At 33.3% G+C, this 57671-nt stretch carries 60 protein-coding genes (1 of these 60 running past the window's edge); 33 read left to right on the top strand and 27 right to left on the bottom strand.

The genetic code is table 11. The features are described from left to right. The 11 genes from AA088_RS16595 to AA088_RS16545 all read left to right on the top strand — a co-directional run. Positions 1-414, top strand: the 3' portion of a protein-coding gene (locus tag AA088_RS16595; RefSeq protein WP_046746163.1) for a hypothetical protein. The gene continues 120 nt to the left of window position 1, outside the view; the window shows 414 of its 534 coding nt (coding positions 121-534); its start codon lies off the left edge, out of view; its stop codon occupies positions 412-414. A 160-nt stretch (positions 415-574) separates the two neighbouring features. Further along, on the top strand, positions 575-1030 hold the full coding sequence (locus AA088_RS16590) for a hypothetical protein (protein ID WP_046746162.1): 456 nt from the start codon (positions 575-577) through the stop codon (positions 1028-1030). Positions 1031-1182: 152 nt separating this feature from the next. Next, entirely contained in the window at positions 1183-1884 is a 702-nt protein-coding gene (locus AA088_RS16585) for a hypothetical protein (RefSeq protein WP_157547311.1), read from the top strand. Between the two features lie 346 nt (positions 1885-2230). Then, positions 2231-3280 (top strand): ligand-binding sensor domain-containing protein, encoded by a 1050-nt coding sequence (locus AA088_RS17815; RefSeq protein ID WP_052752939.1) that lies wholly within the window; start codon positions 2231-2233, stop codon positions 3278-3280. 162 nt (positions 3281-3442) lie between these two features. Further along, positions 3443-4243, top strand: a complete 801-nt coding sequence (locus AA088_RS16575) for a helix-turn-helix domain-containing protein (protein ID WP_046746160.1) — start codon at positions 3443-3445, stop codon at positions 4241-4243. Positions 4244-4314: 71 nt separating this feature from the next. After that, positions 4315-5970, top strand: coding sequence for a serine hydrolase domain-containing protein (locus tag AA088_RS16570; protein WP_082106823.1), 1656 nt, complete (start codon positions 4315-4317; stop codon positions 5968-5970). Positions 5971-6144: 174 nt separating this feature from the next. Further along, positions 6145-6324 (top strand): hypothetical protein, encoded by a 180-nt coding sequence (locus AA088_RS16565; RefSeq protein ID WP_046746158.1) that lies wholly within the window; start codon positions 6145-6147, stop codon positions 6322-6324. Between the two features lie 49 nt (positions 6325-6373). Beyond that, positions 6374-6964, top strand: coding sequence for a hypothetical protein (locus AA088_RS16560; RefSeq protein ID WP_046746157.1), 591 nt, complete (start codon positions 6374-6376; stop codon positions 6962-6964). 147 nt (positions 6965-7111) lie between these two features. Beyond that, positions 7112-8005, top strand: a complete 894-nt coding sequence (locus AA088_RS16555) for a T9SS type A sorting domain-containing protein (RefSeq protein WP_046746156.1) — start codon at positions 7112-7114, stop codon at positions 8003-8005. A 161-nt stretch (positions 8006-8166) separates the two neighbouring features. Beyond that, positions 8167-8889 carry a DNA alkylation repair protein gene (locus tag AA088_RS16550; protein ID WP_046746155.1) on the top strand — a complete coding sequence of 241 codons (723 nt, stop codon included), beginning with the start codon at positions 8167-8169 and terminating at the stop codon, positions 8887-8889. Further along, positions 8873-9760 (top strand): SPL family radical SAM protein, encoded by an 888-nt coding sequence (locus AA088_RS16545; protein WP_046746154.1) that lies wholly within the window; start codon positions 8873-8875, stop codon positions 9758-9760. Before AA088_RS16550 ends, AA088_RS16545 begins: the two co-directional genes overlap by 17 nt. Before the next feature lie 272 nt (positions 9761-10032). Here AA088_RS16545 and AA088_RS18485 read toward each other — a convergent pair whose 3' ends face one another. The 5 genes from AA088_RS18485 to alaS all read right to left on the bottom strand — a co-directional run bounded on the left by AA088_RS18485 (position 10033) and on the right by alaS (position 14684). After that, a complete protein-coding gene (locus tag AA088_RS18485) occupies positions 10033-10209 on the bottom strand; it encodes a hypothetical protein (RefSeq protein ID WP_157547309.1) in 177 nt (58 codons plus the stop codon). A gap of 168 nt (positions 10210-10377) precedes the next feature. Further along, positions 10378-10566, bottom strand: coding sequence for a hypothetical protein (locus AA088_RS16535; RefSeq protein WP_046746152.1), 189 nt, complete (start codon positions 10564-10566; stop codon positions 10378-10380). A gap of 115 nt (positions 10567-10681) precedes the next feature. Next, entirely contained in the window at positions 10682-11632 is a 951-nt protein-coding gene (locus AA088_RS16530; RefSeq protein WP_046746151.1) for a GSCFA domain-containing protein, read from the bottom strand. A 1-nt stretch (position 11633) separates the two neighbouring features. Further along, a complete protein-coding gene (locus AA088_RS16525; protein WP_157547307.1) occupies positions 11634-12032 on the bottom strand; it encodes a hypothetical protein in 399 nt (132 codons plus the stop codon). Positions 12033-12071: 39 nt separating this feature from the next. Beyond that, positions 12072-14684: an alanine--tRNA ligase gene (alaS, locus tag AA088_RS16520; RefSeq protein ID WP_046746149.1), complete on the bottom strand. Its 2613-nt coding sequence runs from the start codon at positions 14682-14684 to the stop codon at positions 12072-12074. Positions 14685-14857: 173 nt separating this feature from the next. Between alaS and AA088_RS16515 the strand changes: the two genes are divergently transcribed. The 5 genes from AA088_RS16515 to AA088_RS16495 are packed head-to-tail and all read left to right on the top strand — an operon-like array spanning position 14858 to position 18077. Continuing rightward, on the top strand, positions 14858-15832 hold the full coding sequence (locus AA088_RS16515; RefSeq protein ID WP_046746148.1) for a M23 family metallopeptidase: 975 nt from the start codon (positions 14858-14860) through the stop codon (positions 15830-15832). Then, complete coding sequence (locus AA088_RS16510; protein ID WP_046746147.1) at positions 15832-16161, top strand: MerR family transcriptional regulator; 330 nt, start codon at positions 15832-15834, stop codon at positions 16159-16161. Before AA088_RS16515 ends, AA088_RS16510 begins: the two co-directional genes overlap by 1 nt. Before the next feature lie 49 nt (positions 16162-16210). Beyond that, complete coding sequence (locus AA088_RS16505; RefSeq protein ID WP_046746146.1) at positions 16211-16801, top strand: LemA family protein; 591 nt, start codon at positions 16211-16213, stop codon at positions 16799-16801. A gap of 20 nt (positions 16802-16821) precedes the next feature. Next, positions 16822-17262 (top strand): TPM domain-containing protein, encoded by a 441-nt coding sequence (locus AA088_RS16500; protein ID WP_046746145.1) that lies wholly within the window; start codon positions 16822-16824, stop codon positions 17260-17262. Further along, positions 17262-18077, top strand: coding sequence for a TPM domain-containing protein (locus AA088_RS16495; RefSeq protein ID WP_157547305.1), 816 nt, complete (start codon positions 17262-17264; stop codon positions 18075-18077). The genes AA088_RS16500 and AA088_RS16495 overlap by 1 nt, the downstream gene beginning before the upstream one ends. Positions 18078-18177: 100 nt before the next feature. Here AA088_RS16495 and AA088_RS16490 read toward each other — a convergent pair whose 3' ends face one another. The 5 genes from AA088_RS16490 to der form a co-directional block, all read right to left on the bottom strand. After that, positions 18178-20562, bottom strand: coding sequence for a T9SS type B sorting domain-containing protein (locus AA088_RS16490; RefSeq protein ID WP_241483430.1), 2385 nt, complete (start codon positions 20560-20562; stop codon positions 18178-18180). A 194-nt stretch (positions 20563-20756) separates the two neighbouring features. After that, a complete protein-coding gene (locus AA088_RS16485) occupies positions 20757-23528 on the bottom strand; it encodes an outer membrane beta-barrel protein (RefSeq protein ID WP_046746143.1) in 2772 nt (923 codons plus the stop codon). Positions 23529-23689: 161 nt separating this feature from the next. Then, entirely contained in the window at positions 23690-25234 is a 1545-nt protein-coding gene (locus AA088_RS16480) for a choice-of-anchor I family protein (RefSeq protein WP_046746142.1), read from the bottom strand. A 167-nt stretch (positions 25235-25401) separates the two neighbouring features. Continuing rightward, positions 25402-25854, bottom strand: a complete 453-nt coding sequence (locus AA088_RS16475; RefSeq protein WP_046746141.1) for a DUF2750 domain-containing protein — start codon at positions 25852-25854, stop codon at positions 25402-25404. A 27-nt stretch (positions 25855-25881) separates the two neighbouring features. Then, positions 25882-27186, bottom strand: a complete 1305-nt coding sequence (gene der / locus AA088_RS16470) for a ribosome biogenesis GTPase Der (protein WP_046746140.1) — start codon at positions 27184-27186, stop codon at positions 25882-25884. 225 nt (positions 27187-27411) lie between these two features. Between der and AA088_RS16465 the strand changes: the two genes are divergently transcribed. After that, complete coding sequence (locus AA088_RS16465) at positions 27412-27903, top strand: hypothetical protein (protein WP_046746139.1); 492 nt, start codon at positions 27412-27414, stop codon at positions 27901-27903. Between the two features lie 54 nt (positions 27904-27957). On the opposite strand, the gene era is transcribed toward AA088_RS16465, so the two are convergent. Beyond that, positions 27958-28842, bottom strand: coding sequence for a GTPase Era (gene era, locus AA088_RS16460; RefSeq protein ID WP_046746138.1), 885 nt, complete (start codon positions 28840-28842; stop codon positions 27958-27960). A 190-nt stretch (positions 28843-29032) separates the two neighbouring features. Here era and AA088_RS16455 point away from each other — a divergent pair, with 190 nt between their 5' ends. The 9 genes from AA088_RS16455 (at position 29033) to AA088_RS16415 (ending at position 37087) form a co-directional block, all read left to right on the top strand. Beyond that, positions 29033-29701, top strand: coding sequence for a TetR/AcrR family transcriptional regulator (locus tag AA088_RS16455; RefSeq protein WP_046746137.1), 669 nt, complete (start codon positions 29033-29035; stop codon positions 29699-29701). Further along, complete coding sequence (locus AA088_RS16450; protein ID WP_046746136.1) at positions 29701-30030, top strand: hypothetical protein; 330 nt, start codon at positions 29701-29703, stop codon at positions 30028-30030. The genes AA088_RS16455 and AA088_RS16450 overlap by 1 nt, the downstream gene beginning before the upstream one ends. Before the next feature lie 172 nt (positions 30031-30202). Continuing rightward, positions 30203-31798 carry a SulP family inorganic anion transporter gene (locus tag AA088_RS16445; protein ID WP_046746171.1) on the top strand — a complete coding sequence of 532 codons (1596 nt, stop codon included), beginning with the start codon at positions 30203-30205 and terminating at the stop codon, positions 31796-31798. Between the two features lie 26 nt (positions 31799-31824). Further along, on the top strand, positions 31825-32649 hold the full coding sequence (locus AA088_RS16440; protein WP_082106821.1) for a universal stress protein: 825 nt from the start codon (positions 31825-31827) through the stop codon (positions 32647-32649). A 15-nt stretch (positions 32650-32664) separates the two neighbouring features. Then, positions 32665-33291, top strand: coding sequence for a carbonic anhydrase family protein (locus AA088_RS16435; RefSeq protein WP_046746134.1), 627 nt, complete (start codon positions 32665-32667; stop codon positions 33289-33291). A gap of 274 nt (positions 33292-33565) precedes the next feature. Next, entirely contained in the window at positions 33566-34201 is a 636-nt protein-coding gene (locus AA088_RS16430; protein ID WP_046746133.1) for a Crp/Fnr family transcriptional regulator, read from the top strand. A 69-nt stretch (positions 34202-34270) separates the two neighbouring features. After that, entirely contained in the window at positions 34271-35071 is an 801-nt protein-coding gene (locus AA088_RS16425) for a sulfite exporter TauE/SafE family protein (protein ID WP_046746132.1), read from the top strand. 74 nt (positions 35072-35145) lie between these two features. Continuing rightward, positions 35146-36552, top strand: a complete 1407-nt coding sequence (locus AA088_RS16420) for an MBL fold metallo-hydrolase (protein WP_046746131.1) — start codon at positions 35146-35148, stop codon at positions 36550-36552. 190 nt (positions 36553-36742) lie between these two features. Further along, positions 36743-37087, top strand: coding sequence for a rhodanese-like domain-containing protein (locus AA088_RS16415; protein WP_046746130.1), 345 nt, complete (start codon positions 36743-36745; stop codon positions 37085-37087). A 2-nt stretch (positions 37088-37089) separates the two neighbouring features. On the opposite strand, the gene AA088_RS16410 is transcribed toward AA088_RS16415, so the two are convergent. After that, positions 37090-37686: a class I SAM-dependent methyltransferase gene (locus tag AA088_RS16410; RefSeq protein WP_046746129.1), complete on the bottom strand. Its 597-nt coding sequence runs from the start codon at positions 37684-37686 to the stop codon at positions 37090-37092. 247 nt (positions 37687-37933) lie between these two features. On the opposite strand from AA088_RS16410, the gene AA088_RS16405 reads away from it, so the two are divergent. From AA088_RS16405 to AA088_RS16390, 4 genes are all read left to right on the top strand, one after another. Then, positions 37934-39319 carry a cytochrome ubiquinol oxidase subunit I gene (locus tag AA088_RS16405; RefSeq protein WP_046746128.1) on the top strand — a complete coding sequence of 462 codons (1386 nt, stop codon included), beginning with the start codon at positions 37934-37936 and terminating at the stop codon, positions 39317-39319. A 6-nt stretch (positions 39320-39325) separates the two neighbouring features. Continuing rightward, a complete protein-coding gene (gene cydB, locus AA088_RS16400; RefSeq protein WP_046746127.1) occupies positions 39326-40363 on the top strand; it encodes a cytochrome d ubiquinol oxidase subunit II in 1038 nt (345 codons plus the stop codon). Between the two features lie 68 nt (positions 40364-40431). After that, on the top strand, positions 40432-40989 hold the full coding sequence (locus tag AA088_RS16395; protein ID WP_046746126.1) for a YeeE/YedE family protein: 558 nt from the start codon (positions 40432-40434) through the stop codon (positions 40987-40989). A 3-nt stretch (positions 40990-40992) separates the two neighbouring features. Next, positions 40993-41406, top strand: a complete 414-nt coding sequence (locus AA088_RS16390) for a YeeE/YedE family protein (protein ID WP_046746125.1) — start codon at positions 40993-40995, stop codon at positions 41404-41406. Between the two features lie 80 nt (positions 41407-41486). Here AA088_RS16390 and AA088_RS16385 read toward each other — a convergent pair whose 3' ends face one another. From AA088_RS16385 to AA088_RS16345, 9 genes are all read right to left on the bottom strand, one after another. After that, entirely contained in the window at positions 41487-42137 is a 651-nt protein-coding gene (locus AA088_RS16385; RefSeq protein ID WP_046746124.1) for a response regulator transcription factor, read from the bottom strand. A gap of 89 nt (positions 42138-42226) precedes the next feature. Beyond that, positions 42227-44053 carry a tetratricopeptide repeat-containing sensor histidine kinase gene (locus AA088_RS17810; protein WP_052752938.1) on the bottom strand — a complete coding sequence of 609 codons (1827 nt, stop codon included), beginning with the start codon at positions 44051-44053 and terminating at the stop codon, positions 42227-42229. Between the two features lie 105 nt (positions 44054-44158). Further along, positions 44159-45376 carry an MFS transporter gene (locus AA088_RS16375; RefSeq protein WP_046746123.1) on the bottom strand — a complete coding sequence of 406 codons (1218 nt, stop codon included), beginning with the start codon at positions 45374-45376 and terminating at the stop codon, positions 44159-44161. 158 nt (positions 45377-45534) lie between these two features. Further along, a complete protein-coding gene (locus tag AA088_RS16370; protein WP_157547303.1) occupies positions 45535-46626 on the bottom strand; it encodes a hypothetical protein in 1092 nt (363 codons plus the stop codon). An 11-nt stretch (positions 46627-46637) separates the two neighbouring features. Further along, the gene (locus AA088_RS16365; protein ID WP_157547301.1) at positions 46638-47300 is read right to left on the bottom strand and encodes a DUF6498-containing protein; all 663 of its coding nucleotides are present in this window, start codon (positions 47298-47300) and stop codon (positions 46638-46640) included. Between the two features lie 238 nt (positions 47301-47538). Then, positions 47539-48159 (bottom strand): hypothetical protein, encoded by a 621-nt coding sequence (locus AA088_RS16360; RefSeq protein ID WP_046746120.1) that lies wholly within the window; start codon positions 48157-48159, stop codon positions 47539-47541. A gap of 26 nt (positions 48160-48185) precedes the next feature. After that, the gene (locus tag AA088_RS16355; RefSeq protein WP_046746119.1) at positions 48186-50297 is read right to left on the bottom strand and encodes an MORN repeat-containing protein; all 2112 of its coding nucleotides are present in this window, start codon (positions 50295-50297) and stop codon (positions 48186-48188) included. Positions 50298-50315: 18 nt separating this feature from the next. Next, on the bottom strand, positions 50316-51005 hold the full coding sequence (locus AA088_RS16350; RefSeq protein WP_046746118.1) for a hypothetical protein: 690 nt from the start codon (positions 51003-51005) through the stop codon (positions 50316-50318). A 94-nt stretch (positions 51006-51099) separates the two neighbouring features. Then, positions 51100-51738, bottom strand: coding sequence for a tetratricopeptide repeat protein (locus AA088_RS16345; RefSeq protein ID WP_046746117.1), 639 nt, complete (start codon positions 51736-51738; stop codon positions 51100-51102). Positions 51739-51869: 131 nt separating this feature from the next. Here AA088_RS16345 and AA088_RS16340 point away from each other — a divergent pair, with 131 nt between their 5' ends. After that, complete coding sequence (locus tag AA088_RS16340; protein WP_157547299.1) at positions 51870-52385, top strand: hypothetical protein; 516 nt, start codon at positions 51870-51872, stop codon at positions 52383-52385. On the opposite strand, the gene AA088_RS16335 is transcribed toward AA088_RS16340, so the two are convergent. Continuing rightward, a complete protein-coding gene (locus tag AA088_RS16335) occupies positions 52330-53328 on the bottom strand; it encodes a hypothetical protein (RefSeq protein ID WP_046746115.1) in 999 nt (332 codons plus the stop codon). The genes AA088_RS16340 and AA088_RS16335 overlap by 56 nt on opposite strands. A 193-nt stretch (positions 53329-53521) precedes the next feature. Between AA088_RS16335 and AA088_RS16330 the strand changes: the two genes are divergently transcribed. Both AA088_RS16330 and AA088_RS18820 read left to right on the top strand, forming a co-directional pair. Beyond that, positions 53522-53911 (top strand): DUF4345 domain-containing protein, encoded by a 390-nt coding sequence (locus tag AA088_RS16330; protein ID WP_046746114.1) that lies wholly within the window; start codon positions 53522-53524, stop codon positions 53909-53911. Positions 53912-54029: 118 nt separating this feature from the next. Next, positions 54030-54170, top strand: a complete 141-nt coding sequence (locus AA088_RS18820) for a hypothetical protein (RefSeq protein WP_394332096.1) — start codon at positions 54030-54032, stop codon at positions 54168-54170. 10 nt (positions 54171-54180) lie between these two features. Here AA088_RS18820 and corA read toward each other — a convergent pair whose 3' ends face one another. The 5 genes from corA to AA088_RS17900 all read right to left on the bottom strand — a co-directional run. Next, positions 54181-55269, bottom strand: coding sequence for a magnesium/cobalt transporter CorA (gene corA, locus AA088_RS16325; protein ID WP_046746113.1), 1089 nt, complete (start codon positions 55267-55269; stop codon positions 54181-54183). A 46-nt stretch (positions 55270-55315) separates the two neighbouring features. Next, positions 55316-55855, bottom strand: a complete 540-nt coding sequence (locus AA088_RS16320; protein WP_046746112.1) for a mechanosensitive ion channel domain-containing protein — start codon at positions 55853-55855, stop codon at positions 55316-55318. Between the two features lie 101 nt (positions 55856-55956). Continuing rightward, on the bottom strand, positions 55957-56856 hold the full coding sequence (locus AA088_RS16315; RefSeq protein WP_046746111.1) for a mechanosensitive ion channel family protein: 900 nt from the start codon (positions 56854-56856) through the stop codon (positions 55957-55959). Positions 56857-56974: 118 nt separating this feature from the next. Then, positions 56975-57517 carry a hypothetical protein gene (locus AA088_RS16310; RefSeq protein WP_157547297.1) on the bottom strand — a complete coding sequence of 181 codons (543 nt, stop codon included), beginning with the start codon at positions 57515-57517 and terminating at the stop codon, positions 56975-56977. A 51-nt stretch (positions 57518-57568) separates the two neighbouring features. After that, positions 57569-57671, bottom strand: a 103-nt coding sequence (locus AA088_RS17900; RefSeq protein WP_046746109.1) for a DUF1328 domain-containing protein, incomplete at its 5' end; no start/stop codon positions are given.

Genomic DNA, 57671 nt, shown 5'->3' with positions numbered 1-57671 from the left:
TATTGGTTGGACAAATTTCCTAATTACACTCTAAAAAACTATTATTTCGCTGACTCAGACTTGACACCTGAGATTGAGACATTTGAGACCAAAGAGGAAACTTGGCATTTTTATTCAATGGTAGAACATCTTGTTGAAAATATTGATATTGAATTTCTGGAATGCAAAAAAATCGGAAACGGAAAAGCGAGACTTGAATTCTATTCTTGTGGATATCCTTATGGTGGAATAACAGGTTTAACTATGTTTCTAAAATCATTTGACTTTAAAGCGACTGAAATTGATGAAGGTGGTGGAATCTATAAAGTGGAATGGAAAAACGAAATGGAATTTGAATTAAAAGAAATAAAAACGGTTGACAATAATAGCTATAATTTATTGTGGCAAAAAGCTAAATCAATGTTTAATTTATAAATAAACTAAAACGATTTGCCAACAAGGTGTATAATTAATTACGGCTGAAATTCAGCCGCACCAGAAATTCAATATTATTAAGTATCTTTCCGCAACATCGAAAAATGACTCACGTCCTTTTTCCACAAAAAATCATACACAAACCGCTATAACCAATTCGATGAATCCCCAAAGAAAATTATTTTTTTATAAAAAACAACTAAATGGAAGAGGATGTTTTGGTGGAGTTGATTTAGAACTAAACAAAGTTAATGAGAAATCAAAAGTTATTGATAAGTGTGAGTGGAGAGACTGGAAAGCTTACAATGTTGATTTTCAAGAAACCGCTTATATGAAATCTATAAAAGTATATATTTTAAACTCTATTGAATATATACTTGAAAATTATGCCCATGGTATAGGGCTTGAAATTAGCTTGACTGACATTAAAGTATTACCCTCTGATACTCAACCCACTCATATATTAGCTTCAGTAATTATTGGAACTTATAGACTTATTAGTCAACATTTAAACGAGAATCAGATTGCATTAATTGATAAGTTCATAATACAAAATACAGATAATGAATTTCCTAATTATAATAAATTGATTTTAGAAATTTTAAAGAATAATTAATATAGAAAACAGGTTATATTAATAAGATTGAATTTCCTCGCTAGAAATTCAATCTTATTAATTATCTTTCCACAACAACGGAAAAGGACTCTTGCCCTTTTCCCGCAAAAAATCATACACGAATGCGTTATGTACAAACCAAAAACGAGAGAATGAAAAATATATTTATACTTCTAATATTTTTGACTTGGTATACTATCCTTTCGGCTCAGAACAGCAAATCGGTTGTCTTGAATCAAGGACAAATTTTTGATGTCCTTCCCTTAAAATTTAACAAAGAAGCAGATTCTTTAAGTATGCGTAAATATTTAAAAGACTCTGTTTTACCAAGAGCTATAGAATTAGGGTATATACCTATTTCAAGTATACCAATTAATAAAAACGCAATTCAAGGCAATTATACTCCCGACATAATAGTTTTAGGAGCATGGAAAAATAAAGCAAGTTTAGATCGTATTATGAAACAACTGGAATTTGAATTTCCAGATTTTCATTCTTTAAGAAGAGAAATATGGACTATTTTTTATAACACTCACTATGAGCTAAAGGAAGATTTAAGTTTTGAATTCTTATCCAATAAATTTTACGTAGCAACTGCTTATTGGAAAAAGCAATCATCAGATTTTCAGAAATTTAAAGAGAAAACTACCAACAATATTTATAAACATAAAGGAAAAATGATTCTAGAGCTTTCAAAAGGAGAGTCTCCATATGGATATTATTACAATCCCGATTGTTTTCTAATTACCGAATGGAATAACAGAGTTGAATTTATAGAATTTATGAAAGTTAACCATTTAGAGGAACAACAGAATTTGAAACACATTAACCAATTTGAATTGAGCATAAAATAAGTCAGCATATAACACTGTATATGAAATCATAGCCGCCTATTAACAGGCTACGCTTCATATACCTAACGTTGTTAAACATTAAAAACACAAATTATGACAAACAAGAAAAGATGGACATTTGTAATTATAATGGTTATAATATCTGTATTAATTGGAGCATTATCACTGCTATTTATAAATTAAAATAAACCATTTAATAAAAGATGAACGAAAGCATTTTAAAAGAATATTTGGAAAGTAAAATTTATAAATTATTGGCAACGAAAACTGAACACAACAAATCCTAAACTGCATTAAAACACATTTTACACTAAACGCTGTGCGTCATATTAAACCCGAACCAAAAATGAAGATTTTACTTTTATCATTATTGACTATTTTAACGGCTTCTTGTAATTCCCAAGAGAAGAAAAAGGGAACTGTCGAAATTAAAAATCAGACTGAACAGAAAAAACCCGAACAAATTGGACAATATGTAGTAGAAACATTTCAAGACTCAAAAGGAAACCTGTGGTTTGGAACTTTAGAAAAAGGAGTGGCAAAATATAATGGAAGTAATTTGACGTACTTAACTACAAAAGACGGATTACCAAACAATCGAGTAACAAATATAATTGAAGATAAGGCAGGGAGTTTATGGTTCGGAACAGGTGCAGGAATATCAAAATTTGACGGAAAAACGTTCACCAATTATTCAGAGAAAGACGGACTATGTAGTAATATGATAAGTAATCTGTTAATTGATAGTAAAGGAAACTTTTGGATTGGAACTTGGGGAGGAGTTTGTAAGTTTGAAGGAAATCAATTTCAAAATTTTCCAATTCCTTACCCGAAAATTGAAACCAAAATCAATCCGGACACAAAAGATTGGATAACCTCAATCACTGAAGATACTAAAGGGAATATTTGGTTCGGAAGAGACGGTTACGGAGTAAGTAAATTTGACGGAAATTCGTTTGTACATTTCACTACTAAAGAAGGTTTAAATTCAAATAATGTCCAAACCATTGCAGAGGACAAAGAAGGAAACGTTTGGATTGGAACAAGAGTAGCAGAAAAAGACAATGCAGACACTGACAAACGCAAAGGGAATGGCGGCTTAAACAAGTACGATGGAAATAAAATCGTTCAATTCCCTAAAATCAATGGATTGGACAAAAGTGATGTTTTCACAATTTACAAAGACAACTCAACCGATTTATGGATCAGTTCGACAAACAACGGAGTTTATAATTATAAAAATAATGAGTTCATAAATTATAAAGTTCCAACTTCTACAATGAGTTTTTTGAAAGACAAAAAAGGAAATATTTGGTTAGGCTGCGCAGGTGGATTATATAAAATTGACAAAGACGGAAAAACAATAAATGTAACGACAAATGGCCCTTGGAATTAAAAAAAAACACGAACTCACAACATTGGCTATAAACAATTGGGAAGAAGGTGATAAAATGAAAATCCAAACATAAAACAAAGGTCTATTCTAAATCGAAAATTTAGAGCTTAAAATCCCAACTGCTCGTAACCGAAACCGTTGGCAACAAGCTAAAAAAAAAGAATGAACAAACTAAAAACAGGAGAATTTTACGGAATACATTACCAAAAATCGGCTTTTGAAAATCTAATAATTACAGATACAGAGTATACACATAGTAAAGTAGATTGGCATTATCACGAAAATCCGTATTTCACTTATCTACTTCAAGGCAAATTATTTGAATCTAATAAAAAAGAATCCTATTATTTAGAGCCAGGGAATCTATTATTTCATAATTGGCAAGATGCACATTACAACATAAAACCACCTGAATTTACAAGAGGTTTTCATATTGAATTAAACGAGAAATGGTTTTCAAATTTTGATATTAAAACAACAGATTTTGAAGGAAGTCTCAATTTACAGAATCCAATTATAAAAAACTTGATGAACCGTATATTTGTTGAGACTAAAATTAACGACCAATATTCAAATTTAAGTATTGAGAGTAACTTGATTGATATATTTAACACGATAAAAGAATCAAAAAAAATAAATTCAAAAATGCCAATTTGGGTAAACCAGGTAAAAGAGTTACTAATTGAGGAAAAAATAGACTATTCTCTAAAAAGTTTAAGTCTAAAATTAGGAGTTCATCCAGTTCATTTGTCTAGAGAGTTTAACAGATATTTTGGGACAAGTCTTGGTAACTACGTTCGATTGATGAAACTGAATAAAGCATTTTACTTACTCATGTCAAAAAGATTTTCTATGACGGAAATTTGTTATCAATGTGGTTTCTACGACCAAAGTCATTTCATTTCAAACTTCAAACGTATATATCATACAACACCAACAAAATTATTGAGAAAAATTGGCTAATGTTAATATTATACAATTTCAATAAGGATAGAATTCTCATTTTTACAACTCATTAAAAAATCAATCAAAAAATGAGAATTAAAAACATAATAGTCTTACTTATCATTCTTTTTTCATTTTCAACCTACGCTCAAGATATGGCAGAATATACAAGCGGTTGGGAAGGCAAAATTGAAAATTCAAAAGCGTTCAATCTAAATGTTGAAATTGAAAATTTAGGACTTGAAAAAGCTAGATTCAAAATTTCAAATAATAAAAGTATTATTGACTTTCCATTTAATCCAAAAAACACTTCAATATTAAAAATACCATTTGCTGAAAATTATTTCTTTGAAGGTGTACTTTCTAAAAATGGCAAAGAAATTAATGGGTTTATCAAATCTGGAATGCTTCTGTATCACTTAAAACTCAATAAGTCAAAAAACAACACTTATACAGGAATTTGGAACCTATTAATGATAGATGAATTAAAATCAGATAAACTTTATTTAAGTGTTGAAAATGGAGAAGGAAATAATTATCAAGCGTACCCAATTTTTGGTGATAATAGATTTACAGGAACTTGGTGCGATAATTTTCAAAAAGAAAACGATTTAATTTCGTTTACTGATTTCAAAACTGGATTGGAGTTTAAAGGAGAGCTAACCACAAATGAAATTCAATTAGGCATCTATTTAGGTAAAAACTCAATTACACAAGTAGTTTTAAAAAAATCTACAACTGATTGGGAAATTGGGGGTTTCAAGAATGATAATACAATTTCTACTCTTAAACTTCCCGAAATGGAAAAGCTTATTTCAAAGAATTCACTACCTAACACACATTCCGTTTTGATTTCAAAAAAAGGAAAAATAGTTTACGAAAATTATTTTGACGGTTACAATGCAAATATCACACACGATATGCGTTCAGCATCAAAAAGTATTTCATCCACTATTGTTGGAATTGCAAAAGATAAATCATTATTTACAAGTGTTGAGCAGTCCATTTTTGAATTTTTACCAAATAAATATCAAATTCTAAAAGACAGTTTAAAGTCAGAAATTGATATTCAAAGTCTTTTAACAATGAGTTCTGGGCTAGATGCTGACGATTATACGAGAGAGAGAAAATCGGCCGCATCTGAAAATAATTACCAACCTACTAGAGATTGGACAGAGACAATTCTGAAAGCGAAAATGATAAACGAACCTAACACAGAGGCAAATTATGGTACAGCAAATCCATTTTTACTTGGAGTTGCAATGGATTCAGTAGTTTCTGAACCTTTGGAATTATTTATGGACAAATACCTTTTTCAAAAACTTGAAATTTCGAATTATATCATACAAACAGACTTGAAAGGAAAACCATATTTTGGAGGTGGAATGTATCTAACGCCAAGAGATATGTTAAAATTTGGAGAACTTTATCTTAATCAAGGAAAATGGAGATGCAAACGTATTTTATCTAAAAAATGGGTGGAAGACTCATTTAAAAATTATCGCAATTTAGATAATGTACCGGATAAAAATGGTTATGGTTATTTATGGTGGCATCACAAGTATCAAGTAAACGGAAAAAGAATAGAATCCATTGAAGCTAGAGGTGCTGGTGGACAATATATTTTTGTAATCCCTAGTTTGAAAATAGTTGTTGTTATTACATCTGGAAATTATAAAAATGGAAAAACACAGCAACCAGAAAAGATTTTTGAAGAATATATTTTACCTTTCCTTGAAAATTAAAAAAAGCCGGTTCCAAACAATATATAAGCGTAATACATTGCAGAAAAACTGAATAATGAGATTAATATTTTGTGATAGCGTATTTGATAATAAGGTAATCGATCCTGATTATGAAGAAGAAAAAAAGCTGCAATTAATGTAGGATTTAACTTTTCGTTAATCAGCTTTGAGGAATTGACGGCTGGGAATATAACAACAGCTTTAAGGTTTATAAAAGGAGCTAAAAAGAAAAATGGAGACTGGATTATTATGGAACTCGGAGATGGACAAGTAGCCGGATTACCAGATAATGCAGATAGAAGTGACTTTTATAAAACCTTAAAAGACAACATGCTACAACAATTTATATACTAAATATGCTCCCTACAAGAAACCTTGTAAAACATATAAGAAACGATAACCATTGAGTGAATTTCTACTGTTTATTAGAGATATATTGAGAATTGATATTCTCGTTGGGTTTGGATTTTATTCAATTAGCTATTTCATAATCAAAGACTTTTTTAAAGACAAAAAATGGCTTGCTGATTTTGACAAAAGTGCGATTGAAACAGTTATTTATATAGGGATTATTTGGTTTGTTCTCTGGCTGTTTGGAACAATCTCAAACTACTTTGAACTAGAAACTGAATTACAAAAGGAAGAGTATTGTAACGAACAGATAGGAAAGTATGCGTATGCATTTTGGGTTCAGCCATTATTTTGGTTCATACTCACGCAACTTTTCAGGCTAAAATTTGTGACTAAATATCTAATTACAAGAATTATTATTAGCCTGTTATTTGTAATAACAATTGAAAGATTTATAATTTTGATTACCTCCTTTCACAGAGATTATTTACCAAGTGATTGGTCTTTCGGATATAATTTCACACTAAATCCATATTGGATTTTAATTGGGTGGATGGCTAACATTTTAATTTTTATTGTATTGACATTAATATATCATTTTGGAATTAAAAAAATAAAAAACGCTTTTCAACAACGTATATAGTTTATTGCGACTGAAACTCCTATCGGAATTTCATTGCAATTTTACTATCTTTCGACTATGACAGGAAAGAATCCTGCGATTTTTTTCAGAACGCATCATAACAAAAACCATTGTAAAACATTAAAACACTAATTTAAAAGACAACACATGAAAAAAAATTACAATTTTAAAATTTATTCTTTTACCATTTTATTGATATTAATATCATCTTCTCTTTGGGGACAGGTAAATGACGAAAACTTTGATGCACTGACTCCTGCTTTAAGAGGTCTTGATTATACAACAAACGGAATTAGATTTCAACAAATCTCTCCTAATTCAATAAGTCAAATGGCCTCACTTTCAGAAAATGCTACTTTTATAATTACTCCTGTGCCTAGTGACTTAGGCATGATGTACAATATTGATAATGCAGGTAGTATAAACGGTCCTAATATTGGAACATTTGATTATCGATTTGGTAGTTCCGATGGTTCTGAATTCAAAATGGTGTCTATGGAGGCAGACATGTCAGCAAAAAACCCTGCAAATGGCTACGCTTTTACTGCAACTATTACAGGATATAGAGATGGTATGAGCATTGTTACTGATAATATAGATTTTACTACTAGTGATACGAGTGGCTCTGTAACATATGCTAAAGATTCTAATCCAGCTGCCAATGGAGGCACTTTGACATTTTCTTCAGCATGGGAAAACATTGATGAAATTCGTTTTACTGGAGGTAGTACAGGCTCCATATCACTCTTAATGATTGATGAGTTAGACTTTTCAACGGCTGTACTAAGTCTCTCTGAAAATACTATTAATAATAACATAACAGTATTTCCTAATCCTAATTTAGGAACTGTTAATCTAAATTTTGGAAATTTAAAGAATATTGACTTAAAAGTGATTAATATATTAGGACAAGTTATATATCAAGAAAAGGATATTAATAGTGTTTTCTATCAATTTGAATTAAATCAACCTTCAGGAATTTATTTTATTAATTTGGACACTCAAGATACTCATCAACAAATTAAGCTTATAAAGAAATAACGATTTCCAACTATAGCTATAAGTAATTGCTTGTTCTCGCTTACTTCTGAAAATCCTTGCGCACTTTCAGTTTGATGTGTATTACAAAGTTAAGTACTAACCCACACAACTACTCATAACTGAGAAGGTTTCCATTAATTAGAGACACAACTAACGAATTAATGAGATTAATAACTAAAAAATCAGAAATAAAAGAAATACTTGACAAGTGTTTTGTGAAGTATACTCAAAGTGGTTTAAATAGTCTAATTTCAGAAATTCACATATCTATTTTGTCCAGCAAAGTTAAATTTCCAATTTTAGAATATTGTGCAGAAGTAATTTATGAAATCCTTCCAGAAAATCAACACATCCCATTTTGTGACAATATCCAAAACTTAAAAACTGAAGGAGGAAATGTGCTTTTAGGTAAAATTTTACAAAAAAGGTTAAACATTAATTTTAAACAATCTATCGAAAAGGCAACAGAATATATTGCTGACGCAGATATTTGGTATGTATGCGATATTATTGGCGAACGAGTTTATGGATATTCACTTTTACATCAACCACAAAAAACTATTCCTGAACTAAAAAAATTGTCCAAACACAAAACTAATTGGGTTATTCGATCATTAGGAGCAGGAACACATTATGCAATAAAAAAAGGGTTAGATAAAGAGAATGTAAAAACCATGTTTAATATATTGCTTCCAATGGCTAACACAAAAGATAAAGAGATTAGACAAGGTGTAGGTTGGTCAGCAAAAACTATCGCAAAATTTCATCCAGACATTATCGAGTTATACAAATCAGACATAGAAAACACCGAAAAAGTTGCTAATTGGTTTAGAAATAAAATTAAAATTGGCTTAAACAGAAATACTTATGCCAAGAGAAATTGAAGTTAAATCAGTTTTAAACAAAACTAAAAAACGAGATGACTGTTTTTTAGATGATTACACGTTAAATTTATATAGCAGTTGTTCTTTCAACTGTTTATATTGTTACATAAGAGGAAGTAAATATGGAACAAATCTTGAAGATAGTTTATCTATTAAAACTAATGCAATTGAAGTTTTAGATAGGCAATTATTCAATAGAGCAAAGAAAAATGAATATGGAATAATTATTCTATCTTCTGCAACAGACCCCTATTTACAAATAGAGAAAAAGTACGAATTAACAAGAGAAGCTTTAAAAGTAATTGCGAAATATAAGTTTCCCGTTCATATCATTACAAAATCTGACTTAATTGAAAGAGATTTTGATTTATTACATCAAATAGATAAAACTGCAATACTTCCACAAGACTTAAAAATCAGATTAAACAATAGAGGAACAATTATTTCCTTTTCTTTCTCAACGCTTGACAATAATGTTGCCAAAATATTTGAAAAAGGAGCAACAAAACCAACAAAAAGACTTAACGTATTAAACAGAACGGTTAACAAAAATTTTTACACAGGAGTCAGTTTAATGCCTTTATTGCCTTTCATATCGGATACTACAGAGCATTTAGATTTATTATTTTCCACATTCAAAGCTAGTAAAGTAAGCTATGTGCTTCCGGCAACCATTACCCTTTTTGGAAATGGTTCTGCAGATAGCAAAACATTAGTAATAAATGCTATTAGGAAATATTATCCTGAATTAGAAAACAAATATTTGAACTATTTTAAAAGTGGGTCACAAATGCCTACATTTTATAAAAAAGCATTTGCTAATAAAATGAAAGAATTAAGTGAAAAATATGAAATTAGCGACCGTATATAAAACCATTGGGCATGATTTTAAAAAAACGAAATTCAACATATTAATTCTCATTCTTATTTCGACTTCTATATCCTGTAATTATTATATGAATAAAGAAAGAGAAATTCCGAAAGAAGAAGTTGTAAAAAGCATAAAAGTACTTAAGAAAGCTGGATTCTTTAAAATCTCAACTTAAGCTCGCTTTAGACTTAAGCATCTGTTATCAAATCATTTATATTCAAAAATTCTTTAATAAGTAAAAAAAGAAAAGCGAACCAAAGTTCGCTTTTGAATTAACATACAATTGTATAAACAGTTGTTTCCTTACAGGCTCTACATCGTGTTCCACATGAGTTTGTATGACAATCTGTTCCAGCAGAATGAGCCGCTATTGCCCCTTTTACATTTAATGCTTGAAGATCAGAAATCGTTTTTTTGGTTAATCGTAAACCTTTCAGATTTTTTTTCATAATAAATATATTTTTAAATTATTGATATGCTAAAAGTATCTTTCAAAATCTTCCAAAACAAAAGGACTCGCCTTCGTTTTATAAAAGAAAGTCCCTTAAAAAGATTAAATATTTTCATTGCTACTGATCGTAAAAAAGGAGTTGATTTTTGTCAACTCCTCACGTTTTTTACCAGCCTCCACATTGCCCACAATTGGAATAACTCAAAGTTGCCGGATTGGTATTTTGTGTAGAACTATCATCACAATACTTCATTGTATCTTGATCTGTCGTTACGCGACCACCTTGAAGATTGCTTCCTTTTAGGTTTGATATTACCGACTTTTTTAACTGTAACATACTTTTTGTTCTTTTCATAATACGATGTTTTAAAAATTAATAATAGTATGAAAGTAGAACTGCTGATTTTCATAATCAACATAGGTAGCCTTCATTTTATAAAAAAGAGGCGATAAACAAAGTATGCTTTTTATTAAAAGTTAATGTGTGGAAATTCTTGTTGTAATTGCTCTATTTTTAATTGAAGTTTTAACAAGAACTCCTGGTGTTGTTTAGATGCAGGATTGAAAGCCTTGTGCGCTAAGCCACGTTGAATAGATGCTACTTCTTCCATAACAGGTTCGCTTTGGGAAGATATCCACGTGTATTGAAATTTTTCCCAAATATAATTCACCGCTACTGCATTTGGGTGAATCATATCGGTTGTGTAAAAACGATAATCCCGCAATTCGTCCATCATTAATTCATAAGAAGGAAAATAATGAATTTGATGACGCGTTTCTACAAGTTCATGAATCCCTGCCAATAAATGCGCCTTACTTCGTTGATTTTCCATAAAACCATCTTTTAAATGTCGTACTGGCGACACTGTCAATAGAATGGTTATTGCTGGATTAATACTTTTTAATAGCGTAATGGAATTTTCTATACTTGCCGAAACTTCTGAAGAAGAAAGCAACTCTTTTAAAAATTTCTTCTGTGGCACTTTATGACAATTTGCGACAATGGTATCCGTTTCAATATGCCTATATGTCCACGCAGTTCCTAAGGTAATAATGACATGTGTAGCCTTTTGCAATTGTATATGTGTAGCCGTTATAGCTGCATTCAAATTATTCAGTACAGTTTCTTTATCAGAATGACTCAACTCAGAATGCGCTTCAAAACAATGCCAACGTTCATTTTGAAAAAAAACATCACGCGCATCATACTTTTCTTGATTGATTGCTTTGAGAAGTATATTTTCAATAGCTTTTGGGTGAAATAAAATTCCAAATGGGTTTTGAAATACAGAAAATTTATAATACGCTAGTTTATGACCCATATGTTCTGAAAAACAAGAACCCAATAGCATGATATTGGAATCATATCCTATTGGGTTATGTGTTTCTTTTTGAAACGGAATATGGGTTTGCAATAACATTTTATTGCTTTTCTTTATGTTCTTCTGCGCGCTTGGCTGTATGATACATTAAAAGCAATCGGTTTTTCATTCCTTGCGTGATTCCAACCAATTCTTTGCTTTCATAAGTAACTCCTTTGATTTTTTCCATTTTCAAAATTGCATCACTCGTAGCGCGATCTAATTTTCCTTTTTCAGTGATATCATTAGCATCAAGTATTTTCAAATAAACCAATTTTTCCTGAAAATCAGTAATTTCAGCTGCTGTCGGCGTTGTTAAAGGCAACCAGTATCCTTTTTTATTGGGCATAACACACCACACATACACTTTATCATCATCTGCATCTTTTGGAGCTTCTTCTTGTGCTAACATTGGAAAAGAAAAAAAGAAGACCAACAGGGTTAAATATATGTTTTTCATAGATTTTATCATTTAGTTATTATACACTTTTATTGCTATTTATTTTACATATTCACGTACACGCTCCATAGCTTTTGGTATTCCACCAGGATTCTTACCACCTGCCGTAGCAAAGAAAGCCTGTCCGCCGCCGCCGCCATGAATGAGTTTTCCTAATTCTCGCACCACTTTTCCTGCATCATAACCACGCGCAGTTACTAACTCTTTTGAAATATAACAGGTTAGCATTACTTTATCTTCAGTGGCAGTAGCAAAGAACAAGAATAGATTATCCATTTCTCCTCCTAATTCAAACGCAAGATTTTTGATTCTGTTTTGGTCAAGATCAACTTTTTTAGCTAAAAATTGCACTCCGTTAATCTCTTCCAATTCGTGCTTAAGTTCACTTTTCAAATTCTTAGCCTTATCTTTTAATAATTGCTCTATTTGTTTTTTTAGTTTTGCATTTTCATCTTTTAAATCAGAAACGGCTTTTACAGCATCTTTAGGATTGTTCAACACATCTTTGATTTCGTAATAAGCTCTGTTATTATTAGCATAAAACTCCTTGGTAGCATCATAAGTAATTGCTTCTATACGACGAATTCCTGCCGCTACAGCTCCTTCAGATTTAATTTTAAAGTGCCAAATATCTGCCGTATTCTCTACGTGAGTTCCTCCACACAATTCGATAGATTTCCCAAATCGAATTGAGCGTACTGTATCTCCATATTTTTCTCCAAAAAGAGCCATCGCTCCTTCTTTCATTGCTTCTTCTATTGGTTGATTTCTTTTTTCAATCAACGGAAGTTTCCCTTCTATTCGTGCATTGACAAAATCTTCTACATCGCGAAGTTCTTCAACCGTTAGTTTAGAAAAATGTGAAAAGTCAAAACGTAAGTATTTTGAATGCACTGCCGAGCCTTTTTGTTCAACGTGCTCTCCCAAAATTTCACGCAATGCTTGATGCAATAAGTGAGTTGCAGTATGATTAGCAGCAGTTCGTTCTCGTTGCTTCCCATCAACAACTGCCCGCATGGTTTCATTCAATTGTTTCGGTAAGTTCTTTGCTATATGAATGATTAGATTGTTCTCTTTTTTGGTATCCAAAATATAAACAACATCTCCATTTGGCATTTCTAAATATCCTTTATCGCCAACTTGTCCACCACCTTCTGGGTAAAATGGCGTCATATTGAAAACCAGTTGGTACTGCACTCCTTCTTTTTTTGTTTCAATTTTGCGATAACGCGTTAGTTTTACATTTACTTCCAACGTATCATATCCAACAAACTCTTGATCTTCGTCTTCTAGTAATACAACCCAATCGTCTGCTTGGATTTCTGTTGCTTTTCGCCCGCCTTCTTGTTGTATTTGTAACGCTTTTTCGAATTCTTCTCGATGGTATTTAAGTCCGCGCTCTTTTAAAATTAACTCTGTCAAATCTTCTGGAAAACCATAGGTATCTTTTAACTCAAATACTTTTTTTCCAGAAATTGTATCACCTGTTACATTTTCGATTACACGATCCAGCAATACCAACCCTTGATCGAGCGTACGCAAGAAGGATTGTTCTTCTTCTTTGATGACGTTTTGAATGAGTTGTTTTTGTTCTTTAATTTCAGGAAATGCACTTCCCATTTTTTTATCTAAAACCTCTACCAGTCGATATATGAACGGCTCTTTTTTGTTTAGGAAAGTAAATCCGTAACGAATGGCTCTACGTAAAATTCGACGAATTACATATCCAGCAGCGTTATTACTAGGTAACTGCCCATCGGCAATAGAGAAAGATACTGCTCGCACGTGATCAGCAATAACACGAATGGCAATATCTGTTTTTTCATTTTTTCCGTACACTACATCCGAAATCGTTTCTATTTCTCGAATGATTGGTGTGAAAACATCAGTATCATAATTTGAAGTTACATTTTGCAATACCATACACAAGCGTTCAAAGCCCATCCCTGTGTCTACATGTTGCGCTGGCAATTTTTCTAAGGATTGATCTGCCTTACGATTGTATTGCATGAATACAAGGTTCCAAATTTCCACTACTTGTGGATGATCCATATTAACTAATACTGCTCCCGGAACTTTTGCTTTTTCTTCCGCAGAGCGAATGTCAACATGTATTTCTGAACATGGCCCACAAGGTCCTTGACTTCCCATTTCCCAGAAATTATCCTTTTTACTTCCCATCAGGATACGTTCTTCAGGGACAATTTCTTTCCATAAATTGTATGCTTCTTGATCGAGAGATAGTCCATCTTCCTCGCTTCCTTCAAAAACAGTTACGTATAAAATATCTTTATCTATTTTGTAAACTTCTGTCAATAATTCCCAAGCCCAAGAAATCGCTTCTTTTTTAAAATAATCTCCAAAACTCCAGTTTCCAAGCATCTCAAACATCGTATGGTGATATGTATCATACCCTACTTCTTCCAAGTCATTATGTTTCCCACTTACACGAAGACATTTTTGTGTATCGGCAATACGATTATTTGGAGGCGTTCCATTTCCCAAAAAATATTCTTTAAATGGAGCCATACCAGAGTTGATAAACATCAAAGTTGGGTCATTTTTCATCACCATAGGTGCAGAAGGTACAATCTGATGTGATTTGGATTTGAAAAAATCTAAAAACTTTGCTCTAATATCCTGAGATTTCATGAATTATATTTTTATATACTATTGGGTTGATAATTCGTTCACTTATTAAAATTATCTTAACCTTCTTTAATTTTTCTTTAAACTGTAAAACAATAGCTATATTTGTTTGTTTTACAAATTCATCGTGCTAACTTTTCACGAGAAATCTGTACAAAAATAGTATAATTTAAGTAATGAGTAAGGTAAAATATTATTACGATTCAGAAACATTGTCCTACCGTAAGATTGAAACCAAGCGCGGTCGTAAAGTTGGCTTTATTTTATTGTATATAGCTTCTGTTATTTTATGTTCTATTTTACTGTTTACTTTGTTTTTTTATACTCCTTTAGAAACTCCAAATGAAAAAGTTTTAAAACGTGAGCTGGCTCAAATGAAACTTCAATATGATTTATTGAATAAAAAAATTGAACAAGCCGAATCTGTTTTAGAAAATATTGAAGAGCGCGATAATAATATTTACCGATTGTATTTTGAAGCAAATCCAATTCCTGAGGAACAACGAAATGCTGGTTTTGGTGGTGTAAACCGTTACGAAGCGTTATACAATTATGACAACTCAGAGTTGCTAATTTCCACAACCAAACAACTGGAAAAATTACAAAAACGCTTGATTGTTCAGTCAAAATCATTAGATGAGATTGCAAAATTGGCAGAAGATAAAGAAAAGTTTCTTGCCTCAATTCCTGCTATTCAACCTGTAAATAATGAAAATCTTACTCGTATGGCTTCTGGATACGGTATGCGAAATGATCCGTTTACAAAAGCTAGAAAAATGCATTGGGGAATGGACTTTACCGCTCCAAGAGGGACTCCTGTGTACGCTTCAGGCGATGGTGTTGTGATTCGAGCAGACAATTCTTCTTCTGGTTTTGGAAAGCATATTCGTATTGATCATGGATATGGATACATATCTTTGTATGCGCACTTGAGCAAATATAACGTTCGCCAAGGAACTAAAGTAAAACGTGGTGATTTGATAGGGTTTGTAGGAAGTACAGGTCGTTCACAAGCACCACACTTACATTACGAAATACATAAAAATGGAGAAAAGATCGATCCTATTAATTTCTATTACGGAAACTTATCTCCTATAGAGTTTGAAGAATTATTAAAGAATGCTGCTAAACAGAATCAATCGCTTGACTAATGCATATTGATCTACCTGAAAAATTATATTATAGTATAGGAGAAGTAGCCAAAGCTTTTGGTGTCAATGCATCTTTAATTCGTTTTTGGGAAAAAGAATTTGATGTAATACAACCTAAAAAAAATGCTAAAGGGAATCGAAAATTTACTCCTGAAGATATTAAAAACCTCGAACTTATCTACCATTTAGTAAAAGAACGCGGATTTACACTTGAAGGTGCTAAAGTGCACTTAAAAGAAGAAAAGAAAAAAACACTTTCCAATTTTGAGATTATTCGTAAATTACAACTGATACGTGCAGAACTTGTAAAAATTAAAGATAATCTGTAACGTTTTAACCAATAACAATACTATAGTAATACATTAAATTTGAATAATTATGAGTAAAAAAACAGTAATTATCCTTGTCATTCTTGCAGCGTTAGCAATTTTTGCTTACACCAAATACAATAGCATGGTGATTTTAAGAGAAGATGCTAAAACTTCATGGTCGAATGTAGAAAGTGAATATCAACGTAGAAACGACCTTATTGGAAATTTAGTAAAAACCGTAAAAGGTGCTGCTGACTTTGAGAGAAAAACATTGACTGACGTAATTGAAGCTAGAGCAAAAGCTACTCAAACGCAAATCAATGCCGACAACTTAACGCCAGAAAACATGGCAAAATTCCAAGAAGCACAAGCAGGTTTATCAAGTGCTCTTTCTCGATTATTAGTGACTGTAGAGCGTTATCCTGACCTGAAAGCAAATCAAAACTTTTTAAAACTACAAGACGAATTGGCTAGTACTGAAAACTCAGTTCGTACATCTAGAAACCGTTTTAATGCTGCCGTAAATAATTACAACAAAGCGACAAAAACATTCCCTAACAATCTAGTAGCAGGCGTATTTGGCTTTGATGAAATGGCTCGATTTAAGGCTGATTCTGGTTCTGAAAAAGCTCCAGATGTTGAATTTGACTTTCAATAAAGAGCAAAAAACAAAAAACTATGTCTAAAGTAGAAGATTTCCTGTCCGCTAAGGAAGAAGAAGAAATCATAGCTGCTATCAGAAAAGCAGAACGAAGTACTTCTGGCGAAATCCGCGTTCATATTGAAAATCATACCGATATGGATACGTTTAATCGTACGCTAGAAGTATTTCATTTGCTAAAAATGGACAATACACGATTGCGAAATGGTGTACTCATTTATGTCGCTGTAAGTGATAAAACATTTGTAATTTATGGAGATGAAGGCATCAATAATGTAGTTCCAAAGGGATTTTGGGATAGTACTCGTGATGCCATGCGTAACCAATTCAAACAAGGCAATTTTAAACAAGGACTCATAGAAGGTGTTTTGCAGGCTGGACTAGAACTACAAAAACACTTTCCTTGGGATGCTGATACTGACGAAAACGAACTACCAAACGAAATTTCAAGAGGCTAATGTTCATTACTAAAAAGATCAATTACTTATCTACATTCATTTGCATTATTGGATTGCTTTTTTTGAATGTTGCGCATGCGCAATTTGACATTCCGCCAAAGCCTACCAAAGCAAATCCAGATGCTATATATGATTATGCAGGGTTATTGAATCGCTCTGAAAAGGCTTCTCTTGAAAATAAAATCATTAAATATTCTGACACAACCTCTACTCAAATTGTTATTGCCATTATCGAGTCAACCAAAGGAGAAAGTATTGGTATGCTCACACCTGAATGGGGGCATAAATGGGGTGTAGGACAAAAAGGAAAAGACAACGGCGTCATGGTGGTTTTGGCAGTTAACGATCGAAAAATATGGATATCTCCAGGATATGGTGCAGAAAACACATTGACAGCAGGAATTGTTGGACAAATTACCAGAAATCGTATTATTCCTTATTTTAAAAGAGGTGATTATTATGGTGGTTTGAACGAAGGTGTTGATAGCATTATTGAAGCCCTTGAGGGGAAGTTTACAGGAACACGAAAAACCTCTAGTGAAGAATTACCTATAGGTGTTATTATTTTCTTAATTATCTTTTTTATTGTGCTTATTTCTATTTTGGGGAATAGCAAACGAAATGGTGGTGGAAATAACCGTGGAGGCAGAGGCACTACGGGAAGTGACTTATTAGACATTATCATCCTCAGCAATCTCGGAAAAGGTTCCTTTGGCAGTGGAAGTGGCGGTGGCGGCTTCGGCGGCGGAGGCGGATTTGGTGGCGGTTTTGGCGGCGGCGGATTCAGTGGTGGTGGTGCTGGAGGAAGTTGGTAACTCTTATAAACTCCACAAGCTATACACTTACTTTATTTTGCAAATCTGTATTCTTAGTGAAGACTACAACTTACTTTTCCTTTTTATAATAAAAAGAGAACTACCTTTTCAATGTAAAATGTCCTGTAAAAACACGTCCATCAGGTAAACTTGCAGAAAACCAATAATCACCCGAAGGCATAGACTTTCCTTTAATGGTTCCGTCCCAAACATCATCTGTGTTGATTAAGACTCGAAGTAATTTTCCAAAACGATTGTAGATAAATACACGTGTATTGTTACGAAATATTGTTGAGACTCCTTTAAGTTGCCATGTGTCGTTTATACCATCATTGTTTGGAGTAAAAAACTTAGGATAACCAATTACAGCTACCACTTCATCCACAATACCACAATTGTTTTTAATATCCTTTACATAAACCGTATGAAATCCAGCAGAAACATTTTCAAAAACATTCGATTCTTGATAAATTGCGTTGGGATTATCTAAAGCATACACATATGTCCCTTCTCCTGATACTAACACCGTAATGATATTAGGATGAGAGATATCTTGAACTAAAATATTCTCTATAGAAGCTATATTGGAAGGTTCTACAACTACTGTTTTCGTTTTACTACATCCATCAACTTCCGTAACTTTTACTGAATAACTTCCTAACTCATTGACTTGGATTGTTGGTGTCATTTCCCCAGTTGACCATAAAAATGTATAATTAGCAATGTTTTGAGTGATTCCACTTTCTAGAGTAACTAACTGCGGTGCTGAGTTTAAGCAATAATATACTGTTTCCGAAGTATCTATTGGAGGCAAATTGTTTACAAAAAGTAAAACTTCTCCAATTCCGTAACAATTCCCATCTAATGAAACACGCGCAAAAATAGTCTGTGTGTTAGCTATTGTATTGGTAAATGGACTAGAAAGAGGATTTTCCAATACTAATGCGTCTGCTAATGTTTCATAATAAGTTACAGCGACATTAGCGGGCAATCCATTAATGATTTGTGCATCTGCAAGCGACAAGTCAAATTCAGTAAACCCTAGTTCATCTGCCGTATCGCAAGCAGTAATAATAGCATTAGACACTGCATTTGATTCTACTTCCAAAGTAACTTCAGCTGTATTTTCACAACCTGAAACCAAGTCTGTTACTTTGGCATATACTGTTTGCGGATTTGATGTATTTGTATAAGCACTTGTAGTAATTTCCTGTGTTAATGTACTATCTTCATAATATCGAACTTGTCTATTAGCTATGATTCCCGCCGAAACGTCTTCACTATACTCAAATAAATTAAAAATTGTTGTTCCGTTAGTTGCTCCACATTGAACAATCGTAATATCTTGTGTTTCAGGAAGCTCAAAAATGGTTGCTATAACGGGAATTCTTGCGCCATTTGTACAACCTGAAAAAGCAGGAAATATCCAGTATGTAGTAGTTTCAGTTATGGCAACAGTATAGTGCGTTCCTATATGAACAGGCATATTTGCTGTTGCAGATTCATACCATAACACGCTATCTGTATTGGTTTCGACACTCAATGTCAACGTTGTAGGTCCGCAATTAGATGCTTCTGTTATTACAGACTTAGGAGTTTCAATTCGTGTACTGACCGATAAATTAATTGCTGGCTCTCCCGGCATTCCTCCAAATTCTACTACATATCCTTGCGGATGATACGGATTATTTGGATCTGTTGATCCTACATTTGGCAAATCGTTCCATGATCCTAACAGACCCACACTTGGATCGGTGATATGCGCATAGTGTTCTCCTTGAAAATTATTTGGCTCTCCTGTATTCCAGAAAGTATACGCTCCATTTTGAGGAGTTCCATTTACTTCTCCAATCCAAAAAATTGTTCCTGCCTCAGGACCCGTAACCCATTTCCAAGTACCTTCTTGATCGCTATCAGAAGCTCCAATCCATCCTGTTCCAGAACTTTGCGAACCTGCTAGTGCAGCTTCTTCCGCAGTAGTTAATGTTGCAAGATATCCTTGTAGTCCAAAATAGGTTTGAGACTCCGCAGCTATTCGTGCATCTGTCCACGTAATTCCAGCATCTTGCACATAAAAATAATAATGTCCTGTAGATGGTAAATAATTAGCATCTCCCAAATTGATTGAAAAGAATTTATCTTCGGTAAAGTTGGTTTGTGTAGTGCTAAAAGCAACCGCTTCAATGGCAGCTTCATATTCTGCAAAGGTTGCAGGACCTACCAATGCCAATCGTCCAAGATCTGGTGTCCAAAAAGCATCAATATTAGGATGACTTCCTGTAAGAGAAAGCACATCTTGTCCGTTGCTATACCCTTCTGAAATTTGAATATATACTATAGGCAAAGTTGTATCTTGCGGATCTGGATCCGTGATTGAAACATTCATCGCTATAAACATTGGCATGTCTCCACAATACTGCTGGTCACCTTGTGCAGAAATTGTTGGCGGAGTTTGTGCCTTCACATTAGCTACAGCAAAGAGCATCAAAAAAATTCTAAAAAAATGTACCCAGAAGCGCATATTCATACGTATGTTCTTCTCAAAAATACATTTTTTTATACGTTGTAACAGACTAGTGTATTTGTTTTCCTTAACTACAACGTTGTAGTAGTAAAATTTTATTTTAAATGTTTGCTCAAATACACAGAAAGAAACTATTTTTTATGATTTCATTGATTTTAAAAGAATTCTACTCCGCCGCTACTATTACCTCCTACCTTACTAAGTTTATAGGTAAATCCTAACATGAAGTAACGCTGTAGTACTGTACTTTGAGCATCTTGAATATAATCGGCAGTAATCGTACGTCTTGTATTGATGTTTTGGTTCAACAAGTCATACGCAGAAAGTTTAATTGTTCCTTTTTCCTTTAAAATTTTCACTCCCAAACTCATGTTCCAAAACAAAGCACTCCTATCAAATCCGGGAGCAACATTGGTATTGTATGTGTACTGAATGTCATTACCAAATACAATATTTTTAGGCCAAAATGTCGTTGTTTTTAAAGATACTGTGTGATTTTGATAGCTTTCATTATTTAGGTTATCCAAGCTGTATCGAATCGTGTTGAGTCCTACTCTATAATTTGGTTCAATTTCCAATAATTCTTTGAAGTTGTACGTAAAACGAACGTTTGGTGTAATTGTACTGCGTTCAGTAGAAAATTTAACCCCATTACTAAAGTTGAATTCTTTATTGAAATTTCCATAGAATCCGACTCTGAAACGCAAAGAAGTACTGTCTTTTTTAATAGTCTTGCTATATGATGAACCTCCATTTACTCTGTAAACGCCACTTACATTGGTATAGGTTGTAGTTCTGATTCTATTTTCATCTGTTGTAGATAGAGGAACTATTCTATCATTCGTAAATCCCGCAGAAATCCATGAGAAGAAACCGCTTTTGCTTTTAAAGTCGTAGTTATTAAAATTCACATAAAATCGATGGTTAAATTCTCGATTCAGATTAGGATTACCAACAATGATATTTAATGGATTACTAACATCTGCAACCGGTTGCAATTGTTGAGCTGTTGGCGATTGAGAACTTGTATTGTAATTGAATGAAAGACTCATTCCTTGTTTGATACGATAGCGCATGTAGCTATTGATGTTTATATCTGAGAATGTAGAACGAACCGTTGTATTTTGCACAAACTCCTTGTTTTCAAGTTCTGAGAAAAGCAATCCTGTATTGAAACTCAAATATAATTTCTCAGTTTCATAGTTCACTCCAATTTTAGGTGAATGAGTTTGAAAGTTTACCTTTAAATCTGAACTTAAGGTAGCATTGAAATCATCATACGCATTGGAGGTATTATCAAAGTCAAATACGCGCCTGTCGTTACGCTCACTTCTATTAGTAAAAGTATAATTTAAGTCTAAAAACAGTTTTCCTTTAAGAGGAATACGATATTCAACATCTGCTGATACGCTATTCTCCTTGGTATGGGTTGTAGTAAACTGATCTCTTGTTTCGGTAGAAGGAGAGGTACCAAAAATTTCATTTGTTGTATTCAAGAAATTTTCGGAATCATTGTTCACAAAGTTTCCATTTGTACTTAATCGGAGGTATGCTCCTTTGCTTCCAAACTTTTTGATTACGTCTATATCTCCAGAAAAGTTACGACGCTCTGCATCTGTTCGGTTTTGTGAAGTTCCTTGGTTTAAGAGGTTTCCTTCATCATCAAGAGATTCTTCATTTCGCGATGAAAAATTTTCTCCTTCAGAAAAACGAAATGTTGGCGCAACTACTACCTTAAGAGTTGAATCAATCTCAAATTGTAATTCTGTACTCGCTCTATGACTATCGCTTCTACTTAAAAATGTACTACGCGAATTGGTAAAGAAACTTCCATCAGGTAAAATATTTTCACGTTCTACTCTACTCTCATTTTCAGAATCGGCACGGGAAAAGAAATAATCTGCGATTACTTCTGTTTTGTCTTTATATTCATCAACAAAACTAGCGCCTGCATTTGTAGAAGTCGTAATTCCTTGTCCTCCCCCAAAACCAACACCTCCAACAGAAAACGAACCATTGCTATTAAAGTTCACGCCTCCGCCGGCATGTCCCATCATATCAAAGATTTCATCAAAGCTAAATCCAGAACTATTGATGTTATTTTTACCTGCCAAAACACTCAGTCGTTGCTTATCATTAAAGTAATTTCCAATACCGCTCAACGCATAACGCTCATCTGTACCTCCACTAATGGTTGCACGCCCAAAAAAACCTTTGTTTTGATCTTTCTTGAGTTCTATGTTTATTGTTTGTTCTTCTGAAGTGCCTTGTTTTCCAGTAAATTCTTCAGATTCACTTTTAGTAGTTGTTACTTGTATTTTATCTACAATTTCTTTTGTTAAGTTTTTGGTAGCAATATTCGGATCATTACCAAAAAACGGTTTTCCGTTTACCAATACTTTGTTTACTTCTTTCCCATTGACCTTGATTTTTCCATCACTGTCTACTTCAACACCAGGCAGCTTTTTAATCAAGTCTTCTACGGTAGCGTCTGGTCGTGCTTTAAATGAATCTGCATTGAATTCTAATGTATCTTTTTTTACTGTAACAGGTGCTTTTATCGCTGTAATTTGCACAGCATCCAACTCATTAGAAGCAAGCTCCATAGAAATTTCAGGAATCGTGATTACTGATTTATCTAGAGTAATTTTTTGCAGGTATGTTTTAAACCCATTGAAGGTTACAAATAAATTGAGCTCTTTAAATTCTGTTCTCGCAGCCAACTCAAAGTTTCCATTCTTATCACTAATAGTATAGGTAACCAATGTAGAATCTTTGATTGTTTGTAAATATACAGTGGCAGACTCTAATGGTGTTTGAGCTGCCTTGTCAACAATTTTTCCTTTGATTTCGTATTCTTGCGCATGCAATAAAAAGGTAAGAGAACTGATAAAAGATATCAGTAGTACATTAAATGGTTTATTCATTTTTTTCTGATTGATAATCGGTTTTGTTAAACAAACAAACAGAAAAAAAGCTTATTTATTATTAAAATAATCATAAAAAGCTCAGACGATTTCTTAAAAAGAGAAAACGCTTCTGAATGTACGATACTTAGAAGCGTTTTACTTAGATGTAGATTGGTTATTTATTGGTTCTCGTAGATAGAAACGGTTCCACTATCTTCATATGATATAATAAGTAATGCTTTTCCTGTTGGACTATCTTCTGCCTTTACTACCAAAACTCCTTCTGGTGCATAATCAGTACTGCGTTGCAAGATTTGCAAAAATTGTGGTGCCGTTGGATTGGTGATATCATATACCATAACTTGGCTATTTCGTTCAAGACCTACAAATAAAATATAGCGTTCGTTTCCAATATTTAAAACTTCTACAGTTTCTGGCTCTGCTCCTTTATCATCACTTCTTTTATCGGTTGCATCATCTTCCCAATCCCAGTTAAAACGTTCAGGTGTTTCTGCTAATACACGGGTTGATATTTCATTTCCACTATCGTATACTAAGTTTCCATCGGCAGACCATATACTGAATGAACGCGCCCCATAATTGTATAGTTTATCATAATCGCCATCACCATCAGTATCACCTATATCTATTGCGACTTTTAATCGTCCTATGTTTTCATTGTCTTGATAGTTTTCAGAAGCTGGAAAAGCAGTCTCGTCTAGGACCAAGTCTTTTACTCTGCTTTCTCCTACATATCCAGGCATGCCTTCATACTCTCTAGAGTCGCCTTCATTGGCGGAAATAACATAGTCTGTTCCGTTGATGTTTACAGAAGTTATTGCATCTGGTTGGTATATTCCGTACACAGGCCAAGTTTTCAATTCATTCACATTGTCTTTATCACTTGCATCAATAGCGTTTCCTGCTACACTATAATCTTTAAATCCCAATGGATAGATTGCTTCAATTGTTTTGGTAAGAAGGTTGATACGTGCAATTCCATTGTTTTCTTGTAAAGAAACCCAAGCATATTGTGAATCTTCTGATACGGTAATGTATTCTGGTTCTACATCTGCTGCTAGGTTTGCATTAGGACCAAATACTCTAAATCCTTGTGCTTCTAAAGTAGCTTCTTGAGAGTTGAATGCAGTAAAATCTAACGTAGTTACATTATTATTTATAAGATCAATTATACTTACCGTTCCATTAGGGTCGATTGTATAATCGGCATTTGGCTCACCTTCATTAGCCGATAAAATGTAATTGCCATCTTTTGTAAAAGTTACCATATCTGGCAATGAGCCTACCATATATTCATTAGCTAGTGAATTATCTGCTGTATTGTATACATATACTTTTCCTGCAGCTTGCTTGTTACTTGCTTCAACAGCAATTGCTAATTTTCCGTTGTTTACTGCCACACTGTTGGGAGCTCCAAAACTACTAACATCTATTGGTGTTCCCATAACAGGTGCATTGATATTAGATAGATCGTATACTGAAATTTGATCCATTTCCGTATTTACCGTAAATAATTTGTTTGTAGTCGGATCAAATGCTGAAATTTCAGCAGCTCCTTCTCCTCCAACAGTAATGGTATTTTTGTATTGAAAATTTACGGAAGTGTTAACTGGCGGAATTCCTACTGAATTATCATCATTTTCACAACTATTTAAAGTACAGATAATTGCCGCCGCCAACAAGGTTTGCTTTAAGGTTTTCATATGTTGATTTATGTTTATTTCAACAAAAGTGAACCTCGTATTTTATCCGAACGTTAGTGAAAGATGATTGAATTATGTTTCTTTTGAAAAGTTATTGTAAAGAATTTTTAGAAAAGTTAACAACGGTTTAATAGCAAGTTTACCTTCAAGTTTTTAGTTTTTATATTTTACTCGATTGCTTCCTTTACTTGGTTTTCTATATCATCAATTCCCTTAAATTTTCTCAGGCTTAAATCCTTTCCAAGCAATCGCAATTCAGTTGTTATGTCCAAAAGCAGCTCTAAAGGTTCTGCTTCATATCCAAATAGATTTTGATCAAACTGTATTCCCGTTAAAAGTCCATCATTTGCCATTCCGATACACCAATTTTCTATGAATTCAGGCAAAGGAATTTCAACTGTTTTATATTTTTTCCATTCCTCTTTAGCACAAGACTTGGCACGTACTTTTTCTGACCAAAAACACAATATACCTATTGGGCTTCCATCTTCCTCTACATATTGTGTAGAAGAGGATGTAGCAAATCCTTTTTTATTTTTTAAACCGTAGACGATTTCAGAATCTGAAATCGTTTTTACAAACTTCAAGTATCGTTCTTTAAGCGTAATCGTATTTTGCAACTCGATTTTAAAAAATTTAATTACGTTTTATTTCTTTCTAAAGTATACTTGAACAGGAACTCCTGTAAAGTCAAAGTGTTCGCGGAGTTTATTTTCAATAAATCGTCGATACGGATCACGAATGTACTGCGGCAAATTGGCAAAGAATGCAAACTGTGGGTAATTAGTTGGCAGTTGTGTACAGAATTTAATTTTAATGTATTTTCCTTTGTATGCAGGAGGCGGTGTATTTTCAATGATTGGCAACATGGTATCGTTCAGTTTGCTCGTTGCAATTCGGTTAGAACGACTTTTATATACATTTACAGCTGTTTCAATAGCCTTAAAGATACGTTGTTTAGTTAATGCTGAAATAAATACGATTGGTACATCTGTAAAAGGTTCTATTTTCTCGCGAATGTGTTTTTCAAATTCTTTGACTGTGTTGGTACTTTTTTCAACCAAATCCCACTTATTCACTAAGATGACAATTCCTTTATGATTTTTTTCCGCTAACCAAAAAATGTTTTGCACTTGAGAATCAAATCCTCTCGTAGCATCTACTACTAATAAACATACATCACTGTGTTCAATAGCACGAATGGAGCGCATGACTGAGTAAAATTCTAAATCTTCTTTTACTTTGGCTTTTCTTCGGATTCCGGCAGTATCTACTAGATTGAATTCAAATCCAAAACGATTGTATTTCGTATCAATCGCATCACGGGTAGTTCCTGCAATGTCGGTTACAATGTAACGATCTTCACCTATTAATGCATTTATTAAAGACGATTTACCGGCATTTGGTCGCCCCACAACAGCAAAACGTGGCAGATTTTCTTCTTCCTTTTCTTCTACTTCTGGAAGCGCTTCTACTAAAGCATCGAGCATATCGCCTGTGCCACTTCCATTAATACTTGCAATCGGATAGTATTTCCCTAAACCTAATGAGTAAAATTCTGTAGCATCGTGCAAACGATTGGCAGCATCTACTTTGTTTACAATAAGTAATACTGGCTTGTCCACACGCCGTAACAAATTGGCAACTTCTTCATCCATTCCTGTTACTCCTGCTTCTACATCAACTACAAAAAGAATCGCATCTGCTTCATCAATTGCTAATTCTACTTGTTTATCAATTTCTTGTTCAAAGATATCATCGCTTCCAACTACGTAGCCACCTGTATCAATCAACGAAAACTCTTTTCCGTTCCAGTCTGACTTTCCATAATGTCTATCGCGTGTTACACCACTTACAGAATCTACAATGGCCTCTCTTCGTTTAATTAGACGATTGAACAAGGTTGATTTTCCAACATTTGGTCTTCCTACAATAGCTACTATATTACTCATTTCGTTCTTTTTGTGCCTGCAAAGGTACGTTTTCTGTTTGTGAGTAAAAAAGAATTTGAAGTAAGTCTTTTGTTATTTGTTTTTATATGAATAATTCTGTGATAGCTTTCATCGTAATATATGCGTGTTTATTATGACTATTTTTATCATTTTTGTTACTGATATATATCAGTATTTGTTTCTTAAAAATATACTAGTTTTAAAACTGCTGTAAATAGTACGTGTATGAGTATCGAAGAAATTGTACTGCGACCGCGCTTTAAGAAGGTTATTTCAATGCCTCAACAAACACTGTTGCATCGTTTGGAAGCTACAAAGAAAACACAAAAGGATTTTGTGGTTTCTCGTATTGACAATCACGTGTTTATTAAAATTCCAAGAGAACGACATCACTTTTGGTCACCACAATTGCATGTTGAAGTGGATGAAATTGACAATCATACTTGCGAACTATATGGCCTTTTTGGTCCGAGTCCTACTGTATGGACTTTTTTTATGTTTCTACATTTTTTAGTGGCTTGTTTGTTTATTGGCTTTGGCGTGTGGGCATACTCTAATGCGGCTTTAAAAACTTCTTATGCCATACAAGTTTCCCTGATGGTATTCATGGTTATTATCTGGTTCTTGTTGTATTTTGCAGGTCGTTGGGGAAGAGCAACAGGAACTCCCGAAATGAAAGAATTATGGCAATTCCTTCACCAAACGATACAAGATTAAACTTATCTGTTTGAACCCTATTTTATGTATCTGAAAAATTCTTATACTAAGTACTTATTTCCCACTATACCCAAAACGTCGCAATTGTCTAGCATCACTACGCCAGTTTTTGTTCACCTTTACGTAGAGTTCGATGTGAATTTGTTTTCCAAAGAATTTTTCTAGGTCTTTACGCGCTTGTGTTCCTACATTTTTAATTGCACTTCCTTTATGACCTATGATAATTCCTTTTTGCGTTTCGCGTTCTACCATAATCACTGAACGAATACGAATAATATCATCTTCTTCAAAAAATTCTTCGGTTTCAACCTCAACTGCATATGGAATTTCTTTTTTATAATTCAATAGAATCTTTTCACGAATGGTTTCATTGACAAAGAAACGCTCAGGTTTGTCAGTAAGTTGATCTTTTGGATAAAATGCTGGCGATTCTGGTAATAATTCAATAATCCGATTGAAGACTTGCGATACATTGAAATTTTCTAGTGCTGAAATTGGGTAAATTTCTGCTGTTGGCACTTTTTCCTTCCAAAGTTGCATTTGTTCTTCAAGTTCTTCTTGTGATGACTTGTCTATTTTATTAAGCAGTAATAATACTGGTATCTTACTGTGAATGATTTTTTTAAAAAAAGCCTCATCCTTTAATTCTTTTTCACCTATTTCTACCATGTAAATCAACACGTCAGCATCTTCAAATGCCGACTTTACAAAGTCCATCATAGATGACTGCAATTCATATGCTGGCTTTATGATTCCAGGTGTATCAGACAGTACCACTTGAAAATCGTCTCCATTAACAATCCCTAGAATTCGATGACGAGTAGTTTGTGCTTTGGAAGTAATAATAGAAAGTTTCTCTCCTACAAATGCGTTCATTAATGTTGATTTCCCTACATTTGGGTTTCCAATAATGTTTACAAATCCTGCTTTGTGCGCCATCTTCTTGTGTTAATTTTGAGTTTACAAAAATACATATTATAAACGCAGCAAAGTAACTCAAATGCTTTTATTGTTCACTTTTTTGAATTTTACCTTGAACAACTCTCCTAAAATGTTAGTTTTTTAACTAAAAAAGAGTTAAACTTCTTTTTTTTGATAGTAATACTATTATATTTGTATTTATACACCTATGGAATTTTTACAAGTACATATTGTTATTAGTGAAGAATTATACACTAAAAACCCTGAGTCATCTGAACTGGGAAAGAAAATCGTTTCGCGTAGTATTGAGATGATTGATGAACTCGGTTTTGAAGCATTTACCTTTAAAAAGTTAGGAAAATCTATTGGATCCAACGAAAGCTCCATATATCGTTATTTTGAAAGTAAGCACATGTTATTGGTGTATTTGCTTTGCTGGTATTGGAGTTGGGTAGAATACAAACTTGTATTTGCAACAAACAACATTCAGTCAAAAGAAGAAAAATTAGCCGCAGCTATCAATATACTCACACGAAAAACCGATGTTGACAATTCTTTTTCATATATCAATGAAATTATTTTGAATAGAATTATCATCGCTGAGTCTTCAAAAGCATATCATACGAAAGATATTGATAGCGAAAATGAAAAAGGATATTATAGCGTATACAAGCGCGTCGTTCAACGTGTTAGTTCAATGGTTACTGATATCAACCCTGATTTTGAGTTTCCTCACATGTTAATTTCAACTGTGATTGAAGGTGCGCATCAACAACGCTATTTTTCAAAACATTTGCCATCATTAACCGATGTAAAAGAAGGCAAAGACACTATTGTGAATTTTTACACAGACCTAGTTTTTAAAGTGATTACGTAATGACTGAAAAGCGGCCACACATAACATCCTTTTTGAAACAAATTCCATTTTTGTTGGTGTTATGTGCGCTTTTATCACAACCTATTATTCAGAGTTTTTCAATTTTTTCGGAAGATGCTTCCTATGAATATGTTGATGTCGATGCAGACGACGATACAGAAGAAGAAGTAGAAAATTCAATTGAAGAAGATGAAAAAGTCACATATGACACACTTGAAATAACTCCTGTAATGACACATTTATCTTTGTACCATTCTCACTTTTATGTGCAAAGACCGTGTACTATACACACTATGGAGATTTTGATTCCGCCTCCAGAATTTTCTTAAACTCTTATTGTGCTATTTCATAGCATGACCGAACTTTTCTTCGTATCCATTCTCACACTTTTTTTATGAAGAATTTTTCGCAACACTCACATTATTAAACCTAAAAAAAGCTAACTATGAGTTGAAAGAACAGGCACTGCGCATTGATTTCAACTCTAAAACACTTACTATCATGAATAGTTCAAATCCTTTTAAAAATTTAAAAGCGGATTTTCCCGCTAGTATTGTCGTATTTTTTGTAGCACTCCCATTGTGTTTGGGAATTGCCTTAGCCAGTGGCGCTCCTTTGTTTTCTGGTCTTATTGCCGGAATTGTAGGAGGTATTGTTGTAGGAGCCATTAGTGGCTCTCAGGTGGGCGTAAGTGGTCCTGCCGCTGGACTTGCCGCTATAGTATTAGTTGCTATCACCGCATTGGGCGGATACCAAAACTTTTTGGTTGCTGTTGTAATAGGTGGTGTAATTCAAATTCTTTTTGGAATTCTTCGATTTGGAATTATTGGATACTTCTTTCCATCATCGGTAATTAAAGGGATGCTGACAGGTATCGGAATCATTATTATCTTAAAACAAATTCCACATTTTTTTGGATATGATGCTGATCCAGAAGGTGATTTTGCCTTTTTTCAAGTAGATGGAGAAAACACCTTTTCTGAAATCTTGAATTCAGTAAATCATATCAGTCTAGGTGCAACAATTATTGCATTTATTGGATTAGGAATCTTGATTTTATGGAATACCGTTTTATCTAAAAAAGGAAAAATTTTCCAACTAATTCAAGGACCTTTGGTTGCTGTTGTATTGGGAATCATTTATTATGTGCTAACACAAGGAAACAATACGTATGGTATTGCACAAGAACATTTGGTAAATGTTCCTGTACCTGATGGGTTTGATTCTTTTATTGGTCAATTTAGTTTTCCAAACTTTGCCGCTATTACAGACCATAATATTTGGGTAACTGGTTTTACTATTGCGCTAGTGGCTAGTTTAGAAACATTATTGTGTGTTGAGGCTACAGACAAGTTAGATCCGCTAAAGCGTGTAACACCAACCAACAGAGAATTATTAGCACAAGGAACAGGAAATGTTCTTTCCGGGTTGATTGGTGGGTTACCTATTACCCAAGTAATTGTTCGTAGTTCAGCAAATATCCAATCGGGAGGACGCACCAAGATGTCGGCTATTATTCATGGTTTTTTATTATTGATTTCTATTATTTTGATTCCGACGCTGCTAAATATGATTCCGCTTTCTGTACTCGCAGCAGTCTTATTGATTGTAGGATATAAATTAGCGAAACCTTCTTTATTTAAGCAAATGTACAATGCTGGTTGGAAACAGTTTGTTCCGTTTATTGTAACTGTATTAGGAATTGTCTTTATAGATCTTTTATGGGGAATTGGACTCGGACTTGCTGTAGGAATTGTGGTAATTTTGATTAAAAGTTTTCAAAACTCTCACTTTTTACATATTGAAGATAAAAGTAACGGAAAACATCGTATTAAAATGACTTTAGCAGAAGAAGTTACATTCTTCAATAAAGGAGCCATTTTAAAAGAACTAGATAGTTTACCAAGAGATACATTTTTAGAACTTGATGTTCGCAAAACACGTTTCTTGGATAATGACATTATTGAAATTTTAGAAGATTTCTCAGAAAAAGCGCACAATAGAAATATTGATATCAAATTAATTTCAGAGCGTGGTACAGTGGAAAATCCTCCAAGTTTTATCAAATTTTTTCAGCTTAGACCTAAAACTGCTTAAGCAATATACTTCTAAATAGTAAGCTTATGAACACATCTAAATATACATTATTAGTATTGACAGATCTTTCTAGATCGTGTGAGGCGGCTTTGGAAAATGCTGTCAACCTTTCAAAGATTATCAATGGAACTGTGAACGTTTTTCATATAATTCGTCCTTCAGATATTCCAGAGTGTGAAAATCAACTTGCCGCTATGCGTTGCATTGACGAAGAACGTATTCGAAGAAAACAACAATTAAAGTCACTAGTACATACAACATTTAAAAATACAGGTGTACACATTCAAACTAATTGTGTTTTGGGAAATCTCAAAGACGAAGCCAAAACCTATATTGAGAAAATACAACCTGATATGATTGTACTCGGAAAACGCACCCAAAAGTGGTTTCAGTTACAAAAAGATCATTTTACAAGATTTGTTTTGGATACATTTAATGGATCTGTATTGATTTCCGGAAAAGAAAAAACCATTCAACCTTCAGAAAAGATGTCTTTTGGTATGTTACATACGGTTTCAGATGCTTTTCCTAGTGGAATTGCGAATGATTTGAGAAAACTTAGCAAAAACCCGGTAAAACGTTTTTATATTCGTAACTCAAAAGAGATCGTAAATACAAACGCTTTTTCTGAAAAAGAAATCGCATATGAATTTGAAAATAGCAACACTGTTATGAATACAATTTCAGATTATGTATCTAAAAATAATATCGAATTATTATATATTCAATCTGAAACAAAAAATACAACCAAACGATTGCAACATATAACAAGTAGTGTTAAAGAAGCTATTCACAAAATAAATGTTCCAATCTTAATCGTAAAAAACACATCATCTATTCAACTACAATAACACTAATTAAACACTATGAAAGCACATACAAAAGAAACCCAAGCCACCATGACTCCCGACAAGTCTTTGCAATTTTTAATGCAAGGAAATGAACGGTTTCAACAGAATTTAAAAGCCAATAGAAACCTTTTACAACAAGTAAATGATACTCGAAACGGTCAGTTTCCTTTTGCAACTATCTTGAGTTGTATTGATTCGAGAGTATCCGCAGAACTTGTATTTGATCAAGGTTTGGGAGATATTTTTAGTATCCGTATTGCAGGAAATTTTGTAAATGAAGATATTTTAGGAAGTATGGAATTTGCTTGTAAGTTAGCAGGAACAAAATTAATCGTTGTTCTTGGACATACAAGCTGTGGAGCAATTAAAGGTGCTTGTGACCATGCACGACTTGGAAACTTAACCTCACTGATTAATAAAATTGAGCCTGCTGTAGATGCTGTAGCAGAACCTACAGATGAAAGTCAGCGTAACTCAAAAAATATTGAATTTGTAAATAATGTTGCCATCAAAAATGTAGAAATGACTATTGACAACATTCGTAAACAAAGTCCAGTACTAGCCGAACTAGAGGAAGATGGCGAGATTAAAATTGTTGGTGGTATGTACGATATTAGCAATGGAAAAGTTACGTTCTTTTAGTATATAGAACGGTGAAAAAGAAAAATAGTTAGCTTATTTTTAAAGCCAGTAGTATCTTGTATGCTGCTGGCTTTTTTATATGGACAATATATTAGCTATTTTTTTTGGCAAAAATGAACTCAACCATAGCCTCTATCCTACATTTTATTCTTTTTTTCATAAAGAAGAATATAGAATAGATGTAACATAGGTTACAAAGTTTTCGTAAGAAAATGATAACTTTGATAGCTAGTAACGCATCTTTTTGAAGTTACCTACTTTAAAACCTTACCATATGATTCAAGAACTTAGAGACCATTACGGACACCTTTTTGAAGAAGCTTTGCTTCAAGAAATTGCACAAGTTGGAACTTTTAAAGAAGTTCCCGAAGGTTTTACCATGATGGCCATTGGCGATTATGTACGTGGGATGCCTCTATTGATTTCGGGAGCCATTAAAGTAATGCGCGAAGATAAAGAAGGCGACGAACTGCTACTATATTACTTGGAAAGTGGGGAAACCTGTTCAATGACTATGAATTGTTGTATGGGGCAAACTAAAAGTGAAATTAAAGCTGTAGCCGAAAAAGATACAAAGTTGATTATGGTGCCTGTCCAAAAAATGGAAGAATGGACTGCAAAATATAAGTCGTGGCGTGATTTTGTGTTTCAAAGCTATCATACAAGACTCAATGAAGTGCTGCATATTTTAGATAGTGTTGCTTTTGAAAAAATGGATCAACGATTGCTTAATTATTTAAAAGAAAAAGTTCGCATCAATAATTCTGACACAATTCACAATACACATCAAGAAATTGCGTACGACCTGCACAGCTCGAGAGTTGTTATTTCGAGACTTTTAAAAAAATTAGAGCAAATGGGGCGTATCGAATTACACAGAAACCATATTAAAGTCATAAATTTAGACTGAATTGTAACATTAGTTACTGCCCAATTGTTTCGAGTGCTGTATGTTTGCACCGATAAACATTGAATTACTATGGAAATACTTGGCTACATTAGCGCCTTGATTATTGGAATTTCACTTGGACTTATTGGCGGTGGCGGTTCTATTTTAGCAGTCCCTGTATTAGCATATCTCTTTTCTGTAAATGAAAAAATTGCCACAGCATATTCGCTATTTATTGTTGGAACCAGCGCTCTTGTTGGCGGATTGAAACAGCATTTTAAAGGATATGTAGATTGGCGAACAGCAGTCGTTTTTGGAATTCCTGCTATTGTAGGTGTAACACTTATTCGATACTATGTAGTCCCTGCGTTACCAGCTGTTCTATTTACCATTTCAGATTTTGATTTTACTCGAAGAATGGGCATGTTCGGATTGTTTGCCTTATTGATGTTTCCTGCCGCTTTTTCAATGCTTAAAGATCGTGAGGAAAAGAAAAATTCTGGAGATGTATCTTATAATTATCCTCTTATTTTAATTGAAGGACTTGTAGTAGGTGCTATTACAGGAATGATTGGTGCTGGTGGTGGTTTTTTAATCATTCCTGCATTGGTTATCCTCGCAAACGTACAAATGAAAGTCGCTGTCGGAACATCTTTAATTATTATTGCTTTTAAATCTCTTTTAGGCTTCTTTTTAGGCGATGCCTTAACCATGCAAATTGATTGGCAATTCTTAGCAATCTTTACTGGAATTTCACTTGTAGGTATCTTCATTGGAAGTTATCTTGGAAACTTTATTGATGGAAAAAAACTCAAAAAAGGATTTGGCTATTTCATCTTTGTGATGGCAATCTTTATTTTTTACATGGAATTTTTTGTAAAACAATCTTAAAAAAAGCCTCTGTAACTTAAGTTACTGCGACACCCAATTGATTTTCATAATTTTACCTTATAAAATTTACGATCATGATTATTGAACAAATATATACAGGATGCTTAGCTCAGGGAGCGTATTATATCGAAAGTAATGGCGAAGTTGCAATTATTGACCCACTTCGTGAAGTACAGCCCTATATTGACAAAGCAAAAGAACAGAACGCTACGATTAAATATATTTTTGAAACACATTTCCATGCAGATTTTGTCAGCGGACACGTAACACTAGCTCAAAAAACAGGAGCTCCAATTATCTATGGTCCTAATGCAAATCCTTCATTTGAAGCATTAATCGCAAAAGATGGACAAGAATTTAAGCTAGGAAATATCACAATTATTGCGCTCCATACTCCAGGACATACCATGGAAAGTACCACATATCTCTTACGAGATGAAAATGGTAAAGACCACGCCTTATTTAGTGGAGATACATTATTTTTAGGAGATGTTGGAAGACCTGATTTAGCGCAAAAAATAGGTTCTATTACGGTTGAAGATTTAGCTAGTCATTTATTTGATAGTTTACGTAAAAAGATTATGCCGCTTGCTGATGATATTATTGTATATCCTGCGCATGGAGCAGGTTCTGCTTGTGGAAAGAATATGATGAAAGAAACGTTTGACACCCTTGGCAATCAGAAAAAAGTAAACTATGCATTGCGTGCAAATATGACTAAAGAAGAGTTTATTGAAGAAGTCACAGATGGCTTATTACCTCCTCCAAGTTACTTCCCTGATAACGTAAAACTTAATAAAGAAGGATATGACGACGTTTCTAACGTGATTAAACGAGGAACTACCGCATTAAGTCCTACCGATTTTGAAGCTATTGCTAATCAATCAGGTGCGTTGGTATTGGATGTACGTCACCAAAGTGATTTTGTAAAAGGACACATTCCTCGCTCAATATTCATTGGTTTGGATGGTGGATTTGCTCCATGGGTAGGTGCTTTAATTGCAGATATTCAACAACCTATTTTGTTAGTGGCTCCTGAAGGTCGCGAAGAAGAAGCCGTAATTCGTTTGTCTAGAGTTGGTTTCGATCAGACTTTAGGTTACTTGAAAGGTGGTTTTGATGCTTGGAAAAGTGCTTCTAAAGAATATGACACAATGAGCTCCGTTTCTGCAGCAACTTTTGCAAAAGCATATCTTACACATAAAAATGTGTTTGATGTACGACGCGAAAGTGAGTTTTTATCAGAACATGTAATAGATGCAAAAAACACTCCTTTGAGTGCTTTAAATTCACATTTGGAAGATTTCCCTACCAATGATTCATTTTATGTTCATTGTGCTGGTGGATATCGAAGCGTAATCGCTGCATCAATTTTAAAAAGTAGAGGAATTCACAACTTGATTAATGTAGAAGGAGGATTTAAGTCGATAAAAGAAACCGAAGTTCCTGTATCTGCATATGTATGTCCTTCAACATTATAATACAAACTAGTAAAGGTTAAGTTTATTCATAATGCACAGTTGAGAAAAAAATGAAGTCTGATGTAAAGTGATCTTTTCTCAGCTGTGCTACCTATAAAAATTACTTTAAAATATAGTTATGTAACCAAAGTTACTGTCACACATTTATAATGCATTATTTTTGTAATAAAAATCCCCTAAACCCTCAAATATGTCCTTTTTTAATTCACTCTTTGGTAACAAACAAGAAGCTACAGATCAAATTGAAATTTTAGACGTAGCTTCTTTTAAAAAAGCAATTACTGAGAAGCAGGTACAATTGGTTGATGTACGTACTCCGCTAGAATATAAATCAGGACATATTGAAAACGCTGTGAATATTGATTTTTTTGATCGGGCACATTTCAATGAAAATTTTGCTGGATTCGATAGAAATCAACCTATTTACTTGTACTGTCGCTCAGGAAATCGAAGTCAGCGAAGTGCTAAAAAACTATTGCAAATTGGTTTTAAAAAAGTATATGACTTAAAAGGTGGCTATAAAGCTTGGAAATAAGTTTACTTTCGTAATACCAAAGTTGTCATACTTCGCAAATCATGTACATTGGTACTTTTTACTGGTTCAATAAAAGAAAGTTGATGCACTGTCATTAAATCACGAAGCAATTCTCTTGTTAGTAAAAAACGTTCTGTCCCATCTGGCAATGAATATATTCCTTTTTGTATATGTATCGCTTTTCCCTCTATACCTATATTCGACGTCATGCGGATGAATAAACTTCCCCCTTTTTTTAACACTCGTACTAATTCAGAAAACATTTTCCTTAATTGTATTTCGCTCACCGCAAAATGCAGTACGGCATTACAAATAATATGATCAAACGTTTCAGTAATAAACGGAAGTTCCTCAACCCTAGACACGCTAAAATTGTCCGCAAGTTTTGAATATTTCTTTTTAAGGGTTTCAATAATTTCTTCATCAGTGTCAATTGCAAAAACAGAATACTCATTTTCATAGAAATACCTAATATTACGTCCGCTGCCGCAGCCTGCATCCAAAATCATATCTTCTTTTTGATAGCGCCCTTTCAAAATTTGATCAATCAAATAAATATCTGTGTTACCAATCACTTCTTGTAGTAATTTTTCTTTCATACTATGAAAAATAAAAAGGGAAGATACAAATACTTTAGTAAGGAAAGATACTCTGTAAAAGAAATGCTAAATTTGCCGTTCAAACTTTAAATATTCTTCAGTAAAACCATTGTTATTCACATAATTTCAGTATTTTATATAAAGAATATATACAAAAAATAGTTCTTAAAAAAACAGTTTATGTAACCTAAGTTGCCTAGTTTTCTAAGCGTTGTGCTGTATCTTTGTGAAGACAAAATTCTTCACTATGGATACTGAAATTCTTGCTCGAATCCAATTTGCTTTCACTATTGCCTTTCATTATATTTATCCGCCTTTAAGTATTGGTTTGGGACTACTTATGGTCATTTTTGAAAGTGCCTATATGCGTACAAAAAACAAACAATACCATATTTTGGCTAAATTCTGGACGAAAATTTTTGCACTCACTTTTGGTATTGGTGTTGTGACTGGAATTGTCATGGAGTTTGAATTTGGAACCAATTGGGCAGTATATTCAAGATACGTGGGCGATGTATTTGGAAGTGCGCTCGCTGCAGAAGGTGTTTTTGCGTTTGCACTTGAAAGCGGTTTTCTAGGAATTTTATTATTTGGATGGAATCGCGTAAAACCTTGGGTACATTTGGTGTCTACCATTGGTGTATTTTTAGGTTCTATGTTTTCTGCTGTGTGGATTGTGGTAGCGAATAGTTGGCAACAAACACCTGCAGGATATCATATTGTTGGCGAAGGCATGAATGCACGCGCCGAGATTACTGATTTTTGGGCCATGGTATTTAATCCTTCCAGTGTTGATAGAATTTTACATGTTTGGTTAGGCGCCTTGTTAGCGGGTGCTTTTTTAGTATTAAGCGTGCATGCATATTACTTAGTAAAAGACCGCTTTGTTGATATTTCTAAACGTGCTTTTAAAATTGCTTTACTGGTTGCAACTATATTTTCATTAGCACAATTATTTACAGGACATAGCTCTGCAGAAGGTGTTGCTGTCAATCAACCTGCTAAATTAGCTGCGATGGAAGGGCATTTTGAAGCCAATGCACCAGCAGACATGTACTTATTTGGCTGGGTTCATAAAGAATCACAAGAAGTGAGCGGACTTAAAATACCTGGTGGACTTTCTTTTTTATTACACTATGATACTGAAGCTCCCGTAACAGGATTGAATGCATTTCCTGAAGAAGACAGACCAAGCCAAGTAAATGCGGTGTTTCAATTTTATCACATTATGGTTACCATTGGAATGATACTGATTGCTCTTTCTCTACTGGGCGTTTTTTTATGGTGGAAAGGAACTCTTTTTAGCAAAAAATGGCTTTTATGGATATTTGTCTTTGCGGCATTATTGCCTCAAATTGCCAATCAAGCCGGTTGGTTTGCGGCTGAAATGGGGCGACAACCGTGGGTTGTATACGGACATCTACGTACAAATGAAGCATTTTCTCAAGCAGTTACTGACAATCAAATATTATTCTCGTTAATCCTGTTTTTGATAGTGTACACATTGTTGTTTTTACTTTTTATTTACTTGTTGAATAAAAAAATACAACATGGTCCTTATGAAGAATCAGAAAGCAAAGATGACGACAGACCTTTGACAGAGGAAATTACACATATACTCACTGGAAAATAAAAATGTATGGAAACTTTTTTAGGATTAGATTATCCCACTTGGTGGTTTTTAGTAGTTGGAGCTTTATTCTCAGGATATGCTGTTTTAGATGGCTTTGATTTCGGAGCTGGCGCATGGCATTTATTCTTTAAAAAAGATCATAGCAGGCGTGTTGCCATGAATGCAGTTGGCCCTGTTTGGGATGGAAATGAAGTATGGCTCGTAATTGGTGGTGGTGCATTATTTGCTGGATTTCCTGTCATGTATGCCACCTTTTTTTCAAGTATGTATATCCCGTTCATGCTTTTTTTGGTGTTCTTGATTTTAAGAGGTATCTCTATTGAAGTTCGTGGAAAAGAAAAATGGGTTTGGTGGCGAAACACCTTCGATATAACATACAGTATTTCAAGTATTATGTTGGCTTTTTTACTTGGCGTTGTACTTGGAAACGTATTACAAGGATTGGCTATCGGTGAAAACTATCAATATCAAGATACTGGCTTTTTTGAGTTTCTAAACCCCTATTCTTTGCTTACAGGATTTACAACCTTGTTCCTTTTTATGACACACGGAGCTATTTATTTATTGGTAAAAACGGAAGGTCGTTTGTTTGCTAAATTGACTATTTTACTAAAAAAAGGACTCATTCTTTTTATGGTCTTTTTCGGAATTACTACCATGTATACTTTATTATATATCCCACACTTATCAGATGATTTTAAAGCAAATCCAATACTATTTATTGCTCCTTTAATTACTTTTTTATCAATCGCAAACGTTCCCCGATTGGCCAATAAAAAAAGATACAAACTCGCATTTGCTTTTTCGTCTATTACTATTGCATCTATGTTAGTGTTGGTCGCTATTGAGCTATATCCTACATTGCTATTTTCTACTATTGATTCCCAATACAGTATTGATATTTATAATGCGGCTTCATCGGAAGATTCAATGAAAAATATGTTGATTATAGTTGCTATTGGAGCTCCTTTAGTGTTGAGTTATACATTTTTTGTATATCGAACTTTTAGAGGAAAAGTTCAACTGGATGAAACTAGCTATTAATCGTTTTTGTAACTAAAGTTACTTTGCACCTGCTCATTTTTTCGTTTTTTTGCTAAAAATTATGTGTTATGGAATGGATCTATGAACCTTGGCCTTGGTATGTATCTGGTGCAATGATTGCACTTGTACTATTTTTATTGCTCATGGTTGGAAAAAATTTTGGAATGTCTAGCAACCTACGTACCATGTGTACAATTTGCGGAGCAGGAAACAAAGCTGATTTTTTTAAATTTGATTGGAAGTCTCAACGATGGAACTTAGTTGTGGTGGTTGGAGCTATTATTGGAGGGTTTATTGCTCATGAGTTTTTAACAATAGATGCAACAGTAGCACTAAATCCTAAAACTGTTGAAAATTTACATACTCTAGGATTTGAAAATGCTGGTGCTACTTATATGCCAAATGAATTGTTTGGCTTATCTGTTTTTTCAGATGTAAAGAACCTCCTTCTTTTAGTAATTGGTGGTTTTTTAGTAGGCTTTGGTGCACGCTATGCTGGTGGATGTACTTCTGGGCATGCAATTTCAGGAATGAGTAACCTTCAACTACCTTCGTTAATTGCTGTGGTAGGCTTTTTTGTGGGTGGATTGCTTATGATTCATGTATTATTCCCTTTACTTTTTTAAACTATGAGAACTCTTGCATATTTATTGATAGGAATTGTTTTTGGTATTACGATGTTCAAATCTGAGGCTGCTTCGTGGTATCGTATTTATGAAATGTTTCAGTTTGACTCATTTCACATGTATGGTATTATTGGCACTGCTTTGGCACTAGGTATTATCATTACCCAAGTTATAAAACGGTTTAAAGTAACTTCATTTTTTGGAGAACGTATTGTTATCCCTTCAAAACAAAAAAGCTTTGCTCGCTATGCATTTGGCGGAATTTTGTTTGGATTGGGTTGGGCTTTGGCAGGTGCATGCCCTGGTCCTATGTTTACATTGGTCGGCGCAGGATTTGTTCCTATTATAGTTGTAATTATTGCCGCTTTATTTGGAACTTTTGTATACGGATTGTTCAAAGATAAGTTGCCACACTAATTTGCATATTGTTTTCAATAGTTGCTTTTAGGTAAAACTGTTTCGATGTGTTTTTGTACTACGAAATTAAAACATCAAACTTATATTAACTTTTGTGATCTCGCTTTTTGAACCGCTTCCATTTTATTATGCACTTGCAATTTACGGTAAATGTTCTCAATGTGTTTTCGAATTGTTCCGGAAGAGATAAATAGATTTTCGGCTATTTCATTATAGTTTAATCCTTTGCTCAATTGTAGTAATACGTCCGTTTCTCGTTTGGTTAATTTTACCTTTTCTATTTCTTCATTTTCAGTGATTGTTAATGGATTTCGAAGCAGGTTTAATGCTTTTAATGCAATACTTGGTGACATTGGCGCTCCATCATTGATGACTTCTAAAATAGATTTATGAATTTTTTCCGCATTGATTTCTTTTAACAAATATCCATCGGCACCAGCTTGAATGGCCTTAAAAACATGTTCTTCATCATCAAAAACAGTGAGCATGATAATTTTAATTTGTGGATGTTTTTCTTTGATAATTTCTGTAGCTTTTATCCCATCCATTTCAGGCATTTGAATATCCATCAAAATAACATCAATATTATGATCCGCTTCTAGTTTGCCTACCATCTCTGCTCCATTTGCCGCTTTAAACTTGAACACAAAATCCTCAAAAAAAGATAGCTTTTCTATAACGGCTTTCGCTAAAAAATGATTGTCTTCGGCAATGGCTATTTTGAATTTCATAATTTGCGGTTGATTGTTGGTGATAATTCGCTTTTCAATTAAATAAGTTTCAGTATAAAATTACAAAGCTAACACGCTTTTTCAAGTAATCAAGTGTTGTACATTACCTGAATGTTTGTTCCTTGGTTTGGTTCGGAATTAATAGTAATATTGGCATCTATTTCGTCCATTCGTTTTTGCATATTGTAAAGTCCATTTCCTAACTGTACTTGTTCTTTATTAAAACCGATTCCGTCATCTTGTATGCTTACCAATAGTTGTTTTTCTCTTTTTTCAAAATCAATTGTAATGGTTTTTGCATTGGCATATTTGAGTGCGTTATTGATGCCTTCTTGAATAACTCTAAAAAGATGCATTCCTTGAATTGCCGTAAATTGAATAGGCGTTGTTACTTCATTGTTGAAAATAAATTTTACATCCTTGGTAGCTACCTTGGCTTTTTCAATGAATGCCAAAGTTCTACTTTGCAAATCGGTCAATGAAATTTCATCTTTATTCATTGCCCAAATAGTATCACGCAACTGATCAATTGTAGCTGAAGTGAACTCACTGATATAACTCAATTTGTCTTTAAATTCATCAGAAGCTTCTTTGGACGCATATTTCAAATTGTCAATAGACGAAATAATAAAGGATAGCTGCGCTCCAATGTTATCATGTAAATCTCTTGAAATACGCAAACGCTGCTCTTGTAATTTATTTTGTGTTTCTATTTCTTGCAAAGCAACTTTTAGCTTATTTTCTTTTATTAACTGCCTATTCTTAAGTTTTTGCTGATTGTAAAAAACATAGCCTAAAATACTAAGTAAAACGGCCAGAGCCAATACAGCATATATTTGATATTGTCGTTTTTGTAATAACAATCCTTTTTCTGCAATTTCAGCACGTTGTTCCAAAATTTCGCGCTCTTTTTCTGCTGTTTTGTATTTAGTTTCCATTTCTGCAATTCCTTCTGCAAAACGCTTGTCATAGTTTCTAATTGCCAAACTAAAAATAGAGTCTCCCAATTTACTAGCAGCCTCATACGAACCCATTTTCATGAGCGTACGTTTTTTTTCTACATACGCATACATTAACGAAGGACTATCGTCAGAATCGCGATAGATTTTTATAGCTTCATCCTGCATTTTTTTTGCAAGATTATATTGTTTGTTATTGGTAAGAATATTGGCTTTTTTGATTAACGCAAATCCTTTTTGTACAGAGTTTTTATCTTCAGTTGCATAGTATATAGCCGTATCTAATAACTGAATTGCTTTACTCCTTTCTTTTAATTGATTATAACTTTCTGCCAGCAGACTATAATTAGAGGCTAGTTTGGTGTAATTTTTATTTTTTTTATTGAGTACAATGGCTTTTCTAAATTTTTTGATTGCTTCTACAAAAAACGAGTCATTATCTTGTATCATTCCCAGCTCAATATCTACCGCTCCTGCATTACCGAGTGCACTTGTTGCTAGATTTTCACCTACATAGTGCTTGTTTGCAACGACTTCAAGCATTAACTCTTGTGCTTCTTTTCTTCGATTGCCATAGTAATAGCATATTCCAATTTTATAACGACTGCGATAATAGTATGGAAAATCTTGTTGCAGTTTGAAGAATTGAGAAGCTTTTAATAATACTTTCATCGCTTCATCAATCTTTGTATCTCGTGTTAAAACGGTACCACGTACAAGGTCTGTTCTATAATTATATAACGAATCGTTGATAATTGGCAAGAGTGCTTCTATTTTGGCAAGGCATACTTGCATAGAGTCAAGAGCTCGTTTGTCATTGAAGTCTTCACTTTTTTGTTCATATTCTTCAAACAATACTATTGCTTCTTCCTTAGTTCTTGCTTCAACGAATGAATTACTTTGCGCAGATAGCAATGTTGAAAAAGCAAGTATAAATAATAGTATGTATGTTCTCATCTTTATAAAGATAGAAAATGATTTTAATGATTCTTAACTGAATACCTCAGCTTATCAATATTCTATATTTTTTTCCAGAAATCCTATACGACAAGTTGCGTATATTTAGTTCAGTATGTCTCTATGTGTTCGCCTATACCACCACAAAAATGCGCCAACACAAAGAATACTAACAAAAGTTATGACAGAAATAATCCGCAGTATACTTAATGAATCCATAGTATAAAACTGGTCATAAGTTCCAGTAATGATTGATGCCTCTGATGCAGGCAGCATGGCAAAGCTGACACATATAGCTAAGTATTTTGGATTGATATAACGCGTCATGATAGAAAATACAACAGGTGCAATATGTATCTCTGCAAGTACCATACAAACAATCGCTACAATATATAACGCAAAAACTTCATCCGCAGGAGCGTGTACACTAAAAGAGACAACTTGTATTGCCACAGAGGCAAAAACGAATCCTAATAGTAATTTAAAAAAATGCGAAGTATGCCATTTTGACCAAATAATAGCTGCCAAAATACCAACAAATAGCATCGTGTATAGCCCTATTGAATACATTATACTGCCTGATAACTTTAAGCTTCCATCTTCTATAATTAAACGCTGAATTTCAACCAATTGAATGTTTGTAACATTATAAACCAACCAAAAAGAACCTGCCATAATGAAGGCAAAGAACACGTATCCTATTCTCTTGTTTTGTGATTCTTTGTCTTGTTGCGTCACAGTAGAATCGTTTTCTTTTACAAAAAGAATTAGAAGCAATGAAACGCACATTACAATTCCAGCAGTAATAAAAGCTGTATTGTAACCAAAATAATTTACAATCATTCCAAAAAATAGTACGCCTAAAAATGCACCGATGTTAATTACAACATAGAATGACGAAAATGCACTATCGAGTACATTGGGAGCATTTAAAAATAGTTTTCCGTAGTTGGCAATGATGTTGGGAAAGAACAGTCCGTTTCCAAATACTACTAAGAAAATCCCTATGTACAATCCTGTAATTGTAGGTATACAAAAGGCAAACGCACCAGTAGCTTGAATAATTCCTCCTATAAAGATTGCCCTTTTGTTGCCGATTAAAAGATCCCCTAATAAAGCTCCAAAGAGTTGTGAAAGTAACAATGATGCAGTCATGACCTTAAAAATTACAGCAACTTCCATCATATCCATTTGAAGCGTTTTATCAACCATATACAGAACAACAATTGAGCGAAGTCCGTAATATACGCCTCTTTCAAGCATTTTAGCTAGGAGATAGTATACAGCATTTGCCACACGTATTGGCTGTTTGGTTTTTTCCATAAAAGGTGATGAATTGATAATGGTTTTGAGGATTTAGATGTATTATTGTAATGTGTATTTGTTTTCTAAAAATCTTTAAAAACTACTAAACTCCCGTAGATTTTGGTACGTAATTTTTCATTTAATTATAGATTTCCTCTTTTTACTCATGAATAATCTTATCGCTTTTTAGCTATTTTTTTAAAGATAATATCTACTATGATTGTAAATAGTATATACCCTGCCAAGTAATAAGGTAAAAACAAAAACTCAAAAAAGGCTCCATAACTTTGTCGCTCACTTGCATATGGTTTTCCAATAGAAGCATCAACCCATAAAGTCATAGCCATTGAAAGTATAATATAGAGTACTGGTATCATAATAGCTCCTAAAATGGCAGGGAAAGAAAGTCTTTTTTCAGGTTGTTTTTTTCGAAAACGATACATGAAAAATATGTGAATCACTATAAAAAATAATATAAAAATCATACTCAATCCAAATGATTCAATATTGAGTAAAAATTGTGCAAAAGCACTTAGCGATGGTTTTCGGGTAATTTCAATAACGTCCAAAGGTAACTTGTCGAATGTATAGGTTGAAACTCCGTTGATATCGCCTGTTTTTGGTGTTCCTATATTGATAAACACCTCATCTTTTACAGCACTGGCATCAATGGTAACATTAAGTGTTCCAAACGATTTCCAGTATTTTGCTGGCGCTAATACATATCGAAAACTATCTTCATTCAACCTGCTGTGTTTGTAACGCCAATGACTAGCTTTGTATGTTACTTTGATACGATGTTCTCCTTCAGAAAGGTCTGTTTTAAAATAGAGAAAATCATTCAGCGATACACGTTCATTTCCGCTAAGATCAACTTCTGCTACTTTGGAACGATCTGCAGTGTATAGATAATGAAAGTTGGCTAGTTTTTCCTTGTCTTTTCCGTAGAGATTCCAGAAATCTTCTTGACGTTCTAGAGCAACTAATTTTCCATCAACATATACTTGAAAATCTTGATAATATTCAGATGCGTAGAATAATAGCGGGATTTGCTCACCACTTTTTTCTGCATTGACAATGTATTCAACATCAAAGTTGGCATATTGAAAGTTTTCATCGATTACAATTCGCAAATTTTCGTGTATAATATGTACGTGCTGACTAATGAATGGTCGAGTACCTAATGTTCCTTCTTGAACCGGAGAAGCCATATTGGCACGCACCCATAGTACTTGAAGAAAACAGCAAAGAAAAAAGCGAAGTTTCATACGAATAGTTTTTATGTGTTTTTGACTTTAGAAAAGTCCATTTTTATTTCGAAAGGATTTTTATTTGGATTGGAAACTCTGTAAAAGTCAACAAGTGCCTTGATACATACAATAAGAAGGGCAATTACATCCAAGGCAAATGAAAACAGAAAGAAAAAGAAGCCTAGAATGACTGCAAATTGTTGAATAAATATTCTTCCGTAAGGTCCGCCAAAACTTTTTTCAATAGTGGTTTGTTCGTATTCTTTAAGTGTGATAAAGTTGAAAAAGAAATCAGCAATGTTAAAGATAAATAAAGACCATAATATTGGATAAATTCCCTCATAGTTTTGAAATATATGCTGCACGTTTGCTAAAAGGTGGAAAGCATCAATTTTAGGATCTTTCATTTCCAGTAAAGCAAAGACAAAGATTGCCTGTACGGCTACAAAAAATGTATAATGAAATAGAAAGAATACAATCATTCCACTTCCATTATTGGGTGTTCTTTGCACATTTTTTCGATTTGCATGTTTTAAAATGATATACATTTTTACGGCATGGATTGCGCCAATGATGAGCGTTTCCATGAAGTATGCAATGATGATTGAAAACGCATCTGTTTCACCCGTAAATAACAGAGTTACTACAAATAATACATTCAGCCATATGAATGCGTTTTGCCGATTAGGCATTATGTTTATACGTTTTTTTTCTTTCACCTGTTATAAAATACTAAAAACTTACAAGATTTGTATCGTTGATATAAAGAGAAAAAAGAAGCCATCTTGCTAACTGTGTTCTTTTTAAACCTATACTTGATTTTACATCAAAAAATTAACAAACAAAACCTTATTTGACTGTAAATCAGTTTTGTATAAATTTAATAAACATCTTTTTTAAGAAAGCCTCTTTTTACCACAATTAACTAGCTTACTTAATGTATTGAAAGCTTTGCCAAATTTTTGATATGGTTAATTTGTCTTTAAAATCTTCATACGACAGACTTTCGTCTTCATCTTTTGCTGCCATTAAGAATATAATATGTGTATTTCCGCTTGGGTTTTCTCTCGTAGTTATATTGAATCGGTATTTACCTATAAATTGAGGGCTTGCCCCTTCTTCCATTTCTCCTATTAGTTGAAGTCCCACACGCTTTTTTCCATCAAAATCAAGCAATCCTAAATTGGAGTTTTCAAATTTATATCCGCCAGAGCGAAGCATATTCTTGATTTGTTTCATAAAAGATATTCCTTGCTCATCTAGTGACATTCCGTCGATTTTAATGTACCCAAAAGAACACATCTCTGTGACAATGCTATCCTTATCATATTTTTGAACCATTCCATAAGACGATGTTTTTTTACCTTCTACAGGTTTGTCAAAGTGTAAACTTTTTGGAATATCTACTTTAAAATGTACTTCGGGTTTATCAATTTTTTTTGCAAATTCAGGTGTCACTTCATAGGTGATAACTCCGTCATTTTTGGTTTGACAATTTACCAAACTGATTTGCAAAAGGATACTAGCAACAATTAATGTTAGTTTTTTCATTTGTAATTATTTATTTGTAAAAATGGTTATTCGTAGTCTTTGATTTTTGCGCCTTTGTTGTTAAAAACACCTTGCACTACATTTCCAGATTTGCTGTAGTTCATTACTCCTAATCCGTCAATACGATCATTGGTGAACATTCCTTTAAATACAGAACGATCTACGTAAGTATACATGCCATATCCATTTCGCCTTCCATCAGCAGTATATGTTCCTGTGTATGAGCTTTTATTATTCCATAAGTAAGTCCCTATTTTGCTACGCTGCCCTGATTTGAAAAATCCTAGGTATACATCTCCGTTGTTGTACGTGAATTTTCCGAATCCGTTGGAACAGTCACCCACACATTTTCTAAGGCTAGTTCCTCTTACATACGCACTTCCAAGATCTGTAACTAGTTTCCCTTCTTCATATATTCCCGCAGAAACTACATCGCCATTCGAGTTCATCGTATAGCCGTATCCATGTTGTATGCCATCTTTCCATTCGCCTATATAAACGTTTCCTGTAGACCATTTGTAGTAACCCGTTCCGCTACGACGATTATTTTTGTATTCTCCGTGATAATAAGAGCCATTTGGATAAGTGATATATGCGACACCTTCAATTTTTCCATCTTTAAAAGTTGCATCAGTAACTATGTTGTTAACTTTTACTTGTCCCCATCCGTTTATACAGTCGCCTTTTGTACAACGGTATCCAGTATCATCCTGTTGTTGCGTAGCTTGATTGGTATTTGTTGTTGAGACTGTTTGTGCTTGATTTTTTAATTCTCCATTGTACGGACTTCCTTTGTATACTTCTAGGTTTCGAGCATTTTTAAACCCGTTGAGAATGTATAATGGTTGTTCTTCTATAAATATGACTGGATCTCCGTTGGATAGGTATTCAAACCGTGCTTTTTTATAGTCAATATGTTTTCCTTTTACAACAATGAAAAAATTATCTTTTTCGAGATCACGATTGTAAAAGATTGATTCTTCATCTCGTGATAGTTCTTTCATGGTTTTAACAGACTTATGCTTGATGTTGTTGTAATTTTCAACGATATAGGTAATTCCTTCAATTTTGTCTACTCTATAATCAATCATATGCGGTCCAAGAAAGGCAAAATCTCTTGATTTGACTCTATTGTATCCACATACATAATTGATAAATTTCCCATCGTAAGCATAACTTAGTAGCTCTTCTCCTTTAGAGATAACTTCGGTGATTGGGATTCGAGTTTCAAGTGTATTAGTATCATCTATAACATTAGGCACAGAATAGTAAGTTCTTGTTAACCCATCATAAATTAGCTTTTCATTAGGCTTAATTCCTTTACTGATTGCTATATCTTTTGCATGTTTTCCATTTATGTAGACTGCTTCTTGTTTTTTGCCTTTTTTTAAACCTCCTGGTATGTAGTACCCAAATTCAAGTTTCATAGGTTTGTTAAGGTCGCTATAATAACGGTTGAAAGTTTCAAAATGTCTTGCATCTGGCACATTGGCTGTATAGAAATTTGACTTGTTTCCTTTACTATCCGTTTCTACAATGTATTCGTATGTACCAGAAGACAGTTCTTCTTTTACAAGGTATCCATTGAGATAATGTGATTTTCCTTCAAATCCTGGTTGGTTATTTTCCTTTATATACTTTATATCAACAATAAGAGTATCCCCTTTTTTACTATAGGTGAAATTACGTTCTTGATAAAATTTACCTTTTCGTTTCATAATGGCTTTTACCAATCTATCTTTTGAATCATACTCATATGTTGTTTCATCTCCATAGGTGTTTTCTTCATACACTAGTAAATTTTTATCATTGAATTTATATGTGTATTCAGAACCTGAATTGTACTTGAAAGTAGTTACATTTCCGCGTGCATCTAGCTTAATCACATCGTTGTAATTATTCCCTATAATTCTTCCATTGTCATCATAATAATAACGTGTCCCATAATTGTATACTAAGTTTCCATTTCTGTCAAAGGTTTTTCCATCAGAAGCGTAAATATCGCCTTCCAAAAAGAAATGCTCTTTCTTATGTTTAAAGCCAATCGGGTTTCTTGGAGCGTTTTCTTTGTCTATTTTTTGTGCAGTTGTTATTTGACACATCAAACCTAAAAGGAGTACAAATGCTATATTTTTCATTGTGTATGATTTGAATTGTTATATTTCTTTAATAGTATTTAGAAGTTCATCGCACATATGCACCTTTACAGGTTGACTATTGAATGCTTTTTTTGAAGCTTCATTTTTTAATAGAGTCAGGAAGGCTTCCATTGTTTTATTTTCTCTGTATCCTTCTTCTACGACAATTTTCAATATATATTTATTGTTTTCTTTGTCTACTTCGACAGTTTTTTCAATTTCATCATTAGAAAACCCAAAATCGATTAGAAAGTCTCTTAGTTTTTCTACTTCTTCTTTACTGATGCTTTTTGTGTAACGTATTTCGGTTGCTTTAGCCATAAGCGTTTTTTTAGCATCTTCATATTTGAATGCTCGTAATGTATTGAACTGGTCATCTGTTAAGTGAAAATCGACTGGCACGCCCATGTAACTAGACAACTCTTTTGGCATAAAACTGAACATTTGTTCGTACTTTTCATTATTGAGAAATGATTCTTTAATAACCATTTTAAATATATATTTGTCGCCATCTTTACTATATTGAACTGATTTTAAGTTCCCATCAGTAAACCCAGATGTAATCAAGCTTTGTCCTAATTTGTTAGCTTCAGCTTCTGTAACGCCATTTTTATAATACACTTCTGTCCCATTAAAAACTTTTTTTTCGCCATAATTAGCACATGAAATGAAGAGAAGAATTGAAAGAATCGTAATTATTTTTTTCATTACTTATTGATATTAAGTGTATTGCATGTTTCAAATTTCCTGTAATTTCTAGCCGTTTGCAATACGATAAACTTCGTATTTTTGGAATCGTTGCTTATTTTTCTTTACATTTTTCTCTATAATTTCTTAGGTGCTCCACATACCCTAATTCGATAGCTTTCTTCCAATTTTCACAAGCATTGATTGGGTTTTGTTGCATGTCGTGTATATTTCCTTTATTAAAATATGCTTTGGCATATTTACCATCGTATAAAATTGCCTTTTCAAAATAATACAAGGCTAAGTTTAGTTTTCCTTTTTTAGCATAACACACACCTATACTATTGTATACTTTGGGCTGGTTTTCATTTACTGAGATAGATTTTGAATAGTCTTCCAACGCTTTGTTTAAAAACCCCATCGTTTCATGCACACCTCCTCGATAAAAGTATGCTTCCGCTTGAGTAGAATTAAGTGTAATAACTTTACTGTAGTTGGCAATAGCCGCTTGGTAATGTTGAAAGTCTTGACGCGCATTTTGCTTTTTGATTAGTGCCGCATGAAAACCTGCTTTATAAAAATAAGCAGTTGCTAATGTACTATCGAGTTGAATTGCTTTTTGACATAGCTTGATCCCTTCATCAAATTTTAATTGCTCTTTTTTAAGCAAGGCACTATCTAAAAGCATTTGTGGCGTTTGTGCTGTTATCCAAGAAAAAAAACCTAAAAGAACTATAAAAATTATCTTTTTCATACAACGGTATATTTAGACTTTAAATATTTGATTTGTATACAATTGACGCAATACGATGAATTTCGTATTATTATATTATACCTGATACAATGAGTACTTTACAGTATCTTTGTACTTCAAAATATACCTTTATGAATATGAGAACTACTTATGCACTTACATTGTTATGTTTATTTGCAATTGTGAGCTGTGCAGATAAAAAGAAAAATACGGAAGTTAAAGAAACGAAAGTCACTTCACTAGACACCATTGTTAAAAATGACTCTAGTGCACTAGAAAACGAATTGAATGCTATCCCTCATCATTATATATGTTATACTCATGATGACGATACTTCATTACAGTTGTTTATTGCTTTTAATGCTTCTTCGAATGCTTTATTTGTTAAGTATAAAGGTCAAAAAGATTCCATTCCTCTTATTAATGTTAAAGAAGATTTCCAAAATGGAGGAGCATACCCTACAATTACACAATTTTATGATGAAATGCTCGCTGGAGAGAAAAACGGAACTTATGAGCTTACTCATTCTGGAAATTGGGATTATGCAAAATATACCAGAAAGAAAGATGGAAAAATATTTAGGTTTACCATTAATCATGAATTGACAATACAAAAAGACAACTATCGCCTAACACCTTGTTTTTAATTGTTTTAAATAAAAGTGTTCCTCGTTGATATTTACATAAATCTGATGCGCTTGGTGGCGTAGCATATTTGTGTAATACATCAGGATGAATCATGTTTTCAGGTAAAGGATAATGGTCTCTATAGTTTTCTCCTATAAAATCGATTACGATAAGCTCATTTTGCTTACAGAGTTCTAGGTAATATAAGTAAGACAATCTATTGGTATATGCAATAGCATTTCCTGCCCAAAAATCCCAAGTCTTGTTTGAGTATTTTAAAAAGTTAAACTCAGATATTTTTTTGTCTTGAAAAAAACCTGGATTAGCAAAATGGTCAATAAAATTAATGGTATGTACTGCACAACCATCCGTATGCAACCATTGTTTCATTTTTACGAAAAGCTGCTGTAATACTTCTGGCGAAATATGCTCAAAAACTACTTGTGAATAGATATAATGATATGAACTGCTTGTGTTTTCAATGGCTGCGAATGTGTAGTTAGGAATGTAAATGATATTGCAAAATGTAAAAAGGTCTTCTAGTGTTTTGCACGATTGTATGCGATTCATTTTTTCTTCTAACTCGGCAGATTCAAATTTACTTTTTTCGAGTATGCTGTTCTTAACATCTTCTTGAAAAAGATAATTGATTTGCTTTTGCAATCCTTTTATAGAAATATCATTAGAAATATCTACTGTAACAATTTGATCAAAACCCAATAAAAAGAGTGTTATAGGAGCTATTAGTGAATATCCCGTTCCTATTTCCAATGCTTTTTTTTGCGTTTCACTTGATAGTGTTATTTGAGCTAATTCAAACTTACGTATACATTCATAGAACTGGTATAAGCACACATTTTTATGATATTCTTTTTGTAACGTCGCTGGAATATGATTTAATTGATCTCCTAATCGCGTAAGGTTCAACAACTTTTGTAAACTCGCTTTGATTTTCCAATGCATGCTTGAGTAAATTAGCAGAACTATAATATATGTTAAATTTATAAAACTTATCTTGATTAGTACTAGCTTCTGATGCTATTTTATTTTTTAGTAATTTTAATTGGATAATCATATTATAGTATTATAATATAAAATTCCGTTTGTGCGTTTTGCTATCATATAAACGAATCATCATCAAAAAACAATCAATATTTTGAAGGAAATCCATAAAAACCTACACCTAGCCTTATCAACAGCAGCCGTTTTGGTAGTGGGAGCTACTTACGGATTGCATCCAGATACTTTTTTACCTTTATTTTTTGACTTTAATGTCACCACAACAGATCTCAACCATGTGTTTAGAGCCATGATGGGCTCATATTTTGCATTGGGTTTATATTGGGGATACAGTATTCTTTTTCAGAAACATTGGCGCGGCGCTACATATTCTGTTGTTTTCTTTATGGGAGGACTTGCTATTGGTCGTTTATTAAGCATTTTTGTTGATGGAATCCCTTCAGTTGCTTTTACTGTTGGAACCATTTTAGAAATCTTGTTTGTAATTTGGGGTTGCTATAATTTAAAAGTGTACAAAAAGGATTAATTAGTCGTTGAGCATTTATAAAAATGATTTTGAACACCATCCCTTCTTTTTTATCGTACTTTACAGTTAAAAATCAAGACTACTTTTCTACGCAAAAAGAGAGTTATAAGGTTTATATATTATTGGAGCTGGCGTTAGTGGGGCAATTGCAACAAAAACACTCGAAGAGCATAGATTTTCTTCAATCATTTTGGAAGCAACCAATTGCATTGACGGTTATATAAATCCTGATTATTTAATATCTGAGTATTCTTTATAAACCGTAATAATTACAACCACTTTTTTCTTCGAAAGAAGATTAGTAGCATAATGAACAAGATAATCATTATTCCCCATAATATGTAATAGCTGTACTTATAGTGCAGTTCTGGCATGTGGTCAAAATTCATTCCGTAAATACCAGCGATAAACGTAAGTGGGATAAAAATGGTAGAGATTATGGTTAAGACTTTCATGATGCCGTTCATCTTATTACTAATGTTGGTCATGTGCATATCCATGAGTCCCCAAACCATTTCACGATACAAATCTATATTATCATTGATTTGTAAGATATGATCTTGTAAATCTTTTAAATAATCATAGGTTTTAATTGTAATTAGCTCTGAGTCAGATTTAACAATTCTGCTTATGACTTCTCTTGAAGGTAAAATATTTCTACGTAAACGCAAGAGATCCTGCTTTAGGTATTGAATGTCTCTAGATATTTCTTCACGGGCACTTTCTAGAAATAATTCATCTTCTGTTTGTTCAACTTTAGAGCCAAACAATTCAATCACAACTGCATAATTATCAATAATAGCATCCATAAGCGCAAATGCTAAATAATCGGCTCCAGAACTGCGCAATCTACTTTTTCCACTTTCCAAGCGTTTCCGAATTGGGTCAAAAATATCTTCTTCTGTTTCTTGAAAAGTAATCACATAATCTTTCCCTATTACTATAGAAATATGCTCTGTAAGCAATTCATTTTCTGCATTGTGATACAGCATTTTTAAAACTATAAAGATATAGTTAGGATACTCGTCAATTTTAGGGCGCTGATCTGTATTGACTATATCTTCTAGAATAAGTGGATGCAATTTGAAATAATCTCCTATTTTGGAAATATCATCCGATTGATTCAATCCATTTACATTAATCCAAGTTACACGATCATTGCCTTTAACATCAAATATTTTCTTAATAAGCTTGGTTTGATACTTTGTATGCTCTTTTGCAGTATAATCATGAACTTCTAAAGAAGTTTCTAGGTTTTCTTTGTCTCCTAAATAAACCAGTTCGCCTGGAGCTTTTCCTAAACTTCTAGAAGCACTCGTTCTTTTTTGTCTTTTCGATTTTTTTAACGGTATTCGCAAAATGATGTTTTGATTCTGTTGTTCTTAAAGATACAGATTATATAACTCAATCTTCAAATTCTGGGCCTTCTTCTTCTTTCAAATCTGTTTCTTCTCTTTCTAGAATCTCGATTCCCTTTTGCATCACTAAGGAATTAGGTAAAGATATTTTTTGTCCTGAATCTGTTTCCATGAAAAAGTAAAAAGCTGTTATGTTTTTTACAATTCCTACCCATTCATAGTCCTTATCGATAATTCGGATTCGATGTCCAATTCGTACTGGATGATAAAAGAATAATATAAAGCTAGCTGTTAAACTGGATAGTAATGACCATTGCGCAAAAAAGCCAACACCAAGCACTGCTAATACAGAAGAAATAAAGATGGTAAAATCTTTGAATTGAATACCCCAAATGATTGCTAAAAAGAACCCAGCAATCAAATAAATAATGAAGTAACAAATATTAAAAATTACCTTTCTTCTATTGACTTCAATGGCTTGTACAAAACTAAATCTCCGAATAGATTTCTTTATAATCATTATGGCAATTATCATGATAATAAAGAGTCCTAGTGTATATAATAGTTCAACTTTTGGAATTGTCATGTCTATATTTTTTATATCGTATTTTATACATCAAAAGTATGTAAAAAAAGTATAGCCAAAACGAATTTTAGCTATACTTTTAACATTATGAATGTGAATTACTAAGCCTCTTCTAGGGCTTTTTCAGTTTTAGAAACACTAAGGGTTTGATCGTCAAATTGAAGCGTTCGAATAGGGAATGGAATATTGATTCCTTCTGCTACAAAGGCTTGTTTTATTCTTTTAATAGCTGTACTCTTAGCTCGTAATTTTTCTAATGAATTTTCTGCATCAATCCAAAATCTACATAAAAAGTTGATAGAGCTTCCTCCAAATTCAGTATAGTAAAATTCAACATTATCAGCACTATCAATTTGATCAAATGAATTTGCGACCACTTTTTTTGTTATGCGTTCTACTTTTTCAAGGTCAGATTCATATCCTACACCACATTCGACCATCACGCGCATTTTGGTAGTTAACGAATAGTTTTTTATTGGGTTTTCTAAAATGGTTTTATTCGGAATAATAACAATATTATTATCTGCTTCTTTTAAGACTAGATAATTTAGAGCTATGTCAATAACTTCACCAGCATATCCAGTCGTTTCTACCCAATTTCCTAAACGAATGTTTTTTCTAAAAGACAACACAACACCTGAAATGGTATTTGACAGTGTTCCTTGTAATGCTAAACCTATTACAATACCTGAAATTCCTGCACCTGCCAATAATCCAGAAATAGATTCTTCAAGATCCATAACACTTAATGCAAGGAATAACCCAACTAAAACTACAATGACCGCTACAATTCTTGAAATGAGTTTGGCAACAGCCTTTTGTTTTACACGTCCTTCAATGAGTTTCAAAGTAGTTTTAAACACTAAGCGCGATAAAAAATAACTTAAAAGCAATACGAGGATTGCTACGGCAATATTTGGTAAATTTTTAACAAACAATACCCACCAACTTTCTAATTTGTCGACAAGTATTCCTGTTGTTGATTGTATTTCTTCCTTCATGTTCTTTTCTTTAATCTATTGGTTTGTAGTATGAGTTGTATATATTGGTTTGTTTGAGGTAAAAGCTAACCTCATCTATCAAAGTAGATAAGGCTAGTGATATGAATAATGCTTGTTTTTAGAATTTTAAATCTTGAAACATCATTACTTTAGTGTCTTGAGTTTTTGGATCATAGTATTCAATTACGAAATCATTGTCTTTGGTAAAATACCCAACGCCATTCATATCGCGCGCAGTGATTACATAATAATTATTGAATTTTGATCGTACAGCACGACCTATAGTAACTTCTTCTTCATTTTCCATTAAACTGATATTTAATGAATTTCCTTCTGCTCTAAATGCAAACTTTTTATTGTCCATGTTATAATATTTCACCTTAGTAACTTTATCATAAAATGGATCTTTATCATTATCAATCATAAAAGTTTTAGTAACTGCAATTGGTGCAGGCACACGATCTTGATTCAATTGATGTTTTTGACTTTCGTCAAATTTTACTTTCTGAGTTTTCTCTGTAATGACTTTTACTTTTTTATTGATGACTTCCCCGTTTTCAACTACGGTTTGTTTCTTAACTTGTGTCGTAACTAATTTATCTTCTTGAGCAAAAATGGTCATCCCTGACAATAATATGACTCCTATTAATATCTTTTTCATCTTTATTTTTCTTTATATATTGTTATTGTTAATTAAATATTCTGTGAATTTCTATACAGTTCTTCGCCCTGTGATTAATGAGATAATGAATAATACTAAGAATACAAAGAATAGAATCTTAGCAATTCCTGCTGATGCTCCTGCAATTCCGCCA

The organism is Kordia zhangzhouensis (assembly GCF_001005305.1).
GTDB lineage: Bacteria > Bacteroidota > Bacteroidia > Flavobacteriales > Flavobacteriaceae > Kordia > Kordia zhangzhouensis.
This window is presented reverse-complemented; position numbering and strand designations above follow the sequence as displayed.

Excerpts from the sequence above, each read along its gene's own strand:
- AA088_RS16575 (WP_046746160.1), top strand. The coding sequence starts at position 3,443 with ATGAACAAACTAAAAACAGGAGAATTTTACGGAATACATTACCAAAAA.
- AA088_RS16425 (WP_046746132.1), top strand. The coding sequence starts at position 34,271 with ATGGAAATACTTGGCTACATTAGCGCCTTGATTATTGGAATTTCACTT.
- AA088_RS16465 (WP_046746139.1), top strand. The coding sequence starts at position 27,412 with ATGAGTATCGAAGAAATTGTACTGCGACCGCGCTTTAAGAAGGTTATT.
- AA088_RS16490 (WP_241483430.1), bottom strand. The coding sequence starts at position 20,562 with ATGCTCTTTGCTGTAGCTAATGTGAAGGCACAAACTCCGCCAACAATT.
- AA088_RS16525 (WP_157547307.1), bottom strand. The coding sequence starts at position 12,032 with ATGAAAAACATATATTTAACCCTGTTGGTCTTCTTTTTTTCTTTTCCA.
- AA088_RS16310 (WP_157547297.1), bottom strand. The coding sequence starts at position 57,517 with ATGAAAAAGATATTAATAGGAGTCATATTATTGTCAGGGATGACCATT.
- AA088_RS16530 (WP_046746151.1), bottom strand. The coding sequence starts at position 11,632 with ATGTTATTGCAAACCCATATTCCGTTTCAAAAAGAAACACATAACCCA.
- AA088_RS16515 (WP_046746148.1), top strand. The coding sequence starts at position 14,858 with ATGAGTAAGGTAAAATATTATTACGATTCAGAAACATTGTCCTACCGT.
- AA088_RS16340 (WP_157547299.1), top strand. The coding sequence starts at position 51,870 with ATGAATATGAGAACTACTTATGCACTTACATTGTTATGTTTATTTGCA.
- AA088_RS16500 (WP_046746145.1), top strand. The coding sequence starts at position 16,822 with ATGTCTAAAGTAGAAGATTTCCTGTCCGCTAAGGAAGAAGAAGAAATC.
- AA088_RS16555 (WP_046746156.1), top strand. The coding sequence starts at position 7,112 with ATGAAAAAAAATTACAATTTTAAAATTTATTCTTTTACCATTTTATTG.
- alaS (WP_046746149.1), bottom strand. The coding sequence starts at position 14,684 with ATGAAATCTCAGGATATTAGAGCAAAGTTTTTAGATTTTTTCAAATCC.
- AA088_RS17815 (WP_052752939.1), top strand. The coding sequence starts at position 2,231 with ATGAAGATTTTACTTTTATCATTATTGACTATTTTAACGGCTTCTTGT.
- AA088_RS16390 (WP_046746125.1), top strand. The coding sequence starts at position 40,993 with ATGAGAACTCTTGCATATTTATTGATAGGAATTGTTTTTGGTATTACG.
- cydB (WP_046746127.1), top strand. The coding sequence starts at position 39,326 with ATGGAAACTTTTTTAGGATTAGATTATCCCACTTGGTGGTTTTTAGTA.
- AA088_RS16550 (WP_046746155.1), top strand. The coding sequence starts at position 8,167 with ATGAGATTAATAACTAAAAAATCAGAAATAAAAGAAATACTTGACAAG.
- AA088_RS16360 (WP_046746120.1), bottom strand. The coding sequence starts at position 48,159 with ATGAAAAAACTAACATTAATTGTTGCTAGTATCCTTTTGCAAATCAGT.
- AA088_RS16505 (WP_046746146.1), top strand. The coding sequence starts at position 16,211 with ATGAGTAAAAAAACAGTAATTATCCTTGTCATTCTTGCAGCGTTAGCA.
- AA088_RS16485 (WP_046746143.1), bottom strand. The coding sequence starts at position 23,528 with ATGAATAAACCATTTAATGTACTACTGATATCTTTTATCAGTTCTCTT.
- AA088_RS16420 (WP_046746131.1), top strand. The coding sequence starts at position 35,146 with ATGATTATTGAACAAATATATACAGGATGCTTAGCTCAGGGAGCGTAT.
- AA088_RS16395 (WP_046746126.1), top strand. The coding sequence starts at position 40,432 with ATGGAATGGATCTATGAACCTTGGCCTTGGTATGTATCTGGTGCAATG.
- AA088_RS16585 (WP_157547311.1), top strand. The coding sequence starts at position 1,183 with ATGAAAAATATATTTATACTTCTAATATTTTTGACTTGGTATACTATC.
- AA088_RS16410 (WP_046746129.1), bottom strand. The coding sequence starts at position 37,686 with ATGAAAGAAAAATTACTACAAGAAGTGATTGGTAACACAGATATTTAT.
- AA088_RS16320 (WP_046746112.1), bottom strand. The coding sequence starts at position 55,855 with ATGACAATTCCAAAAGTTGAACTATTATATACACTAGGACTCTTTATT.
- AA088_RS16365 (WP_157547301.1), bottom strand. The coding sequence starts at position 47,300 with ATGCCTAATCGGCAAAACGCATTCATATGGCTGAATGTATTATTTGTA.
- AA088_RS16350 (WP_046746118.1), bottom strand. The coding sequence starts at position 51,005 with ATGAAAAAAATAATTACGATTCTTTCAATTCTTCTCTTCATTTCATGT.
- AA088_RS16385 (WP_046746124.1), bottom strand. The coding sequence starts at position 42,137 with ATGAAATTCAAAATAGCCATTGCCGAAGACAATCATTTTTTAGCGAAA.
- AA088_RS18485 (WP_157547309.1), bottom strand. The coding sequence starts at position 10,209 with ATGAAAAAAAATCTGAAAGGTTTACGATTAACCAAAAAAACGATTTCT.
- AA088_RS16345 (WP_046746117.1), bottom strand. The coding sequence starts at position 51,738 with ATGAAAAAGATAATTTTTATAGTTCTTTTAGGTTTTTTTTCTTGGATA.
- AA088_RS16510 (WP_046746147.1), top strand. The coding sequence starts at position 15,832 with ATGCATATTGATCTACCTGAAAAATTATATTATAGTATAGGAGAAGTA.
- AA088_RS16495 (WP_157547305.1), top strand. The coding sequence starts at position 17,262 with ATGTTCATTACTAAAAAGATCAATTACTTATCTACATTCATTTGCATT.
- AA088_RS16315 (WP_046746111.1), bottom strand. The coding sequence starts at position 56,856 with ATGAAGGAAGAAATACAATCAACAACAGGAATACTTGTCGACAAATTA.
- AA088_RS16415 (WP_046746130.1), top strand. The coding sequence starts at position 36,743 with ATGTCCTTTTTTAATTCACTCTTTGGTAACAAACAAGAAGCTACAGAT.
- AA088_RS16355 (WP_046746119.1), bottom strand. The coding sequence starts at position 50,297 with ATGAAAAATATAGCATTTGTACTCCTTTTAGGTTTGATGTGTCAAATA.
- AA088_RS16375 (WP_046746123.1), bottom strand. The coding sequence starts at position 45,376 with ATGGAAAAAACCAAACAGCCAATACGTGTGGCAAATGCTGTATACTAT.
- AA088_RS16545 (WP_046746154.1), top strand. The coding sequence starts at position 8,873 with ATGCCAAGAGAAATTGAAGTTAAATCAGTTTTAAACAAAACTAAAAAA.
- AA088_RS16480 (WP_046746142.1), bottom strand. The coding sequence starts at position 25,234 with ATGAAAACCTTAAAGCAAACCTTGTTGGCGGCGGCAATTATCTGTACT.
- AA088_RS16445 (WP_046746171.1), top strand. The coding sequence starts at position 30,203 with ATGAATAGTTCAAATCCTTTTAAAAATTTAAAAGCGGATTTTCCCGCT.
- AA088_RS16535 (WP_046746152.1), bottom strand. The coding sequence starts at position 10,566 with ATGAAAAGAACAAAAAGTATGTTACAGTTAAAAAAGTCGGTAATATCA.
- AA088_RS16405 (WP_046746128.1), top strand. The coding sequence starts at position 37,934 with ATGGATACTGAAATTCTTGCTCGAATCCAATTTGCTTTCACTATTGCC.
- era (WP_046746138.1), bottom strand. The coding sequence starts at position 28,842 with ATGGCGCACAAAGCAGGATTTGTAAACATTATTGGAAACCCAAATGTA.
- AA088_RS16335 (WP_046746115.1), bottom strand. The coding sequence starts at position 53,328 with ATGCATTGGAAAATCAAAGCGAGTTTACAAAAGTTGTTGAACCTTACG.
- AA088_RS16570 (WP_082106823.1), top strand. The coding sequence starts at position 4,315 with ATGAGAATTAAAAACATAATAGTCTTACTTATCATTCTTTTTTCATTT.
- AA088_RS16450 (WP_046746136.1), top strand. The coding sequence starts at position 29,701 with ATGACTGAAAAGCGGCCACACATAACATCCTTTTTGAAACAAATTCCA.
- AA088_RS16440 (WP_082106821.1), top strand. The coding sequence starts at position 31,825 with ATGAACACATCTAAATATACATTATTAGTATTGACAGATCTTTCTAGA.
- AA088_RS16455 (WP_046746137.1), top strand. The coding sequence starts at position 29,033 with ATGGAATTTTTACAAGTACATATTGTTATTAGTGAAGAATTATACACT.
- AA088_RS17810 (WP_052752938.1), bottom strand. The coding sequence starts at position 44,053 with ATGAGAACATACATACTATTATTTATACTTGCTTTTTCAACATTGCTA.
- der (WP_046746140.1), bottom strand. The coding sequence starts at position 27,186 with ATGAGTAATATAGTAGCTATTGTAGGAAGACCAAATGTTGGAAAATCA.
- AA088_RS16370 (WP_157547303.1), bottom strand. The coding sequence starts at position 46,626 with ATGAAACTTCGCTTTTTTCTTTGCTGTTTTCTTCAAGTACTATGGGTG.
- AA088_RS16435 (WP_046746134.1), top strand. The coding sequence starts at position 32,665 with ATGAAAGCACATACAAAAGAAACCCAAGCCACCATGACTCCCGACAAG.
- AA088_RS16590 (WP_046746162.1), top strand. The coding sequence starts at position 575 with ATGAATCCCCAAAGAAAATTATTTTTTTATAAAAAACAACTAAATGGA.
- AA088_RS16430 (WP_046746133.1), top strand. The coding sequence starts at position 33,566 with ATGATTCAAGAACTTAGAGACCATTACGGACACCTTTTTGAAGAAGCT.